General features: G+C 61.7%; 64 protein-coding genes and 1 pseudogene (1 of these 65 only partly in view). 30 read left to right on the top strand and 35 right to left on the bottom strand.

From position 1 onward, the window contains the following. Nucleotides 1-257: the start of a DUF6062 family protein gene (locus tag R2855_10265; GenBank protein ID MEZ4531404.1), read on the bottom strand. The gene continues 475 nt to the left of window position 1, outside the view; 257 of the gene's 732 nt are visible here — the first part of the coding sequence; its start codon is at nucleotides 255-257; its stop codon lies off the left edge, out of view. Nucleotides 258-407: 150 nt separating this feature from the next. On the opposite strand from R2855_10265, the gene R2855_10260 reads away from it, so the two are divergent. Next, nucleotides 408-839 (top strand): hypothetical protein, encoded by a 432-nt coding sequence (locus R2855_10260; GenBank protein ID MEZ4531403.1) that lies wholly within the window; start codon nucleotides 408-410, stop codon nucleotides 837-839. Further along, the gene (locus R2855_10255) at nucleotides 836-2560 is read left to right on the top strand and encodes a helicase-associated domain-containing protein (protein MEZ4531402.1); all 1725 of its coding nucleotides are present in this window, start codon (nucleotides 836-838) and stop codon (nucleotides 2558-2560) included. Before R2855_10260 ends, R2855_10255 begins: the two co-directional genes overlap by 4 nt. Here the strand turns inward: R2855_10255 and R2855_10250 are convergent. Then, entirely contained in the window at nucleotides 2557-3027 is a 471-nt protein-coding gene (locus R2855_10250; GenBank protein MEZ4531401.1) for a MarR family transcriptional regulator, read from the bottom strand. The two genes, R2855_10255 and R2855_10250, sit on opposite strands and share 4 nt — an antisense overlap. 242 nt (nucleotides 3028-3269) lie before the next feature. Between R2855_10250 and R2855_10245 the strand changes: the two genes are divergently transcribed. Further along, nucleotides 3270-3764 (top strand): hypothetical protein, encoded by a 495-nt coding sequence (locus R2855_10245; protein MEZ4531400.1) that lies wholly within the window; start codon nucleotides 3270-3272, stop codon nucleotides 3762-3764. Next, complete coding sequence (locus R2855_10240; GenBank protein ID MEZ4531399.1) at nucleotides 3761-4414, top strand: TlpA disulfide reductase family protein; 654 nt, start codon at nucleotides 3761-3763, stop codon at nucleotides 4412-4414. Before R2855_10245 ends, R2855_10240 begins: the two co-directional genes overlap by 4 nt. Before the next feature lie 96 nt (nucleotides 4415-4510). On the opposite strand, the gene R2855_10235 is transcribed toward R2855_10240, so the two are convergent. Together R2855_10235 and R2855_10230 are read right to left on the bottom strand one after the other, a co-directional pair. Then, nucleotides 4511-5446, bottom strand: coding sequence for a branched-chain amino acid transaminase (locus tag R2855_10235; protein MEZ4531398.1), 936 nt, complete (start codon nucleotides 5444-5446; stop codon nucleotides 4511-4513). 219 nt (nucleotides 5447-5665) lie between these two features. Continuing rightward, nucleotides 5666-6193: a PadR family transcriptional regulator gene (locus R2855_10230; GenBank protein ID MEZ4531397.1), complete on the bottom strand. Its 528-nt coding sequence runs from the start codon at nucleotides 6191-6193 to the stop codon at nucleotides 5666-5668. A gap of 240 nt (nucleotides 6194-6433) precedes the next feature. Between R2855_10230 and R2855_10225 the strand changes: the two genes are divergently transcribed. The 4 genes from R2855_10225 to R2855_10210 all read left to right on the top strand — a co-directional run bounded on the left by R2855_10225 (nucleotide 6434) and on the right by R2855_10210 (nucleotide 10857). Then, a complete protein-coding gene (locus R2855_10225; GenBank protein ID MEZ4531396.1) occupies nucleotides 6434-6913 on the top strand; it encodes a CBS domain-containing protein in 480 nt (159 codons plus the stop codon). 169 nt (nucleotides 6914-7082) lie between these two features. Next, nucleotides 7083-7676 (top strand): helix-turn-helix domain-containing protein, encoded by a 594-nt coding sequence (locus tag R2855_10220; GenBank protein ID MEZ4531395.1) that lies wholly within the window; start codon nucleotides 7083-7085, stop codon nucleotides 7674-7676. Nucleotides 7677-7689: 13 nt separating this feature from the next. Then, a complete protein-coding gene (locus R2855_10215) occupies nucleotides 7690-8874 on the top strand; it encodes a diphosphate--fructose-6-phosphate 1-phosphotransferase (GenBank protein ID MEZ4531394.1) in 1185 nt (394 codons plus the stop codon). 12 nt (nucleotides 8875-8886) lie between these two features. Next, the gene (locus R2855_10210) at nucleotides 8887-10857 is read left to right on the top strand and encodes a dynamin family protein (protein MEZ4531393.1); all 1971 of its coding nucleotides are present in this window, start codon (nucleotides 8887-8889) and stop codon (nucleotides 10855-10857) included. Between the two features lies 1 nt (nucleotide 10858). Here R2855_10210 and R2855_10205 read toward each other — a convergent pair whose 3' ends face one another. Next, the gene (locus R2855_10205) at nucleotides 10859-13420 is read right to left on the bottom strand and encodes a LuxR C-terminal-related transcriptional regulator (protein ID MEZ4531392.1); all 2562 of its coding nucleotides are present in this window, start codon (nucleotides 13418-13420) and stop codon (nucleotides 10859-10861) included. A 234-nt stretch (nucleotides 13421-13654) separates the two neighbouring features. Between R2855_10205 and R2855_10200 the strand changes: the two genes are divergently transcribed. Further along, on the top strand, nucleotides 13655-13867 hold the full coding sequence (locus R2855_10200) for a hypothetical protein (GenBank protein MEZ4531391.1): 213 nt from the start codon (nucleotides 13655-13657) through the stop codon (nucleotides 13865-13867). 67 nt (nucleotides 13868-13934) lie between these two features. Here R2855_10200 and R2855_10195 read toward each other — a convergent pair whose 3' ends face one another. Continuing rightward, the gene (locus R2855_10195) at nucleotides 13935-14489 is read right to left on the bottom strand and encodes a hypothetical protein (GenBank protein MEZ4531390.1); all 555 of its coding nucleotides are present in this window, start codon (nucleotides 14487-14489) and stop codon (nucleotides 13935-13937) included. A 20-nt stretch (nucleotides 14490-14509) separates the two neighbouring features. Beyond that, entirely contained in the window at nucleotides 14510-15385 is an 876-nt protein-coding gene (gene dapF / locus R2855_10190; GenBank protein MEZ4531389.1) for a diaminopimelate epimerase, read from the bottom strand. A gap of 101 nt (nucleotides 15386-15486) precedes the next feature. Here dapF and R2855_10185 point away from each other — a divergent pair, with 101 nt between their 5' ends. The 4 genes from R2855_10185 (at nucleotide 15487) to R2855_10170 (ending at nucleotide 20237) form a co-directional block, all read left to right on the top strand. Next, the gene (locus R2855_10185; protein ID MEZ4531388.1) at nucleotides 15487-16473 is read left to right on the top strand and encodes an ROK family protein; all 987 of its coding nucleotides are present in this window, start codon (nucleotides 15487-15489) and stop codon (nucleotides 16471-16473) included. A 508-nt stretch (nucleotides 16474-16981) separates the two neighbouring features. Continuing rightward, nucleotides 16982-17875, top strand: a complete 894-nt coding sequence (locus tag R2855_10180; protein MEZ4531387.1) for an NYN domain-containing protein — start codon at nucleotides 16982-16984, stop codon at nucleotides 17873-17875. Between the two features lie 125 nt (nucleotides 17876-18000). After that, on the top strand, nucleotides 18001-19509 hold the full coding sequence (locus R2855_10175) for a hypothetical protein (GenBank protein MEZ4531386.1): 1509 nt from the start codon (nucleotides 18001-18003) through the stop codon (nucleotides 19507-19509). 332 nt (nucleotides 19510-19841) lie between these two features. Beyond that, nucleotides 19842-20237: a hypothetical protein gene (locus R2855_10170; GenBank protein ID MEZ4531385.1), complete on the top strand. Its 396-nt coding sequence runs from the start codon at nucleotides 19842-19844 to the stop codon at nucleotides 20235-20237. 117 nt (nucleotides 20238-20354) lie between these two features. Here R2855_10170 and R2855_10165 read toward each other — a convergent pair whose 3' ends face one another. The 6 genes from R2855_10165 to R2855_10140 all read right to left on the bottom strand — a co-directional run bounded on the left by R2855_10165 (nucleotide 20355) and on the right by R2855_10140 (nucleotide 23087). Next, nucleotides 20355-20591, bottom strand: coding sequence for a hypothetical protein (locus tag R2855_10165; GenBank protein ID MEZ4531384.1), 237 nt, complete (start codon nucleotides 20589-20591; stop codon nucleotides 20355-20357). Next, nucleotides 20567-20995, bottom strand: a complete 429-nt coding sequence (locus R2855_10160) for a hypothetical protein (GenBank protein MEZ4531383.1) — start codon at nucleotides 20993-20995, stop codon at nucleotides 20567-20569. Before R2855_10160 ends, R2855_10165 begins: the two co-directional genes overlap by 25 nt. Continuing rightward, on the bottom strand, nucleotides 20973-21125 hold the full coding sequence (locus R2855_10155; protein ID MEZ4531382.1) for a hypothetical protein: 153 nt from the start codon (nucleotides 21123-21125) through the stop codon (nucleotides 20973-20975). The genes R2855_10160 and R2855_10155 overlap by 23 nt, the downstream gene beginning before the upstream one ends. Before the next feature lie 716 nt (nucleotides 21126-21841). Next, complete coding sequence (locus R2855_10150; protein ID MEZ4531381.1) at nucleotides 21842-22045, bottom strand: YggT family protein; 204 nt, start codon at nucleotides 22043-22045, stop codon at nucleotides 21842-21844. A gap of 358 nt (nucleotides 22046-22403) precedes the next feature. Further along, nucleotides 22404-22511 (bottom strand): SRPBCC domain-containing protein, encoded by a 108-nt coding sequence (locus R2855_10145; GenBank protein ID MEZ4531380.1) that lies wholly within the window; start codon nucleotides 22509-22511, stop codon nucleotides 22404-22406. Between the two features lie 279 nt (nucleotides 22512-22790). Next, the gene (locus R2855_10140) at nucleotides 22791-23087 is read right to left on the bottom strand and encodes an NUDIX domain-containing protein (protein ID MEZ4531379.1); all 297 of its coding nucleotides are present in this window, start codon (nucleotides 23085-23087) and stop codon (nucleotides 22791-22793) included. Nucleotides 23088-23196: 109 nt separating this feature from the next. Between R2855_10140 and R2855_10135 the strand changes: the two genes are divergently transcribed. Continuing rightward, nucleotides 23197-23412, top strand: a complete 216-nt coding sequence (locus tag R2855_10135) for a DUF917 family protein (protein ID MEZ4531378.1) — start codon at nucleotides 23197-23199, stop codon at nucleotides 23410-23412. Nucleotides 23413-23783: 371 nt separating this feature from the next. Here R2855_10135 and R2855_10130 read toward each other — a convergent pair whose 3' ends face one another. Then, nucleotides 23784-24017 carry a hypothetical protein gene (locus tag R2855_10130; protein MEZ4531377.1) on the bottom strand — a complete coding sequence of 78 codons (234 nt, stop codon included), beginning with the start codon at nucleotides 24015-24017 and terminating at the stop codon, nucleotides 23784-23786. A 467-nt stretch (nucleotides 24018-24484) separates the two neighbouring features. Here R2855_10130 and R2855_10125 point away from each other — a divergent pair, with 467 nt between their 5' ends. The 3 genes from R2855_10125 to R2855_10115 all read left to right on the top strand — a co-directional run bounded on the left by R2855_10125 (nucleotide 24485) and on the right by R2855_10115 (nucleotide 26252). Continuing rightward, a complete protein-coding gene (locus R2855_10125; GenBank protein MEZ4531376.1) occupies nucleotides 24485-24613 on the top strand; it encodes a hypothetical protein in 129 nt (42 codons plus the stop codon). Between the two features lie 818 nt (nucleotides 24614-25431). Next, nucleotides 25432-25884 carry a hypothetical protein gene (locus R2855_10120; GenBank protein ID MEZ4531375.1) on the top strand — a complete coding sequence of 151 codons (453 nt, stop codon included), beginning with the start codon at nucleotides 25432-25434 and terminating at the stop codon, nucleotides 25882-25884. A gap of 191 nt (nucleotides 25885-26075) precedes the next feature. After that, nucleotides 26076-26252, top strand: a complete 177-nt coding sequence (locus R2855_10115) for a hypothetical protein (protein MEZ4531374.1) — start codon at nucleotides 26076-26078, stop codon at nucleotides 26250-26252. A 769-nt stretch (nucleotides 26253-27021) separates the two neighbouring features. Here R2855_10115 and R2855_10110 read toward each other — a convergent pair. The 3 genes from R2855_10110 to R2855_10100 all read right to left on the bottom strand — a co-directional run bounded on the left by R2855_10110 (nucleotide 27022) and on the right by R2855_10100 (nucleotide 28189). Continuing rightward, nucleotides 27022-27177: a hypothetical protein gene (locus R2855_10110; GenBank protein MEZ4531373.1), complete on the bottom strand. Its 156-nt coding sequence runs from the start codon at nucleotides 27175-27177 to the stop codon at nucleotides 27022-27024. Between the two features lie 184 nt (nucleotides 27178-27361). Then, nucleotides 27362-27601: a hypothetical protein gene (locus R2855_10105; protein MEZ4531372.1), complete on the bottom strand. Its 240-nt coding sequence runs from the start codon at nucleotides 27599-27601 to the stop codon at nucleotides 27362-27364. Between the two features lie 444 nt (nucleotides 27602-28045). Then, nucleotides 28046-28189, bottom strand: a complete 144-nt coding sequence (locus tag R2855_10100; GenBank protein ID MEZ4531371.1) for a hypothetical protein — start codon at nucleotides 28187-28189, stop codon at nucleotides 28046-28048. Between the two features lie 1597 nt (nucleotides 28190-29786). On the opposite strand from R2855_10100, the gene R2855_10095 reads away from it, so the two are divergent. Beyond that, on the top strand, nucleotides 29787-30260 hold the full coding sequence (locus tag R2855_10095; protein MEZ4531370.1) for a hypothetical protein: 474 nt from the start codon (nucleotides 29787-29789) through the stop codon (nucleotides 30258-30260). Here the strand turns inward: R2855_10095 and R2855_10090 are convergent. From R2855_10090 to R2855_10060, 7 genes are all read right to left on the bottom strand, one after another. Next, nucleotides 30233-30547, bottom strand: a complete 315-nt coding sequence (locus tag R2855_10090; GenBank protein MEZ4531369.1) for a Rid family hydrolase — start codon at nucleotides 30545-30547, stop codon at nucleotides 30233-30235. The genes R2855_10095 and R2855_10090 overlap by 28 nt on opposite strands. Nucleotides 30548-30551: 4 nt before the next feature. Then, nucleotides 30552-30845 (bottom strand): hypothetical protein, encoded by a 294-nt coding sequence (locus R2855_10085; GenBank protein ID MEZ4531368.1) that lies wholly within the window; start codon nucleotides 30843-30845, stop codon nucleotides 30552-30554. A 50-nt stretch (nucleotides 30846-30895) separates the two neighbouring features. Beyond that, nucleotides 30896-31126 carry a 4-hydroxyphenylacetate 3-hydroxylase C-terminal domain-containing protein gene (locus R2855_10080; GenBank protein ID MEZ4531367.1) on the bottom strand — a complete coding sequence of 77 codons (231 nt, stop codon included), beginning with the start codon at nucleotides 31124-31126 and terminating at the stop codon, nucleotides 30896-30898. Further along, nucleotides 31111-31734 carry a 4-hydroxyphenylacetate 3-hydroxylase N-terminal domain-containing protein gene (locus tag R2855_10075; GenBank protein ID MEZ4531366.1) on the bottom strand — a complete coding sequence of 208 codons (624 nt, stop codon included), beginning with the start codon at nucleotides 31732-31734 and terminating at the stop codon, nucleotides 31111-31113. Before R2855_10075 ends, R2855_10080 begins: the two co-directional genes overlap by 16 nt. Continuing rightward, complete coding sequence (locus R2855_10070; GenBank protein ID MEZ4531365.1) at nucleotides 31700-31996, bottom strand: hypothetical protein; 297 nt, start codon at nucleotides 31994-31996, stop codon at nucleotides 31700-31702. Before R2855_10070 ends, R2855_10075 begins: the two co-directional genes overlap by 35 nt. A 413-nt stretch (nucleotides 31997-32409) precedes the next feature. Continuing rightward, on the bottom strand, nucleotides 32410-32730 hold the full coding sequence (locus R2855_10065; GenBank protein MEZ4531364.1) for a flavin reductase family protein: 321 nt from the start codon (nucleotides 32728-32730) through the stop codon (nucleotides 32410-32412). A gap of 895 nt (nucleotides 32731-33625) precedes the next feature. Beyond that, a complete protein-coding gene (locus R2855_10060) occupies nucleotides 33626-33976 on the bottom strand; it encodes a hypothetical protein (GenBank protein MEZ4531363.1) in 351 nt (116 codons plus the stop codon). Nucleotides 33977-34288: 312 nt separating this feature from the next. On the opposite strand from R2855_10060, the gene R2855_10055 reads away from it, so the two are divergent. From R2855_10055 to R2855_10045, 3 genes are all read left to right on the top strand, one after another. Continuing rightward, nucleotides 34289-34582 (top strand): hypothetical protein, encoded by a 294-nt coding sequence (locus R2855_10055; protein ID MEZ4531362.1) that lies wholly within the window; start codon nucleotides 34289-34291, stop codon nucleotides 34580-34582. Then, a complete protein-coding gene (locus tag R2855_10050; protein MEZ4531361.1) occupies nucleotides 34579-34848 on the top strand; it encodes a hypothetical protein in 270 nt (89 codons plus the stop codon). The genes R2855_10055 and R2855_10050 overlap by 4 nt, the downstream gene beginning before the upstream one ends. 458 nt (nucleotides 34849-35306) lie before the next feature. Continuing rightward, nucleotides 35307-35681, top strand: a complete 375-nt coding sequence (locus R2855_10045) for a hypothetical protein (protein MEZ4531360.1) — start codon at nucleotides 35307-35309, stop codon at nucleotides 35679-35681. Nucleotides 35682-38089: 2408 nt separating this feature from the next. Here the strand turns inward: R2855_10045 and R2855_10040 are convergent. Beyond that, nucleotides 38090-38386: a hypothetical protein gene (locus tag R2855_10040; protein ID MEZ4531359.1), complete on the bottom strand. Its 297-nt coding sequence runs from the start codon at nucleotides 38384-38386 to the stop codon at nucleotides 38090-38092. Between the two features lie 391 nt (nucleotides 38387-38777). Between R2855_10040 and R2855_10035 the strand changes: the two genes are divergently transcribed. Then, complete coding sequence (locus tag R2855_10035) at nucleotides 38778-38990, top strand: hypothetical protein (GenBank protein ID MEZ4531358.1); 213 nt, start codon at nucleotides 38778-38780, stop codon at nucleotides 38988-38990. Here the strand turns inward: R2855_10035 and R2855_10030 are convergent. Together R2855_10030 and R2855_10025 are read right to left on the bottom strand one after the other, a co-directional pair. Then, nucleotides 38987-39148, bottom strand: coding sequence for a hypothetical protein (locus tag R2855_10030; protein ID MEZ4531357.1), 162 nt, complete (start codon nucleotides 39146-39148; stop codon nucleotides 38987-38989). The genes R2855_10035 and R2855_10030 overlap by 4 nt on opposite strands. Nucleotides 39149-40958: 1810 nt before the next feature. Continuing rightward, nucleotides 40959-41126, bottom strand: a complete 168-nt coding sequence (locus R2855_10025; protein MEZ4531356.1) for a hypothetical protein — start codon at nucleotides 41124-41126, stop codon at nucleotides 40959-40961. Nucleotides 41127-42734: 1608 nt separating this feature from the next. Between R2855_10025 and R2855_10020 the strand changes: the two genes are divergently transcribed. After that, nucleotides 42735-43157, top strand: coding sequence for a hypothetical protein (locus R2855_10020; GenBank protein MEZ4531355.1), 423 nt, complete (start codon nucleotides 42735-42737; stop codon nucleotides 43155-43157). Between the two features lie 41 nt (nucleotides 43158-43198). On the opposite strand, the gene R2855_10015 is transcribed toward R2855_10020, so the two are convergent. Beyond that, nucleotides 43199-43534, bottom strand: coding sequence for a hypothetical protein (locus tag R2855_10015; GenBank protein ID MEZ4531354.1), 336 nt, complete (start codon nucleotides 43532-43534; stop codon nucleotides 43199-43201). A gap of 1705 nt (nucleotides 43535-45239) precedes the next feature. Between R2855_10015 and R2855_10010 the strand changes: the two genes are divergently transcribed. After that, on the top strand, nucleotides 45240-45371 hold the full coding sequence (locus R2855_10010) for a hypothetical protein (GenBank protein MEZ4531353.1): 132 nt from the start codon (nucleotides 45240-45242) through the stop codon (nucleotides 45369-45371). A gap of 149 nt (nucleotides 45372-45520) precedes the next feature. Here R2855_10010 and R2855_10005 read toward each other — a convergent pair whose 3' ends face one another. Continuing rightward, on the bottom strand, nucleotides 45521-45661 hold the full coding sequence (locus tag R2855_10005) for a hypothetical protein (protein ID MEZ4531352.1): 141 nt from the start codon (nucleotides 45659-45661) through the stop codon (nucleotides 45521-45523). Between the two features lie 436 nt (nucleotides 45662-46097). Between R2855_10005 and R2855_10000 the strand changes: the two are divergent. Further along, nucleotides 46098-46433, top strand: a pseudogene (locus R2855_10000) (beta-ketoacyl synthase N-terminal-like domain-containing protein). Between the two features lie 868 nt (nucleotides 46434-47301). On the opposite strand, the gene R2855_09995 reads toward R2855_10000, so the two are convergent. The 3 genes from R2855_09995 to R2855_09985 form a co-directional block, all read right to left on the bottom strand. Continuing rightward, on the bottom strand, nucleotides 47302-47682 hold the full coding sequence (locus R2855_09995; protein ID MEZ4531351.1) for a hypothetical protein: 381 nt from the start codon (nucleotides 47680-47682) through the stop codon (nucleotides 47302-47304). A gap of 1708 nt (nucleotides 47683-49390) precedes the next feature. Further along, complete coding sequence (locus R2855_09990; protein MEZ4531350.1) at nucleotides 49391-49705, bottom strand: hypothetical protein; 315 nt, start codon at nucleotides 49703-49705, stop codon at nucleotides 49391-49393. A gap of 4 nt (nucleotides 49706-49709) precedes the next feature. Then, entirely contained in the window at nucleotides 49710-49919 is a 210-nt protein-coding gene (locus R2855_09985; GenBank protein ID MEZ4531349.1) for a hypothetical protein, read from the bottom strand. Between R2855_09985 and R2855_09980 the strand changes: the two genes are divergently transcribed. Further along, entirely contained in the window at nucleotides 49918-50397 is a 480-nt protein-coding gene (locus R2855_09980) for a hypothetical protein (protein MEZ4531348.1), read from the top strand. The genes R2855_09985 and R2855_09980 overlap by 2 nt on opposite strands. Nucleotides 50398-51331: 934 nt before the next feature. Here the strand turns inward: R2855_09980 and R2855_09975 are convergent. From R2855_09975 to R2855_09965, 3 genes are all read right to left on the bottom strand, one after another. Then, complete coding sequence (locus tag R2855_09975) at nucleotides 51332-51640, bottom strand: hypothetical protein (protein MEZ4531347.1); 309 nt, start codon at nucleotides 51638-51640, stop codon at nucleotides 51332-51334. 103 nt (nucleotides 51641-51743) lie between these two features. Further along, entirely contained in the window at nucleotides 51744-52034 is a 291-nt protein-coding gene (locus R2855_09970; protein ID MEZ4531346.1) for a hypothetical protein, read from the bottom strand. Next, complete coding sequence (locus R2855_09965) at nucleotides 52035-52175, bottom strand: hypothetical protein (protein ID MEZ4531345.1); 141 nt, start codon at nucleotides 52173-52175, stop codon at nucleotides 52035-52037. Nucleotides 52176-52634: 459 nt separating this feature from the next. Here R2855_09965 and R2855_09960 point away from each other — a divergent pair, with 459 nt between their 5' ends. The 4 genes from R2855_09960 to R2855_09945 form a co-directional block, all read left to right on the top strand. Beyond that, nucleotides 52635-53555: a transporter substrate-binding domain-containing protein gene (locus tag R2855_09960; protein MEZ4531344.1), complete on the top strand. Its 921-nt coding sequence runs from the start codon at nucleotides 52635-52637 to the stop codon at nucleotides 53553-53555. A gap of 261 nt (nucleotides 53556-53816) precedes the next feature. Then, nucleotides 53817-54515: an amino acid ABC transporter permease gene (locus R2855_09955; GenBank protein ID MEZ4531343.1), complete on the top strand. Its 699-nt coding sequence runs from the start codon at nucleotides 53817-53819 to the stop codon at nucleotides 54513-54515. Then, nucleotides 54512-55189, top strand: a complete 678-nt coding sequence (locus tag R2855_09950) for an amino acid ABC transporter permease (GenBank protein MEZ4531342.1) — start codon at nucleotides 54512-54514, stop codon at nucleotides 55187-55189. The genes R2855_09955 and R2855_09950 overlap by 4 nt, the downstream gene beginning before the upstream one ends. Then, nucleotides 55186-55920 (top strand): amino acid ABC transporter ATP-binding protein (locus tag R2855_09945; protein ID MEZ4531341.1); only part of this gene is annotated, 735 nt, incomplete at its 3' end. The genes R2855_09950 and R2855_09945, both read left to right, overlap by 4 nt.

Genomic DNA, 55920 nt, shown 5'->3' with positions numbered 1-55920 from the left:
CGCGAGATGCGTCCCAGCACCGCCTCGTAGATGATGGCGGTGCTCAGGGGCTGCGCTTCGGCGAGCCATTGAGCTGCATGCGTGCTGCAGAACCCCCACGCGGCATCGACTCGCTCTCGGTAGGCAGGATCGAGCACCAGTTCGTCCTGGATCGTCTCGATGGTCTGCGCGACCCGCTGCAGCACGATGCGGCAGACGGGGCATCCTGGCAGGGCAAGCGCATCATCGAGCCGGAGATTGCGAGAAAGCGGCGGCATGCGATCCAGGACTGAACGAACGCGCATCAGCGCGACAAGACGACACCCACTTGACACTGGGCGCGGCGATGCCGAACCCTACGTGGTGACGAGACGCGGGTCAAGGGTTCCTGGGGAGGCGTCCTTGCTCCCGCGGCCAGGAGCATCCCGGTGCGCAACTTGATGGGCCGGCTGAACGCCCGGACGGATGAGGAGCTCCAGCGAATCGGCATTGCCTGGCAGGTGCCGAGCACAGCGCGCGACCGTGCCGCCCTGATCGCTCAACTCATGCGCGCCATGACCGATCTGCGCGCCACGCGCGACTTCTGGATGCGCCGCCCGTTGGACGAGCGCGAGATGATTGCGTTCTACGTCGCAGCCGACGCCGACGACGGATTCACGATCGACCAGCTTGCCGAACAATTGCAGGCGGAACCTTCCGTCGTCAGAGCCACGGCCACCCGCCTCTATCAGGCCGGGGCGCTGGCATCGAACGCGCGCGGCCAGACGCTTTCCGTGGGCGAACTCCCACGGCTCTTCTGCCGCGTGAGCTTGGGCAACTGTTCGCGCGCATTCAGGACGAGCTCGATGCCGGCGACGTGAGTCAGACTCCGTTTGCGGCACTCCTTGCCCTCCTGGATGACGCGGACATTCAACGCGCAGCGGAGCTCTGGGGATTGGAATCGATGCCGGGGTTGCGCACCCGGCGTGAACTCACCGACGGGCTCCTGGAGCTCTCCGCCTGGCCAGACCGGCGATCGGCTGTCGAACGGAAACTCGGCTGGGATGCCAAGCGTGTGCTGGGTGTCGTGACCGAACTGCCAGCCGGGCAAACAACGACGCTGACGGAGATCGCCGACGCCCTGGATCTCGATTTCGGTCAACCCAGGGCAGCGGAGCGCTTACGAACCGCGTTGACGGAACTCGAGGAATCGCTCCTCGTTTGGCATACCTACGTGCCTGACGGACGGCGGGCGCTCTTCCAACCGATCTGGAACACGGCTACCGCAGCGCTGCCGCAGGATCGCGAGCAGGCGCCATCACCGGTGAACGGAACGCCCGATTCCGATGCGCAGGTCGACCGATATGCGCTGGCATGGGACTTGCTCACACTGCTGCGATGGCTGGGCGCAGGAACGCCGGCTGTTGCGCCGCTTTCGTCCGCAACGATGCGTGCCCGGCGCCGATTCAACGAGTTGCTGTGGAACGCTGGAGCGGAAGAGCCGTTGCCGGGCTACCTCGAGTTTCTCGCGGCATTGGCCGATCAGGGCAACTTGCTCGACCCGCCGGACGCCGAATCGCGCGGCAACCCCGCCATGCGCGTTTGGCGATCCCGTTCGTTTGCCGAACAAACCGCGCAACTGCTCACCTGGTGGCTCAGCGCGACTCTGTGGATCGAAGCGTTCGATCAGGAAGAGGTCGTGGTCTCCGGAGCGCACTGGCCGCAGTTCCGCCGCCGGTTGCTGGTTCTGCTTCCGGAATTCGATCCAAACGCCTGGTATCGCCTCGACGCCGTCACGCACTGGCTCAGCAACCGCAGCAGCGACGCCCTGGGCGACACCGTGCAGATCGCGACCGCGCGGCCGGTGGATGCACGCCTGGACCGCTCGGTGGAGCGGCTCTCGTCGCTGGAACAGGTGGTCGAGCGGACACTGCGCAGCGGGTTTTCCTGGTTCAGGTTGGTGGAAATTGGACATATCCCATCGGTCGGCGAGGTGATCCGCGTGACCGAAACCGGGCGCGCCACAGCCGGGGTTGGCTCCCTTCCCCCAGCGCCGGATCCGATCGAACCGCCGTTGACGGTCCATCCCGACCTGACCGTGACGCTCGTCGACCCGTCACCGGTGCGCATATGGTCGCTGACTGCATTCGCCGATCAGGTCCGGTTGCAACCGCAAGCCGAATACCGCATCACGAATCGGTCGTTGAAGCGGGCGCTCACCGCCGGATTCCGCGTGCAGGACGTGGAAACCTTTCTGGAGAAGCAAAGCGGAGAACCACTGGCCGACCGCTCCCGCGCGGAACTCGAACAGTGGGCAGAGTCGCTCGGACGTGTTTGGCTCACGCCGGCGGCCATCGTCCAACCGGAGCAAGAGGACGATACCCAGGCCGTGCGCACGGCGTTGGCCGATGCCGGGCTGACTGTGAGTTCGATGGGACCCGGGTTGCTCGTGCATGGTGCGGAAGGAATGTCCGCCGCAGCGCTCGAGCGACAGATCACCACCACGCTTCAGGAAGCGGGCAAGAGCCCTCAGCTCCGCGCCGCTCCTGATGCGTTCGCGGGTGACGACCGCGTCGTATCAAACGAGGATCCCGATCGTTAGCTCGCAGGTGTCGTGAGTTCCAGTTCGGTGGCCACCGGGCGCAGCTTGGTCAAGCTACGGTCGAGTTGCTCGAGATCGGCACCAGAGAAGGAGACGAGCGCAGCCGCCATTTCCCCCTGCAACTGGCGGGACACCGACTCTGCCGCGGCGCGTCCCTCGTCGGTGAGCGCCAGCAGCACGCGGCGACGATCGTCGGTGCTGTTGATGCGCCGCACATAGCCGCGCTTCTCCAACCGGTCGATCAATCCGGTGACGACCGCCGGTGTGACCATCAGACGGCGCGCGACATCGCCAAGCGTGGTCTTTTCACTCTCGATCATGGTGAGCGCGGAAAGCTGACGCAAACTGAGCCGGTTCTCACCGGCGGCTCGGGAGACGCTGGCCTCCGCCCATCGATTCAGTCGGGGAACTATATCGAGCAGCGACAACGTGACGCTGTCGGCAACTGTGTGGGCTGATTTCGACATCGATGAGACTCTCCTTAAGCAGCGCCCATCACAACGGGTAACGGGGCTGGTGCACATTGATCAATAACTACGCAATCTACGCCCCCGGTTCCGCGCCGCCCTTCGCGCCGGAAGCGTCCTCGACCACTGATTGTACTGGAGGAAAGGAAATTTTTTACCTCACGTTCTTTCACGCGCTATCCCTCACCGATCGGCCGGCATCGTAGACTAGCAAGCAACAGTTCGCCGTTTGGGAGCAACCTGTGAGTCAGCAACGCAATATCCCGGTCCGCAGGTGGATTTCGAACCTGCTTTTCATCGTGGCCGCCGTGCTCTTCGCGTTCGTGGCCTATTCCTGGTACCAGGAACGGAATGACGATGTCGGACCGGTTCCCACACCGCAAAGCGTCCCCGGACATGCTGAACTGAAGAACGTGCACGACGCCATTGTGGCGCAGGGCGCCACGGTGGAATATGGCCGGCAGACGGTTCGTGTCGAAGGACTCACACCAGTCGGTCAACAGCTACTCGTCGAAGGCGCTCCGGTCTACGTGTTCATCTTCGAGAGTCCTGAGGCACGTGAGAAAGAGACGGCGAAGATCGATCTGGACGCGATCCAGCTCACCACACCTTCCGGGGCCGATGCCGCGACCGGCGTATTGGTGATATCTCAGGGAAGCAACATCCTCACCGTGTCAGATGGCGCTCCCGAAGCGGTCCAGGCCCAGGTCGACGCGGCGGTGCAGAGTTTGCCTTGACCGACGACGCGCAGAAAGACGATCCAGTTTCACCAGACGAGCTGCCCGAAGACGATCCGTTCGAGCACGGACGCGTCGGGTACGGCAGCTATGCCAAATACACGCCGGCGTTGCTCGCGCTCGGTATCGTCCTGGTCATTGCGTACATCGGTTGGAAGGAGTGGCAACCGGACGCGGATCTCCCCCGCGCCGGGGTGCTCATCGATCAACCTGCGCCGGCATGGACGCTCGAACTGATCGACGGCTCGACCGTTTCCAATACAGACCTCGCCGGACGGGCCGTCGTGCTCAATTTCTGGGCCTCATGGTGCGCTCCTTGCGAGGAGGAAATGCCAGCACTGGAACAACTGAGCGCCGAATTTTCGACAGAGGGCACACCCGCCACGATCGTTGGTGTGGGCGTCAAGCGCGACAACAATGAAAACGCGCTGGCGATGGTCGAACGGCTGGGCATCACCTATCCGATTGGCCGCGACACCGCCGGGGCAAGCGACACCATCGGTCCGGTCACACAGTCCTTTGGAGTCGACACCTATCCAGCGACGGTCTTCATCCGCCCGGATGGCACGGTGTCAGCGATCGTCTTTGGTCCACTAACCGAGGATACGGCGCGGCAATATGTCGAGGACGCCCTGAGTTCCGGGTCCTGAGCCCTGCGACGCGAGCGTTCGTAAATGCGAAACGGGGCGGCATCGTTACCGCCCCGTAATGCTGCATGCTGCCGGCCGCGTGCCGCGTGCTCCGGGTTAGCCCGCCATTGCGACCTGCGGAATCTTCACTTGTGTGAGCCAGTGCGCATACTGCTGGTTCTTGCCGCGGACTGTATCGAAAAAGATCGTGCGCAGTTGGTCCGTGATCGGTCCCACCTTGCCGCTACCGATCGTGCGGCCGTCCACCGACTCGATCCAGGCGATCTGCACCCCAGTGCCGCAGAAGAAGGCTTCATCCGCGATGTAGAGCTCGGTGCGGTCGATCTCGCGCACCTCGATATCGATCCCGGCACTCCTGGCCATCTTCAGGATCGAGCGGCGGGTGACGCCTTCCAGGATGTCGCTCGAGAACGGCGGGGTGATCAACCGGTCGTGCCGCACGATGAAGAGGTTGCAACCGCTTCCCTCGGCGATCTTTCCGGCTGTGTTCATCATGATCGCCTCATCGGCGCCGTTCTCGACCGCCTCATCCTTGGCGAACGCGGAATTCACATAGGCGCCAGAGAGCTTGCCGCGGCTCGGGATAGCGGCATCCGGAATGCGAACCCACGAGGAAATGACCGCCTTCTGCCCCCGGTCGAGCGACAGGTAATCGCCCATCGGCATCTGATAGACCGCGAACTCGTCGCCGATGCCCCGCAAGCGCGGGGTGAGCTGGACGGCCGGTTTGTAGAGAAATGGACGGATGTAGATATCGCCGGACGGGGCATTCTTCTCGGTTAGCTCGATGATGATGCGCGCCATGTCATCGGCATCGTAGGGAAGCTCCATGCGCAACAGCTTGGCGGAATTGGCGAGACGAGCGGCGTGCTCCGGCAAGCGAAAGATGTTGATCGTGGCGCCGTCCTGGTCCAGATAGCCGCGCACACCGGCAAATGCTCCGGTGCCATATTGCAGCGCGTGGGTGCCGATGCTCACGTTCGCTTCGGAGAACGGAACGATCTTGCCCTCGAAAAATGCGTAGTCGAGCATCTTTGCGTCCATGGAATTCCTCTCGGCGCGATTCCTTCGTCTGGCAGTCCTGGGGTCGAAGGAGCGATTCGGTAGCTAGTCGGTATTGTCCCATATGGAAAGTTGGGACGGTCCCCATCGACCCGCGCAGGTGAACGCGCGAAACGTGCCCAACTGTGAACGGGGCAAGTGGGGATGGTCACGTTATCGTCAGGCGAGCCTTGTGCCCAAACGATGGGGCTAAAGCGATTCGAGCCAGGAAATCGCCGCGCGCGTCTGCAAGAGACGGAGATCGAGCACCTGACGGCCAAAGTCATCTGCACCAGCAGTCGATTCCGCCAGGCGAGCCTGGAGATTGGCTTCCACCTCGCGGCTCCTGTCGAGCTGTCCGCGAATGAGGTCCGAGGCAAGCGCCGGATCGAGTTGGCGGGCGAAATAGAGCTTGACCAGGAACTCGAGCCGGATCTCGCGGGTATGTCCCACCGGTTCGCGCAGCCAATTCAGCAGTTCGGCCTTGCCTTCGTCGGTCAGCGTATAGATCTGACGCGGGGGCCGGGTTCCCTGGGGCTCGATATCGACCGTGACCCAACCGGTGCGGGCCAGCTTCTTCAAGTGGTGATAGAGCATGCCCGGTTCGAGCTTGAGGATGTCGCCAAGCGGCTGATCGTCGCCGAAATGACGCGCCAGATCGTAGCCGTGACCGCCTTCCTGCTCGAAATAGAGCAGACCGAGAATGGCGTGTTCCGCGGGTTGCGTTGGTCGCGGCATTCGGAACGCTCCTTCTGCTAGCTGATTCGGCGCGCCCACCCGCGCTTGAGCCGGGCTTGCCAAGCACACTCGCTGCGGCGAGGAGATCCTTCGGCTTCGCTCAGGATGACAGGGCGAATGGCGTGTTCCGCGGGTTGCGTTGGTCGCGGCATTTCGAGGCTCCCGAACGATGTCCGTTTCCCGCGTAACGGTACACTTTTCGCCGAAAGAACGCAGTCTGCGTCTGAGAGGCGAACTCCTATGGAAACTGCGCTGAACGCGCGTGATGTGATGCTGACCGACGTGCCGGTCGTGACCGCCGAGGCGCCCGTGGCGGACGTCATCGCCGTGCTGGAATCGCACGATTTGGGTGGCATGCCGGTGCTGGACGACGAGCAGAAGCTGGTCGGCATGGTGACCGAATACGACATCATCAGCAAACGCGGCCTCACCGCCGGAAGCATCATGAGCCGCGGTGTGATCACGGTGCAAGAGATGGCGCCGGTGGGCGAGTTGATCGAACTGATGGGTCTCCACGGTGTGCGCCAGTTGCCCGTCGTGCACGATGGTCAACTCATCGGCATCGTGACCCGTCGCGAGCTGATGCGCCGCTATGCCCGCACGATCTGGGTCTGCGAGCGATGCGGCACGCAGGAGCCGGGACTGCTGCGCCCCCTGAAGTGCCCGAACTGCGGAGCGACGACATTCCGGGTGAAGGACGGCGGCGGGGTTGGGAGATAAGGCCACGGCATCAACCGACAGGCGCTGAACCGGACACGCCCCGGTTCGTGGCAATCTCCGCTATTCCGGTTCCCATGATCGCGTTCACCCGCATACGTACACGACTATTTCGTGTTACGATTCGATCGTAAGGACAGATCGTCGTCAGATTCGCGGGTGGCGAGTCGCCTTGAACGAATTCCTTTCAGAGCTTTTCGCGTCGAAGGTCCGCGCTGCGGTGCTGGGCCAGACGATTCCGCGACCCCATCTCGCCTATTCCCTCACCGAGTTCTCACGCATCCTGGAGCTCCCGATCAGTTCGTTGCAACATGAGTGCTACAAGCTGGAGCGGTTGGGCATTCTGGTCTCGCAACGTGAGGGCGCTTCACGGCGCTATCGGGTCAACCCCGAGGGTCCCTCGATCCGGGAATTGACTGCCCTGGTCGTGAGCGCGCTGGAACCAGCCGAGGTGCTCCGCAGCACACTGGACGAGATTCCGGGGCTGGAATCCGCGTTCATCGCTGCGACTTTGCCGCTGACGCAGTCCGCGGTGTCGGGCGCGGAAGGCTCGATCCCGCTCGTGCTGATCGGAGAGATCCCTCTGGAACAGATCGACGCCGCGCAAGAGCGAGTGGCGGCGCTCCTTGGGCTGGATGCGTCACAAATCGAGGCGGTTTTCTACCTTCCCGAGGACTGGGAAGAACGCGTGGAACAGCGGGCAGCCTATGCCGTCTGGCTGCTGGAATCGCCGCGCACGCACCTCGTTGGAACCCCCATCGATTGATTGGATCGATCGCATGAGACAAGGCACGCTGCTGATCGGGCAATCCGGCGGCGCCACCGCGGTCATCAATGCGTCGCTCGCCGGAGCGGTCGAAGCCGGACTCGGTCACTTCGCTCGCGTGCTCGGCATGCGCAACGGCATGGCTGGGTTCCTGGACGAGGCGTTCGTCGACCTGACCAACCTTGGGACGCCAGAGCTCGCCCGGCTGCGAGCCACGCCGGGCTCAGCCCTGGGCACGAGCCGACTCAAAATGAACGAGGAGCAGCTGGATCGGGCAATAGCGATTGCACGCGCCCATTACGTGCGCGGGATCGTGCTGATCGGCGGGAACGACTCGGCCGATTCGGCACGCAAACTCAGTGAGCGCGCGCAGGGAGCGCTTCCTGCCGTGCTCGCGCCAAAGACAGTCGACAACGACCTGATCGGGACCGATTTCTGCCCAGGCTTCCCCTCCGCCGCGAAGTTCCTTGCCAATCTGGTGCGGGATGCAACCTGGGACTCCCTTTCGGCTCCCAACCTCTACCCCGTCAAGCTGATCGAGGTTCCCGGCCGCGATGCGGGATGGTTGCCATTGAGCGGGTCGCTCGGGTTTGCCGAGCACGATACCGACCTGCAGCCACTCGTCTTTCTTCCCGAAGCGCCGCCAGCTTCAGCAGAGGCAATGGTGACCGCCTTGATGGACCGGGTTGCATCGCTTGGATTCGCGGTCGCGATCGTGCCGGAAACATTGCGCGATTCCAGCGGCAATCACCTGGGCGGGAACGAACCGGAGTACATCGATCCATTTGGCCATCCCTACTTCTCCTCCGCAGGCGAAGGGTTGGCGCGGCAGCTGCGAGCCGCGACCGGTGTTCGCGCCCGGGTCGAACGGCCTGGTTCGGCGACCCGGATGTCGATATCGCTCGCATCGCCAACCGACCAACGCCTTGCCTACGAGAGCGGACGAGCGGCGGTCGCGGCCATTGCGCGCGGACAAGGCGGAGTCATGGCCGCTATCGAGCGCGATGCGGCGTTCCCGCCAGCATTCACCACACGGTATGTCGACCTCGGTGAGGTAGCGAATCGCGTGCGGTCGCTTCCTCAGGCATACTTTGACGACCGGAAGCTGGCGCCTACGAATGCGTTCGCGGCGTATGCGCTTCCCCTGCTCGGACCCGATCCGTTTCCAGCGTATGCCCGGCTCGATCCAGCGCGCTAAGGACCTGTTCGCATGAGAGATCTTTTTCGCCGAAGACGTGGCGCTCCAGGAGCGGCAGAGCAATCGAGCGTAGTGTTGTCCGACCGGCAGCACGAGCTGGTCGACGAGGAACTGTCCATCCTCACTCGGCTTGCGGTATTGCTCGACGACTACCCCGCCACCGAGGAAGACCGCCGGCAGATCGCGGATGCGAAGGAGCAGCTCACATCGCTCTTTATGCTGGTGGTGGTGGGCGAGTTCAACGCCGGGAAGTCGGCCTTCATCAATGCGCTCATCGGCGGCCAGATTCTGCCGGAAGGCGTGACGCCTACCACCGCGGTCATCAACATCCTCACCTACGGCGAGCGTATTGGCGATAGACGATTGGGCGATGGGAGCATCGAGCGGACCTATCCCGCGCCGTTCCTGATCGATATCACCGTGGTCGATACTCCCGGCACGAACGCCATCATCCGCGAACACGAAGCACTGACCCAGAAGTTCGTTCCCCGTTCCGATATCGTCTTCTTCGTCACCTCGGCTGACCGGCCATTCACCGAATCGGAACGCGAGTTCATGGAGGGGGTAAAGGACTGGGGCAAGAAGATCGTGGTGGTCATCAACAAGATCGACCTCCTGCGCGATCAGGCGAGCGTCAAGCAAGTCATCGAGTTCGTCGATACGAACATTTCGCGCCTGCTCGGCATCGCTCCCGAGATCTTCCCGGTGTCGGCATTGCAGGCCCAGCAGGCAAACGAGCTGGCCGACCGCAATCTGACCGAAAGCCAGCGGCTGTGGGAAGAGAGCCGGTTTGGCAACCTGCAGAACTACATCTTCGAGACATTGGACGAAGAGGGGCGCATTCGCCTCAAGCTGCTGAGCCCGCTGGGCACCGCGCAGCACCTGGCCGATGTCTACCTGAAGACGACGAATGAGCGCCTGGCGGTCCTGACCGAGGATATCGATACGCTGCGCACCATCGACCGGCAGCTCGAGCTCTATCAGGAGGACATGCGCAAGCAGTTCGCCTATCACCTCGACCGGATCGAGAACATCATCGGCAAGATGAACGCCCGCGGCGACGATTTCTTCGAAGACACGATCCGCATCGGGCGCGTGATCGACCTGATGAACAAGGACAAGATCAAAGCCGAGTTCGAGCGAAAGGTGGTCGGCGATACCGAAGAGGAGATCGACGCAACCGTCAACGAGTTGATCGACTGGATGGTGGAACAGGATCTGCGCACCTGGGAAGCGATCAATGGCTATCTCGACCGGCGTCGCCTGGCGCAGTACGAAGACCAGATGGTGGGCGAGGTGAGCAGCCAGTTCCGCTACGACCGGCGGGCATTGCTCGATTCGGTGTCGAAGCGCGCGCAGGAGGAGGTCGATCGCTACGACCCGGACAAATCGGCCAACGATCTCTCGCTCTCGGTGCGCAATGCCGTCGCGCAAACTGCGATTGCTGAAGTCGGCGCAATCGGGCTCGGAGCGCTGGTTGTGGCTGCGGCAAGCACCGTCGCGGTCGATGTGACGGGTATCGTGGCCGCCAGCCTGCTGGCCGGACTTGGGTTGTTCATCCTGCCACGCAAGCGCAAGCAAACACGGGAAGAGTTCCGCAAGCGTTCGACCGAACTGGAGCAAAACCTGATCTCGGTCATGAACGAACAGTTCGAGCACGAGCTGCAGCGTTCGGTCAATCGGATGGAAAGCGCCATCGCCCCCTATTCCCGTTTCGTGCGCGATCAACACGCCAAACTGACGATGACCAGGGGGGAGCTCGAACAGATCGTTGCCGATCTCAAGGGCATGCGCTTCAAGATCGGCGGCCCGGATGATGCTGCCCCGGCGTTGCAGGCTGGTTTGCGGCCATGGTCGCCGGACGAGGAGCCGAAACCGGACTATCGCGTAGGGCGGTCAGTAAGCGAGCGCGATGCCGAAATCGCTGCCCCCTCTTCGGACACCGCAAGCGGAACCCGAGGGCTCTTCCGCGCGAGCCAGTAAGTCAACGCGCCACCACAAGCCCGTGTTGATAGGCCAACGCAACGGCCGCCGCGCGGTTGCGGCATTCGAGCTTGGCCAGGATACGGGCGACATGGTGATCGGCGGTCTTCAGAGTGATGAAGAGCGTACTGGCGATCTGGCGATTCGACTTTCCGTCCGCGAGCAGCCGCAACACATCGAGCTCTCGCGGAGTCAGGTTGCCGTACGATGCGTCGCCTTGCCCGACCCTGGACGCCGGCGTTCGCTCACGCTCCGCGCGCGCGATGGCAAGCGCTTCCAGCACGGCGTCGTCCATCTCCCATGCCTGCCCAACCGCCCGCTCCCGCTCGAACGCTTCTCGTCCCAGGGATGTTCGCAGCCGATCCTGCAGGTCAGCCGCGCGTTTCGCCTGTGGGCTGGTCGGGTTGACGCAGTTCCGGGCATAGGCGGCCTGTGCCGCCCCAATGAGCCGCGTTGCCACGTCCGGATTCGTTTCGACAGCCCACGCGCCAATGAGACCAATCACATCGGCTTGCCCCAGCTCGTCTCCGATGGTGGCATATCGATCGAGCGCCTCGATGTAGTTCGCTGCAACGGTCGAGACATCACCGATGGCAAGGGCTGCATCACCGAGATTGACATTCGCTGCCGCCAACACGTCGAACGCCGAGATGCGTGACGCAATCTGCAGCGCCTCTGACGCGTACCGAACGGTAGTCATCGGGTCGAGCTGCAGATCGGCCAGGTTCACCAGTGTCACGCTCATACCGTATTCGTCACCGAGACGCCCCTGAATCTCCAGGCACTCGTTCAGCAGCTCCTGCGCCTCGTTCACCTCGCCAAGCCGTTGTCGAACGACCGCATTGTTCGAAAGAAAGGTCGCCAGCAGGCTGGGATCGTCGATCTCGCGCAGAAGGGAAGCAATGTCCCGATGCGCCCGGTCCGCATCCTCCAGCGCGCCCTTGCGCAGCATCGCGCTGGCCATCGACGCGCGCGCGACCCCCATCGTTCGTCGCTCTCCCTCGCTCGCCAGCTCGGCGGCCCGTTCGAACGCCGCGATCGCTTCGTCGAACCGTCCCAGGTTGTTGTTCACGTTTCCGTAATCGATGAGTGAGAGAGCCATCCCGGTTCGATCTCCCAGGCTCTCCCACGCCGCAATGGCGCGCCGATTCAGGTCGAGCGCGGAATCGTGATCGAACTGCAACTCGGCGCAAACCGCTGCCCCACGCAAGGCATTCGCCCAAAGACGGGTGGGTTCTGCTTCGCCAAGCGCCATGGCCGCGGTGAACGCATCCCTCCCCTCGTCCCAAAGCGCCCGAATCCGCCAGTAGCGTTGCAACGCCACGGCCAAACGCAATGCGCCCGTCTGATCGCGCTCCTCGAGGAAAAATGTGAATGCCTGGCGCACATTCGGAGACATCCTGTCCAGACGGACGACCGCCGAATGCTGGCCTTCCCCATGCAGGTTTGGCACGAGGGATTCCACAAGCTCCAGAAACCACGCAGCATGCCGGGCACGGAGAACCGCTTCGTCGCCCAAGGCGCGAAGCTGCTCGATGGCAAAGTCGCGAATCGAGGTCAGCATGCGAAACCGGGGCTGCCCATCGATATCGTCATCGAGTCGCGCCAGCAACGCCTGATCGTAAATCGACTCGAGCACCTCCTCGATCTCGCGATCGGGCGGTGTGCACACCACCCGCGCAGCTTCGAGCGTGAACGAATCGACGAAAACGCCAAGCTCACGCAGCAACCGCCGATCGTCTTCGGCGAGGAGGTGGTAGCTCCAGACAATTGCGCCACGCAGCGTCTGGTGACGTTCGGAGACATCGGCTGGTCCGCCGGTGAGGATCGCAAGCTGCCGCGTCAACGCTTGCCGAAGCGCTGGCAGGGACAACATGCGCAGTCGGGCAGCGGCCAGCTCGATGGCCAGCGGCAATCCGTCGAGATGGGTGCAGATCGTTTCGATGATGGCGGCATTGCGCTTGTCCAGGGCAACTGGCTGGCCTCCGCGCGCAGCCCGATCCAGGAACAACTTCCCAGCCACCGAGAGCTCGCCTGTCCCCGATCCCGCTGGCTGAGTTGCCAATGGTTCGACGGCAATCACGAGTTCTCCCGCGATGTGCAGCGACGAGCGGCTGGTTGCGAGCACCCGCAAGCGAGGCAACGCCCTCAGCAACGCCGCAATATCGATGGCGCCCGGGAGGAGATGCTCCATATTGTCGATCACCAACAGCACGGATCGTCCCGCGAGCGCTTCCGAGATCTGCTCGCCAACCGGCTTGCCATCCGAACGATCGATCTGGAGCCGGTCGGCGATCTCCGGAAGCAGGAGCGCGGGATCGGCGAGCATCGCTCCATCGATGAAACGGACCTCGCTGTCCAGTGTCGCGAATGCTCGCCGAACCGATTCGACCGCCAGCCGGGTCTTGCCGACTCCCCCTGGTCCGACGAGTGTGATCGCGCGTAGCGATGGATCGGCCAGCAGCTGTGCAAGCTGGTCGAGAGCGGATTCCCGCCCGACAAACCGGGTCAGATAGACGGGGAATCCTGACAGGGGATCGGCAAAATTCGACTTAGTTGACATGGAGTGTTTCGCGGTTCATCCGTTCGACGATGGCAACAAGACGATGATGGCGCCGCATGCATTATCTCCAACGTCGGGAATTGCCGCGAGCGCAATTCCGACCAAATCAATCCCGATACTTTTGGTCTGGTTATTTAGCTTGACTATCTATTTTTCCGCCGGTAGTCTGAGTTCAGTCGAATCGTCTGACGCCCTTCGACGCGGGGCCGGACCACCAACGAAAGGAACACATCGATGCTGCAGGTTCACGAGGGTCAGTGCGGTCTTTGCGCGCACTTCGGGGAGAATGATCCCAACAAGACCCAGATCATTCAGATTCGTCTCAAGCACGAGGCCCCGGAGCAACTGACCGAGGCGTGCGGTCATCCGAAGCTCGCCCCGCTCGACCTGGTCGTTACCCCGATCAGCGGATGCAAGGGCTTCGAGCCGGTCGAGGCGCAGGCCTAACCAATCAGTCCTGACAAAACGAACGGCCATCCCGGTTTCGGGGTGGTCGTTCGTGTTTCCGAAGCCGCTATCCTGCCGCCGGACTTCCCTCGGACGGCGCGTAGAGGATATTGATGACCGCCGGTTGGTTCGGATCGGTGTTGCTGATGATCCAACCGTCGGTGGTTGGCTCAGCCGGTCCGGAGACATTGCGCACATCGACGCCCGCCGGTCCCGCCAGATTGGCGCTCAGGAGCGTGTACTGGCCGATCGGTATATTCAGCCACTGGTAGGCGCCGTCTTCCATATGCTGCGCGTTCTCGAGACTAATCGTCTGGCCGTCTGGCAAGGTCATGGAAAAGGCGGTGAGGTCGATCGATCCAGCGTTCATGCATTCACTGTCGGGAGTCGACCGCTCGGGGCAGGAATACGCGGCAACCTGCAGGCTGCCAAGCTCGACGCCTCCCTCGACGGTCGGCGCCATGGTGGCGTTTGTGTCGAACGTTGGCTGGATGATAGCTGTGGGCGCCGCGGGCTCATCATTTCCGCCGCGCGACCAAATGGCAATCGCCAGCACGGCAATCACGCCCACCGCAATCAATGCGGCCACAATGGCGCGCCGCCTGGCATCCGGGTTTTGCACTGTTCGTTCCTCCCGGACCGTCAGCGCGCCAGCGCGTCGGGTCGGATTTCACCGCTCATGACGATCCTGGTCTGCCCCTGCAGGGCGACCGTACGCGCCCCATTCTCTCCCAGGTCGAAGCTGGCGACCAGTGGCATCCCGCTGGAGGTGATGACCTCTACCGGCGACCGCACCAACCCGCGCTGGGCGCTGACCACCGCGCTCGCCACCCCGCCGGTGCCGCAGGCAAGCGTTTCCGCCTCCACACCGCGTTCATAGGTGCGCATCCGCAATCGATTTCCACCAAGATGCGAAACGACATTCACGTTGACGCCCGCTGGCATGAAGGCCTCCGACCGGCGAATCTGTTGACCAATTCGCTCCAGATCGGCGCGGCTTCCGAACGCGTCCGCATCTTTGACATAGAGCACCGCATGGGGCACGCCGACCTGGATGGGAAAGAGTTCGTAGTCGATCCCATCGACCTCGACGATCCGGGAGGGCTCGACCGGGCCGGTATCAGGCATGGCCAGCGCGACCAGGCCAGTGTCCGCGTCGACTCGAGCTCGCACGACACCGCTCATCGTGGAAAACGCCATTTCCGGTCCCGCCGCGCCAATGAGCTCAGCGAACCGCGCTCCGCACATGGCGCCGTTGCCGCACATCTCGCCTTCGGACCCATCGGCGTTGAAGTATCGCCAAAGGAAATCGGCGCCGGGTTCGGACGCGGGCTCGATGAACACCACGCCATCCGCACCGATCGAGGTCGCCCGGCGCGTGACGAGCGTGCTGAAGCGATGCAGCTCGCGCTCGGGCACTACGGCGGAGCGATTGTCGATCACGACGAAGTCATTGCCCGACCCGTGCAGCTTCATGAATTCGATCGGCAAGCGTATCGCCAAATCGTGTGCGGTCATGACGCCTCCATTCGCAGGAATTCGCCGAAGTGAGCCCAAGTTGGCGTATTGTGTACCGGAGCGACGCGGAGATGCTGGCAGCAGACAGGAGAAGCGCAACGATGGCAGGTGAGCTCGCGGTTGGTGTCGACTTTGGCGGAACCAAGCTGCTCGCGGCGGTGGTCGATGTCTCGACCGGAGAGATCCTCAGTTCATCGAAGAAGAAGACCAATCCTGACGACGACGCCAAAGCGCTGATGGAGCGCATCTACAGCGGAATCGACGACGCGCTCGACACCGCCGGACTCAAGAAGAAGTCAGCAATCAAGGGAATTGGCGTCGGGATCGCTGGGCAGATCAATACCGCAAAGGGAATTCTGCTGGGGGCGCCCAATCTCAGCCAGGCAACCGTCAATCTCCCCATCGCAGATATGCTCGAAGATCGGTACAAGGTGCGGGCCGCGCTTCTCAACGATGTGCAAGTGGCCGCGCTGGGTGAAGGAACGTTCGGCGCCGGCAAGGGATGCGCCGACTTCTTCTGCGTCTTCGTCGGAACCGGCGTGGGCGGCGCGATCGTGCACGACGGTCGACTCTACACAGGCGCAACCGGCACTGCCGGCGAAGTCGGGCACCTGATCATCCATGCCAATGGCCGGCACTGCGGTTGCGGTGGGCGTGGTCATCTGGAGGCGTACGCATCGCGCACCGCAATCACTCGGACTATCCTGGGCGAATTGAAACGTGGCCGAAAATCGGTGCTGACCAAGCTGGAGCCATCGTTGGCCGATTCGGACGGGGATGGCAGCGCGCTGCGCTCGGGGCTGCTCGCCAAGGCGATGAAGGAAAACGACCCGTTGGTCACTGAGACGTTGACGGAAGCCGGAACAGACCTGGGACTCGGGCTTGCCTCGGTCATCAATCTCCTCAACCCGTCGCGCATCATCATGGGTGGCGGCGTGATCGAGGCGGTCGACTACCTCTTCGAGGTCGCGTCGCAACGCGCCGTCCGGGAATCACTGCCAACAGCAGCCAAGTCGACCGAAATCGTGCGCGCCAAACTGGGTGACAACGCCGGTATCGTCGGCGCCGCCATCCACGGAGCGGGATAGCACGCGGCACGCAGCACGCGGCACGCGGCACGCGGCACGCGGCACGCGGCACGCGGCACGCAGAAAACGTAGGCGATCGTTGAGAATCAGGCAACCCAGGGTTGCCTGAGGTCAGTTGCCAGTTGTCGGTCGTCAGTTGCCAGTCTCCTGTTGCCCAATGCTCCTGCCCCTTTCCTTTTGCCTGTTGCCTGTTGCCCATTGCCCATTGCCTTTTGCCCATTGCCTCTCTCCCCCATTTCTTTCCCAGCATGTTCGTTGCGTGCTAGACTGCCCATACGGTCAGCAATACGTCGATATATGAGCTGGTCGTCGGCATTTCGTTATTCATGAGCTCAGTGGTTAAAGCTGTTAATGGCGGTTCGAAGGGTGCGTTCGGGTATACAAGCAGGACTACGAAGCGTCACTGCACTGGATTTCTCCTTACGATCCCGAAGCGAGCGGACAGCCAGACTGCATAACCGTTGGTCGTCTCGAGAGGACCTCGGTGATGATCGACCCAGTCGGTCAAATGTCTGATCAAACACCCCTCGGCGTGCAGGCGGCAGAGGTCGCCGCGTTCGTCGACTTCGAAAACATCCGCTACTCGACAATCAACGCGTTCGGGCGTGAGCCAGATCCCATTGTCTGGCGTGACAAAGCGCTCAGCTACGGTCTGATGGCAGTTGCGCGCGCCTATGCCGATTTCGACCAGCATCCCCAACAAAGCCGCAATCGGCTCGACGTCGCCGGGTTCGAAGCGCAGCACTATCCCGCCAAACGCACGACCGATCAGCACGGTCGTGAGAAGATCGTCTCTCGTTCCGACCTGAACTTCGCGCTCGACATCATCAACACTGCCTTGGCGCGACCCGATATCAAGACCTTCCTCCTCTTCACCGGCGACAAGGATTTCATCCGCGTCGTGACCACGCTGCGCAATCGGTTGGGCCGGCGGGTGGTGATCTGCGGTGTGCCCGGGTCGATCAGTCCCGACCTGGTGGCTGCCGCCGGCGAGGAAGACGAGATTCTGATGCCGGATTCGCCGGACATCGACATCGAGGTCATTCAGGCAGTCGACCGATATGTCCGGCAGCTCCATGATGGTTTCGTTCCCACGCAAAGCCACATGAGCCGGACGCTGTGGCGATTCCTCGATCGCAGCGTGCTCCCGTCAGAACACATCGAAGCCAAGGTCATGGAGTTCCTGCGCAAGGGAATCCTGACCAAACGGCAAACCCTCAACGGACAAAACCAGGAACTGGTCACAACCGAGCTCAATGCCGAGCATCCGCTCGTGCAACAGGCGCTTCCGGGGTTCCCCAATCATCAGCCGGTCGACCTCGATCCATCCTCGACCAACGGAATTTCGCACGCCGAGCGCCCAGATAGCGACGCGCGTTTGACGACCGAGCAGTTTCGCTGAGCGACCTCCCGATCGATCCTGAACCCCAGTCGGCCATCGAACGCGGCTACGCCGAGCGTGCCGCGCGTTGGCAGCACGATGCTGACCTGCTCGAACAGCAGCGACGCCGCATCAGCAACCTTCGGTTGGTGGCCGGCGGGGCGCTGATTGCCGCGGCGCTCTATTGGGTCTTCACGAGCGAGCTCTGGGCCGTGCCAGCTGCCGTGGTGGCTGGCATCCTGCTCGCTTTGCTCGTCCGCCGGTACCGCCAACTGACCGTCGAATGGATGCGCGCTTCCACACTGGCGCTCGTCAATCGTTACGGCGTCGCGCGGCAACAACGCGACTGGAGCAACCTGCCAGAGCCCGACTCTGTCACCGTACCAGCCACGCACCCTTATGCGGGCGACCTGGACATCGTCGGGAAGGCCTCGCTGCTCCAATTGCTCGACACCACCGGCACCACCATGGGGGGCGAACGCCTGACCGGCTGGCTACTGGATCCCGCCCCACCGCATGAGATTCCCTCCCGTCAGGAAGCGGTGCGCGAGCTCTCGCAGGATCTTCCCTGGCTACAGGAGTTGCAGCAGCGGGCTCTGCTGGGCGAGATCGACGATGACAACACCGCGGCATTTCTCGATTGGCTGCGCGCCCCGGGAACACGCCTGCCGCTTCTGACCTGGCTCGCCCGATCGAGCGTGCTGGCAGCAATACTGGTGCTTGCGCTTGCGATTGCCGGCCAGGTCGATTCAGGCTGGCTGGCGATACCGCTCATGGCCAATCTCGTGATTGCAACCGCGTTGCATCACAAGGTCGGCCGGCAGATGGATGCCGCCATGGAGCATGGGAGCGCTATCCGTGCCTATGCCGGGTTGCTGGAACTGCTGGACGGCAAGCAACGGCAAGCCGAACTGCTCCGGGAGATCGATGCGCCTCTCCGGACGGACGGAGTTTCCTCGTCCCAGGCGCGCGCCAGCTCGCGCAGATCCTTTCATCTGCGTGCCACGCGGCCTCACTCCAAAGTTACGTTCTGCAATTCGCCTGCGCCTGGGATGTCCATTTCTACGACCGATTGGAGCGCTGGCGGGAAACTTACGGAGCGCACGTCCCCCATTGGCTGGAAGCGATCGGCTGGTACGAGGCGCTTCGGCGCGCTCGCCAACCTGGCGCATGACAACCCGGAATGGGTCTATCCCGATGTCTCCGGAGACGCACGATCGTATCGCCGCGACCCAGCTCGGGCATCCGCTGATTCCCGCGAATCGCTGGCTTGCAACGATGTCACCGTGGGCCCCCCAGGATCGTTTCTCTTCGTGACCGGCTCGAACATGTCAGGCAAGAGCACCCTGCTACGCTCGATCGATCGATTCGGTGCTCGCCAACGCTGGCGCTCCCGCTTGCGCGCAGACACTTCCTCACTGCCACCGATTTCGCTCTGGACCAGTGTACGCATCGTCGATTCGCTGGAAATGGGTGTCTCCTACTACATGGCCGAGCCCTTGCGTCTGAAACAGATCGTCGACGCATCGCAAACGGAGCAACCAGACGGACGCATCATCTGTTTCCTGCTCGATGATCCTCTCTGGCACCAACACAGCGGAGCGGCAGATCGCGGCCTGCCGGATCATCTCGCTGCTCATCGAGCGCGGCGATAGGTGCGGTGTCCACGCATCGATCTCGATCTCTTGCTCGCCAGTGAGCTCTCGCCGACTCTGCGCAAGAAGTTCATTTCGCGGGAAAGTTCCGTTCGAACGTGACGGGCAAATGGACATGACCTTCGACTACACCCTTCGCCCGCCACCACGACCAATGCGCTCAAGCTGATGGAACTGGTTGGTATCCCCCTGCAAGACGCTGCCGGTTCCATCGCTTTAGCAAGCGTGTCCCTCACGCCGCATACTGACGCTGCGAACCTGGTGACAGCGAACATCGTGGAGGGCCCTGCAATGCGAATTCGTTCAGAGATCCTGTCAATCGCCGAACGGCCTTGAAGGAGCAATATTTACCGCCATTGGAGCGCTCGGTCATTCCGGCGCATTGGTCAGGATGCCACGCCAACGCCCTCGTGATCCCTGATGTGCCCAGCGATTTCAAAGTCGTGCTGCATGCCGCGCAGGAGCAGGACTGGGTTCGCGTCCTGTCCAATCTCGACAACCTGACCGCAGAATGGCCGGCGGCGAGTCTGCGGGTCGGTGACGGAAGCTCGGTGTACACGCTTGCCAGTGACAACGACCCGAGCGCGCATTTGGGTGAGCTGACCGAAAAGGGCGTCGAGGTCTACGTCTGTCCGAACGCGCTCAAAGAGCACAAGATCGACATCGGCGAGATTCCATCCTGGGCCAAGACCGATCTCGGCGGAGTCGTTGCCCTGATCCAGCCATGAACCAGGGCTTCCGCTACATCAAGCCGTAGTTCGGTTCGAGCCCCAGAGCCCTTCTCTCTCAGCTCCAGACCCTGGACCTGGACTCTGAACTCTGGACTCTGGACCAAGAATCTCGTCCTACTTCGCCAACCGCTCCAGGCCACTGTGGCAATAGTGCCGTTGCGGAAGTCTTCGATCCGGAAGAACTCGTTCGGCGCATGGGCGCTGCAGGGTCTCCAGGCTGAACGCATAGAAGACCATCTCCGCGCCGAGGTGATGCTTGAACACTTCGGCAATGGGGAATGTGCCGCCCGTGCGAACGTAGACCACGTCCTTCCCACCGATCTCGGTCAACGTCTCGGCGGCGGCCACCATGTATGGGTTGTCGCGCGAAATCGAGAACGGCTCGCGCGGTGCCCGTCTTGAGGCTGGAATTCGGCTCGCGCTCCTACTGGCAGGTGTTGCTCGACATGCAGCCGAATCAGATCGTTGATCTCGTCGGGGTCTTGATCGGGCACCAGGCGACAGGTGATTTTGACGTGCCCTGCGCCGGAGTGACATCTTTGAGCCCGCACCCCGGAAACCGCTCCAGATGCCGCCGATATCGATTGTGGGTGCATCCAGAGACGCTCGAGCGTGGTGTAGTCTGCCTCGCCGGTGGGCACCGTGACGCCGATCGAGCCGAGGAACGCTTCTCGGTCGAACGGAACGTTCTCGATATCGGCAGCTTCCTGCTCGGTGATGGGCAAGACCTTGTCATAGAAACCTTCGACCGCCACCTTGCCGTTGGTACCGGAACGACGAGGCGATGCGGGCGGTGACGCGGGCGGTATTGGCAACACCACCGCCGTAGATGCCGGAATGCGCGTCCGAATCTGCGGTGATGATGTCGATCTGACCGCCGGCCATACTCCTTTGACGAGAGGATGAGGGAATACTGATCCTCACCCCCACATCATGCCATCGGCGCTGAAGACGACATCCGCGGCGAACCTGTCGGCAGTGCGCGGTCAGATAGGGCGAGATCGATGGCTGCCAATCTCTTCCTCCCCTTCGTAGAAGAAGACGAGAGGTTGATTGGCGGTTGGCCGTGCTTCCTGGCGAACGCCTCGATCGCCAGCAGCGTGATGTAAAGACCGGCCTTGTCATCGCCAGAACCACGGGCAGATCTTGCCGTCGCGCACGGCTGGTTCGAAGGGAGGCGTCTCCCAGAGATCGATCGGATCACCGGCGGCTGGACATCGTAGTGGCATAGATCAGCGCGGTTGGTTTGCCGTCATCGACATGCCACCTGCCATAGACGAGCGGGTGACCGCCGGTTTCCAGCACCTCGACCAGGGATGCCTGCTGTTTTCATGCGCGGCCACCCATTCCGGCGCGGGGCGCACATCGCCGGCGTTCTCCGGCAGTGCGCTCACACTCGAATGCGCAGGAAGTCGTAGAGCTCTTCGAGATTCGCCTCCTCCTGCTCGGCAAAATAGGCGCTAACTGACAGCGGTCATGGAACTCCAGCTGGGTATACGGCATCGTCGAACACGACAGAACCGGGGCCCCATGCCCCGGTTCCACACGATGTCAGGCGAATTGACGGAAGATGAACTGCTCGATGAATTGCAGCAGGATGATCAGGATGATCGGCGAGAAACGATGCCACCCATCGAGGGCAACGCCCGGCGAATCGGCCCCAGAAAGGGCTCGGTGATATCGACCAGAATTCGCCCGACGGGAGATCGCATCCTGACCGACCAGGAGCAGCGTTTCCGCGCGATGACAATCAGCGTAAGCGCGTTGAACAGATAGCTGATGAGCGTCAGGATGTTATCCGGCATGCTGCGGCCTCTGGCGTGAGAGCAGGAAAGACTACTTCGCCGCGCTCGCCTTCGATTCGAGACAACTGAAAACTGGCCAACGATCTGCCGGGCAGCCGGCTGGATCATGCAGCGCCCACGCGGGCGATCGAAAGCCGCGAATGTTGGCATCGCCGTTAATCGCACGGTGGTCTGCTCGTCCTGCATGATCAGCTCGAGCGTGCCAGATCCCGAGACCTGGCCCTGCGGACCGCTCCTCGACTTCCATGCGATAGGACGTCGGCTCCACCTTGTCGAGAATCTTCACCTTCCGGTGAAGGTGCCCTTGATCATCGCGATTCCCACCTTCATGGTGGCGTACTCGTTCGGACCGACTCGGTCATCCCCCGGCGCCGGGCAGACAGGCCTCCAGCACGGCCGGATCCATCAGAAAATCCCAAACGACTTGACGCGGGGCATCGAAGGCATATTCCCCAGAGAGTTGCATTGGTTCCTCTTCCTAACCGGTCAAAAACCGCCGGAAATACACAGGTTTGAAGTAACAGGATGGGTCATGCGTCCTGCATCATGGGAAGTGAGACGCACCGTGTGACTGACGCAACGCTCGCGACCGATCTCTCAGATCGAGCTGCTCCAGGGATATCGATGTCATGTCGAAACGCGAGATCGGAAGGGCGTCCGTGGGAAACCAACCGAGTCTGAATCATCGTCGGCTGAGCCTCGCGCCAGAGACGACCCTGTATATGACGGCGATCCGGCGAGGATATCAGGAGATTAGCGGTCCAAGCTCGATCGAGTACCCGGTCTCCTCGCGCACTTCGCGGACAGCGGCATCCTCGGACCGCTCTCCCGTTCGACAAACCCAGCCGGGAAGCCCACTTCCTGGCGGCGCGCGCGCCCGACCGCGCTTCCCCAGCAACACCTTGCCATCCCGTTCCAGAACGACCGCAACTGCCAGCTTCGGGATCGTAGAGATCACAAGCCCGCAGGCACGGCAGACTGGGCGTGTCCGCCCGTCGGTCAATCGCTCCTCGGTCAATCCGCCGCATCGATGGCAGCGCATCGCCTCTCCGTCCATGATGATGGCAATGGTGCACCATCACCCGGTTGCTATGCTGCGGAGACGAAGGGCCCGACGGTCCATGTTCATCTCTCATCAGAATGGAAGTCTTGTGGCGCGCACCATCGACCGTGACGATCTCGAACGCCTCGCACCAGGCGCCGGCATTCTTGGCACTGGCGGCGGCAATCCCTATCTCGGCAAGCTGCAAGCACGAAGTCTCCTCGAGCAAGGCAAGACGATCGAGGTTATCTCCGCTTCCGACGTGCCGGATGACGCACTCGGTGACGACGGTTGGCTCGATCGGAGCGCCAGTAGGCCGCAATGAGCGCCTCAAGCAGGGTGAGGAGTTTGGTCCGTTGCGCGCGCTTGAAAGGCACCTCGGGCGCCCGATCACCCATGTCACCTGTGCGGAGATCGGGCGGTTCGAACAGCATGTCGCCTATGATCGTCGCCGCCCAGGCGCGAATCTGTGCCGGTGGTGGACGGCGACGGAATGGGCCGTGCCTTTCCCGAGCTGCAGATGGACACCTTCATGATCTACGGCATCGAGCCGACTCCGGTGGTGATCTCCGATCCACGCGGCCATGTAGCCATCTTCGACAATCTCGGCGATCCGCTCACATTGAAGCCGCTATGCGCGTACCGTGACCGTGCAAATGGGTGGTTCAGCGGTGCAGCGGGGCCGGCCATGAGCGGTCAAGACATGAAGCGGGTGCTCATCCCCGGCGACACCATTACGCTGGCAATCGAGATCGGCGAAGCGGCGTTGAGCGCGCGCGCCGCCCACACCAATGCCGTCGATGCCGTCCTGAGGTGGTTGTACAACGGCTCTTCCGCGGCAAGATCATCGATGTCGATCGTCGCCCGTGGGTGGATTTGCGCGAGAGCCTTTTTCGAAGGAATCGGCCCAAACGACGGAGAAACCCTCAAGATCGACTTCCAGAACGAGAATCTTGATCGCGCGGACGTACCCGGTCAGGTGCTTGCGGTCGTGCCCGACTTGATCTGCATCGTAGGATGCGGAGTCTGCCGGAGCCGATCACAACCGAACTCCCTCCGGTATGGTTTGCGCATCGAGGTCGTCGAGATCTTGCGCCGTGAGCGCTCAAGAGCGCAGCTGCCCTGCGTTTTGTCGGCCCAGCGGCGTTTGGCTACCGGGATGTCGAATATGGTTGCTGCCAGGGTGTTTCGCGAACTGGCCGGGAGAGCGTTCGACCTGGACGCTGCCATGGAGCACAGGGCATCGCGCGCGAGATGCCGCTCCCGGGCGTGGTACGCTGGACAACGGTACGAGCACGCCAATTGTGCCAAGCCCACGAACTATTCGAGGAACGACGAGATGGAAATGACCGAAGCCGCGCAATCCGGGCTATGCCCAATTTTGGAAGTGCATGTCGATGCATATTGGCCTGGAGGAAGCTGCGAAAGCAATCGGCGGTATCAAAGCCTCGCAACTCAGCGCATTCGAACAGGGCAAGGAACATGCGCTGACCGACGAGGAAATCCAGCGATACATCGCGTACTGATCAGCGAAAGGCCGAGGCGCCGCCCCACATTCCGACGGACGATGAAATACCCGTCTTCGAGGACGAGGATTAAGTTCGGCAGGCGGCACGCGACTGCCCGGTGACAGAAAGCGACGCACGCAAACGGCTCCGGTACAGACTGGGAGCCATTTCACATTTCACCCGCGCTCTGGCAATCGCAGTGCTACACCGGGCGATCGCGGTGTGCAATTTCATCGTCAAATTCCGTGTCGTTCGCTGTGTTTTGGTCGTGTCCGGCCGTAGCTGGTTTGCGCGACACACGCTATCGCTTTCGACAATACGCAGGGTTTGGTCGAAGTTCCACAGAAGTGTCATCCCCGGAAGAAGGCCAGCAAGCCTGGGGTTCGACTCAGCGAGCTTCTCTCCGTCGCGTCGCGCGAGAGACGCTCGTCAACCCATGCCCCCAGAAATCGACGATCTTGCCGTGAGGATTTCTGTGCTGATCCTCGCACGGTGTTCAGCACGATCCCGGCAGTTTCCATAGTCCCGCAACGTTCTTGTAACCCCGTAGTTCCAAATTCCGGCGCTATTCATGCCGTGTTCCTTATGTTCATAGTGATGAACACGGAACCCGCCGTTCAGTCGAAAGGGAAGTGGCACGCACCTGAGCTCCGATTTCTCTGCAACCGACGCGACCAGTTGACCGCTACCGGCTGCCACGGCCACCGGATGCGCCGATTGCATTCTGGAGCCAGCCGATCCTGAGGTTGTGCGCGCGATTGGTACTTGCCCTTGCCATCGCAGCTGCCCCCGGTATCGCAAATGCCAGCGGGGTCCGGTCGATTCTGGCGTAGCTGTTGTTGATGGCCATTTCAGTATTGGGCGGTGTTGCCGCTGGATTCGTCATGCGCTCTGGTTGGGCAGTCGTTGCTGCGCTACTGGCGTTTCTGCTGGCGTATGTGCCTGTTCGCCGCGGCGAACAGGGGCCGTCGGTCGATGGTATTCACCTCGACACGGCATTCGGCATTCTCGGATTGCTCGTTGGGCGTGGCGTCTTTGTGCTGCTCGGGTTGATTCCGATGGCACTGGGCTGCGCATACGGCGTACGGCTGTTTGCCCCTGCTGGAGCAGTTTGGAATCTCGCGGCAACGTGCTCATACCTGGATTCGGCGGCTGCGTTATGCAGTCACTGGATTGGCGACCTTGGTCGTTGTCGGACTTGCGGTCTGGGTGGCGCTCCCGGCAAGCGTGCCCGCAGTCAAGGGGCCAGGATGGCAACCCAGCAGTTGGAGGCATCGCAGAACTGGTAGAGGTCGATCTGAACGGACACCAGCAATGGATCCAGATTCGGAGGAGCGAATGCTGGTGAATCCGGTCGTTCCTTATCTGGAACGGCGGACCTGGTCAGAGTGATCTGGCGCTGTGTCGCGGGTCTTGCCTGAACCCCTGCACCAGAATTTCAACGTTGTGGGTTGGGACCAGCGAGGTACGGGGAAATCCCATGGCTCGCCTTGATCCGGAAACCCTCACGCTGGACGGGATCGTAGACGACACCATTGCGTTGACGAACTATCTGCGTGATCGATCTGATCAGGAGAAGATCTTCCTGCTAACGGAGTCCTGTTCGGTGCTGTGGTGTGCTTGCGTGCAGCGGCATCCCGAGCTTCATCATGCCTAAGCATCGGCAGCGGGCAAATGGTCGAACTTTCTGGAAACCGACCGCATCATCTACGAGGACCTTCTGGCTGACGCCAAACGGCGCGGTGATGACGGTCTGGTTCGCACCTTGCAGGATTCGGCCCACCACCGTATGGTGACATCTGGGACTATGCCTCGTGGTGCAACACTACGAATTGATCGAGGACGACTAAGATCCGCCCGCCGCGTATGTGGGATCGCGGCGAGTCTTCGGGGATCGGATTCTCTGGGGAATCATGGGCAGCGAATACATTCCTCATCGACAAGACCAACGTGATACGCGGCTTGCTCGATATGGCGTCGGTCATGTGACCCCCACCTCGCAGGAGATCGACTTCCGGCAACAAGCAAGTACTCGCTCGAGGTACCGGTACCTCTTCCTGGGGAACACGAGCCGCGTGGTCGACAGGAGCTACCAGGAATGGTTTGACATGCTCACGTGCCGGTGAAACATCTGTACACCTTCGCCAATGCAGGTTTCGCGCCCTGCGTTCGAGTATGCCGACGATCTGCATCGAATCCCGGAAGAGATCATTCCGCAAACCGCGCTGGCTACCTGAACCCAACTGGGATCGCAGTTGCCGGAGAGATATACTCCAGCTGGTCCCTAGATTCGGGACCGGCTGACGTTCATATCCGAATTTGAGCCGAGACCCACCTAAGGGAGCGTCGTAGGAAGGGCGAGATTCGCGTACGCTCGCCCGCTCTTCAGCCGCTCATTTGCGTGAGCACCGCGTCATACCGGGGGGCTATGTGCCAGGTTCCAGACCGTATTTCACGAGAAATGCATCGATTGCAGCCACGGCATCGGGTGAGAACTCCAGGTCGGGGCCTGCGTAGTCCACAGCCGGGTTCGCTTCTCCTTCGATGATTCGCAAGCTGTGATCGGCCTTGGCAAGCGCCACGAAGGTGACACTGAGTTCCCGGCTCTCTTGAACCCATCGAGCAGTGCCGACGATCTCCGGTTATCTGCGCGTCCCCGGCGCCGAGCACCAGCACCGGAATGTCCGACGGTAGCCCAGCCGCAAGCGCGCGATCGATCGATCTGACCAGAACGCGGTCGATGAAGGACTGAACAGTGCTGCCAGCTCAGGCGATGCAATCGTCTCGGCAGCTCGCCGGTAGTCCGTAGGCTCTCGACAATTGCCGCCAGTTCATCCGCCAGCGCGGTTGCATCCGCTCCGTCATGCTGCCGCCATCGACAGCTGTCTTCAACTGAGTTGTCATCTGATCGGTGATCAGGTCGAGATAGCAGTAATCGAAAGCGGCGCCACAAAGAATCAACCCAGCGGGCGGCGTGCCAGTTGTGAGCTCATCGGCCAGCGCCAACGCGAAAGCCGCCCTTCGCTGTGCCCGACAATGATGAGCTTGAGGATTGACTCAGGTTCGCCGATATGGCTGCGTCCGAGGCTTCCTGTAGAAAGAGTTGGTAGTCGACGCTGCTTGGCCGTCATGAGAACCAAGCCTGGTTTGACCCGAACCGAGTTTGTCGTAGCGCAGTGACGGATACCAGCTTCCGCGAGCGTGATCGCGAGATTGCGGTTCGTCCCGATGGCAATCCGGAGCTGACGCCGTCCTGACTGGGTTGCGCCGCTGCCGGAGATGATCAAGGCTGCCGGGGACGATTCACTGGTCGAGAAGCTAGCCGGGGCCATGATCGAACCGTAAATGGTGTCCTCCGCTGGTGAAAGACACCTGGTATCGGTGAGCCCAGGTGGGAGATCAGCCGCTTCCGGGTCGCAGCTTGTGCTCCCGGGGAGACGGCAAATCCGGTCAGCAACCCGTTTCCGGATCGATCTTCAGTGAGACGTTGAACGTCTCGTCGTTTGCGCCAACGACCGAGTATCGCATATTGGTCGGCGGCTCGTTGGCGGTCATGATCATGGAATCCGGATCGAGCGTGAAGGGGCCGTACATTCCTGCAGCTGCACCAAACCGGTAGCGATCTGATCGGCGCTGGCTACCGCGAGCAACGACGGCGCAACATGCGCTTCGATCTCGCTGGCGTCCACGGCGACCCTGCCATTGGTCAAACAGCGACCATGTCCAGGTTGCCGAAGTGCTGGCCCAGCGCGTTGTCGGGGAAAAGCGCGGCATCGGCTGACTCGACCGCTTCAGGCGAAGCAGCTGGCGATCCTCAGCCGGCGATGCGATCGGCGAAGAAGATCGTCGCGGCCACAACAACTGTTTCCGCTGGAGCCTCTGTTGGCGTCTCCGTTGGCACTTCAGTTGGTGTGTCCGTCGGGACCGGAGTCGGCGTCTCTGTCGGGACGCGTCGGTCGGTGTTTCCGTCGGCGTTTCGGTCGGCGTTTCGGTCGGCGTTTCGGTCGGCGTGTCGGTCGGAACTGGAGTCGGCGTTTCGGTCGGCACTTGTGCGGGTGTGTCCGTCGGGACCAGGGTTGGCGTCTCGGTCGGAATTTCGGTCGGTGTATCTGTCGGCACCGGAGTTGGCGTCTCGGTCGGAGTTTCGGTCGGTGTATCTGTCGGCACCGGAGTTGGCGTCTCGGTTGAACTGGAGGCTGGCTGCTTCCGTGGGGCGGAACCGTGGTGGCAGTATCCGTCGAGCGGTTGCGGTTCCGCTGGAGCCACGGTCGCGCTAGCCTCCGCGTGGGCGCTGGTGCCAGCGGCGCGGAGAACCAGAGCGTGAACTGATCATCCTCGATACCGGGTCGACTGTCAGCGATGTCGGAATCTGGGTTCCATTGGCGGTGATCAGCGGAAGTTCGCGACCGTTGAGGAGCGTCCATCGATGCTGCGATGGCGCTCGAATCGACACTCACCGGTGCGTAAACCGCTCGGTACTCAGAATCGCCTGGAGTTGATCAGCTGGAACATCGGCCAGCACTGCCGGTGTGAATACGGTGGTGAGGTCGACCGCCGCCGCCTCGTCCTCAGGCAGATTGGAGGTAATCGACGCATTTCATTGAATTCGCTCGCTGAGCGGCCCTTCCGGCAACCCTGCGGTCGTTTCCGGGTTGCGTCCTGCGCAATGATTCCCATGGGCGCGCCCGTCGAATCCGGCAAGCGCCAAAATGAGCAGCGATGCCGCTTCGTACGAAGAGATTCCGCATCGATCGGGTCCTTTCACGGCGAGCCCGCGGGAGCTCGTTCACCTCATTCTGGTGGCAATTCTAGATGGCAAACGAAGCTGGATGTGCATGAAGAGCTGACGATCAACGATCGGGATCGCGTTCGCACCTGTAGGCGGGCGCCGATGCGGATCGAGCGCGCGGGTGACGTAGTCACTGGAAGTGGCCGCCAGAGACGCCACGCCGCAAGATCGTGAATCGGGTTCTCCGACCAGTCGACCCGCAGGTCGGTTTCCGGCCAGGGAACGCTGTCGACCACCTTCATCCCGGCGAATGCACGGGACCTTCCTCACCACCGAGCGCCAAAGGTCACCATTGCCGCCAACAGGCGATCCTCCAGATCCTGGTCCTGGTTGCGCGAGAAACGCTTCCACCATGCGGCTTGGAATCGCCTGGTCCTTGAGCAAGTTCCCGGCTGTGACCACATGCGGTCCACGCGCCATGTCGTAGACCCCCAGCACTCTTCGCCGCTGAATGCCGCGCTGCCGCCGGAACCGTCGACCACGCTGATCTGGCGATATTCGATCAATTCGGTTTCATTCACCACCTGGGCCATCGCTTCGTCGGCGTTGCGGGCTCAACGCGACGAGATCGAGCAACGGACGCCCAGCCGCGGGTCGGTGATATTCTGGCTGCAGGCCGCGCCGATTCCCGCGCGCGGCACGAAGCTGCAACGCGCCGCAACTGCCGGACTGGACGACGAGACTGCTACGCCAAACCGGCCGGTACGAGCGCAATGTCCCGCAATCGAAAAAGTCATGACACAACTTCCGGCGTCAGGAATCACGGCGGTGACATCGACTTCCACCACCCGTTCCGGCCGCGCGAGCGCGGTTTACGACGATTCCGGTGGAAACGGGGAACACGCCTTTCAGCTTAACGACCGGGCGGCGGGATAGACCGCATCCCGATAACGCGCATCGGTCAGATAGATGACGATCTTGACGATGTCTCCCAACTCGGCGCCGGCTTCCTCGAGCAGCATGGCGATGTTACGCATCGCCTGTTCGGTTTTGCGCCGCCGGGTCCCCGATACCAGCCATTTCGCGTGTTTCCAGATCCTGTCCCACCCTGACCACGGAGATACACCGTATTGCCAGCGACAACTGCCTGGCACAGGTCGTTGTCGAGCTTCTGGGATAGGTGTCTCTGGTGTTGAAGGAGCCGGTCGTCGATGAGTGGGCATTGGGTCACGCCTGCACTTTCTGTCGCTTCTTCAGGCACACCGACGGCAAATAGACCGGCCTTGTGCCCTTCTGCGGCGGACCGTCCCAATCGAACGCGCGATAAGCGGCTGCCAGATTGGCGAATGGAGCGATTGCGCGAAGAGCTGGAAGGTCAACCGGTGTCCGGCGTAGTCGGAATTGATCAGGATCGCGCGCAAAGGCAAGCAGCTTGCGGCGATCCTCGGCATCCCAGTCTTCATTGAATGTATAGAACTTCTCCAGCCAGGGCAGTGGCCGGGTCTTCGAACGCGGCAACATCCGGCGTCACGCAGATCTGCCCGGCCACAGAGCTCACGCGGCGATATGCATCATCGCTGAGTTGCGATGTCGCCAATACGTCCGGTGTAAAGGAGCGATTGATCTGGCATCAGAAGGCCGCCCGGACTCTCCTCCGCCTGTTCGATGGCGGCGGTCAGGTGAGCGTTGATCCCTTCCCGATAGCCTGGCCAATGCTGCCAGTTTCTCTTGCACCGCTTGCTGCTTGTCGAGTCCCGTCTGGCGAATGCTGAAAGCGCGGCGCTGATCAGCAGATCGGCCATGCGCAGGGCGCGCTGCGTGAAGGGAATGCGCTGTAGCGATGCACCGTCGCGCGAATATAGGCGGCGGCGCGGGTGTGCCGGTAGAAGAGCACATTCTCCCAGGGGATCTCCACATCGTCGAAGATCACGAGCGTGTCGACCTCGTCGAAGCGGTTCGAAAGCGGATAGTCGGCGGCCGGTTCTCGTCCTGCGAACCCGGTGCGGCAAATGTGCTTGATCCCTTCGACCATCTGCGCGATGAAGCCGACCGCATAGTCCGAGCTCGTCACTTCCCCAGTTGGCGATGGTCGGCTTGACGAACGCCTGGTTTGCATAGGCGGCGGCCGTCTCGTATTCGCGCCCCGCACCACGATGCCGTTTTCCGTCTCCCGCACGACATGCAGCAACATGTCAGGATCCTGATCTTGCGGCCGCTTCGAGCGGTCCCCCCTTGGGATCGGTATTCGCCGAGACATGGAACGGATCGGCGCGGACCGTGAAGCGACGTGGTTGCGAATGTTCTCCGCGAACTGGGGATCGACCTCGTTGAGCACGTCTTGCCCGTCATATAGAGCGACCACTTCGCCTACGGTCTCATCGCCCACGCGGGTAACGATCCCCTTTGACATCGTCCAGCACGGTATCGACCGCCAGCCGCTTGGCACGCCAGTCATCGCGTGGCGCGGCAGTTTGGGCAATCGAGCCAGCATTGCGCCTGCCGGTGCGCGGATCGACATAGGACATCACGTCCTGGGTCTGCGCCTCGTGCGCAAGGTCGTAGATGCGCGCGCGAATGTCGACGATCGGCCTGAAGACACGTAAAAGTTTGTCACGTCGGTGGCGATCTTCTTCTCGCCGTTCATGTAGACCTTCGTGGGCGACCGTCTGCAAAGCGACTCGAGTACCTCACCAGTGGATCAAGTGCGTCGATCTCTCCTGTAATGGAGCATTCAGTCCGAGCCCTGCAAAAAGACTGGAACTGTTCGGCGCCTGAGGCCTCTGGACTCTGGGTTCACTACAAATCGGCCTGTCCCAAAAAAAAAAACAGGTAGCTGGTGCCTGTCCGGCGTGCCTTCCCAACGGCTATAACCGCACCAACTCCGTGCTTTAGCTGAACGCTTTCGCCCATAGATGAAAGGAAAAATTGAATCTTCGGCCCCACCGGGCGACCACCCGCCCAATGGCGATGGCATGTGGTAAGATGCTGATGGTGTGCATGCGATCAGGACGTGCTGAATTAGGGCCATCGCCCCACCTTAAGAGCGGCGCTCCGTTTGTTCGAGATGCCAGTTTCTGCCTGAAAATCATATTGGGTTCCACGGCGAGGGTGCCGCTCCGGGCAAAGAAGTTTCCGCCACCCAACGCTGATCAGCCCGCAGGGCGTTGACGCCAAAGACGCCATTCGCGCGGATGGCGGCATCCATCGGGTTGTTGATTGACGCACACCAGCAGCGTAGGCGGTCGGCGGCCACGACGACATCGCGCTCACTGTCATCCGAATCCGCCAGCGCTCTGCCACTGGTGGTGACGATGGTGACACTGGTTGCCACCCGGCTCATACCGTCGATGAAGGCGCCGCGCAGACCGCATCGGTCACCGTGTGTTGTCCACCGAGTGCGTCGCATCCCTCTCACGACGTTGCGTTCGCCTTCTGTTGCCTGACTCGCGTTCGGCTTTTCTTTCTCTTGCTGGCGTAGCATGTTGATTTCCGCCAGCTGCGCTCCTGCCGCTGGCGCTCTAACGAGTTCATCCAGTCTTTGTATGGCCGCAACGCGTCTACCAACTGCGTCGCGCCACGGCCAAATCGCGATACCACTTGCGATCTGCCGGAACGACGATCCACGGCGCGGCCTTGGTGTGGAAATTGGTGAGCGTCATACGTCTGGTACTGACGCCAACACTGGCGCTCCACCCAGTCGCCAGCCGAAAGTTTCAGGCCTGATCGATCCTCTCGCTCTACATTAGCCGTTCCCCTTTGCTCATCTTTGCTGATGTGGAGAAAGAACTTGAGCAGGATGGTGCCCGACTCGGTCAAGAAGCTCTTCGAATTCGTTGATCTGACCGTAGCGTTTGCTCCAAACCGCTTTGGGACGAGCTCCTTCACCCGAACGATGAGCATCCTCATAGTGTGATCGGTTGAAGACTGTCATCATCCCCTTTCTGGCACCTTGTTGTAGATGCCAGAGAAAATCGTGCGAGAGTTCGAAAGGAGTAGGCGTCCTGAACGGCCAGACCCGCAACCCAGCGGATCTACTTTCGCTTCCAGCACGCTGCTCACTGTGCCATCTCCGCTGCTGGTGTCCATCCCTTGCATAGACGATGAGCACGCAAAAATGCGGAGTTCTGACGCGGCACATCAGCGACCGCAAGTCGCGAATCTCGGGTCCTTGAGCGGCTGGAGCAGATCGTGGGCGGCTTCTTTGTTCAGTCCGGTTGGTCCTACATTGGTAGGATAGTCAGAGCTTGACCTTGGTTCCTGGTTTGACGGTCAACGCGCATGGCAGAATGAAGGTCCTTCTCCTATCGTCCAGCAATGGCCTCTCCCGGCCCGGCTCCTGATCGGGAGCCGCGCTCAATGTTTCCTTGAGCCACGTCCAATTCGATCGGATTGGCTCGGGCGCAGCGAACCCCTCCGCGCAATGGCCACGCCTGGGTCAGCGCCACTGCGCCGCCGATCACTTGAGTTGCTCCCAGCCGCTCATCAGGAAAATCACCGTCGAAAAGACTCGGTGAAGACTGGTATGAGGGAAAAGATAGATGCACCGAGCGCCCAGCGCCGGCACGCGCGATCGCCCATCCCCAGAGGGAGTAACCGATCATGACCGAGACAACGGCCGCCCAGGCAATGGAAAACCACTCGAAGCCGGTCACATCGCCCCACTGCCTCATGCAGCAGCGTGCACCGAGGAACGGCAGGTGACCGTACACCAGTCCAACCACGACCGCCCAGGCCGTGGTCGTTTCCGGACTGTACAAGACCAGCGACGAGTGTCAGGCTGTAGATCGCGAAGCTCAACGCTGCGATCAAGACTACCCACAGCAGGTCGCCAGTCGCGGGCCTTCCGTTGGCCAGCAGCTTGTCTCCGATGAAGATCGCGACGCCCAGAAAGGAAACGGCCACCCAATCCATTGCAACCGCTGCACTGGTTCCAATCCGAAGGCGATTGCCGAGGAGGCAGGAGCATGAAGATGGGCGCGAGCGACATCAGAGGATCGCCGCCGCGGAGAATGCCGATGTGCGAGGCCGACGACGTAGAGCAAGTTGCGGCCAGCGAATCCGCACAGTCCACCACCGACGAAACGGGAATGTCTGCCCGTCGGATGCGCAGCGAGACACCGCGCGCCCACAGGCATGAAAAACAGCAAGACCGCAACCAGCGCGAACCGCAGCACGATGTAGAGCAACGTATCGAGGCCGCGGTCGAGCGCGGCTTCGTGATGGTGACGTTGTTGATGCCCAGAGGACGGCAACGGTGAGCATGGCTGTATCGGCCAATCTGATCGACTGGTGCGAGATTCGGCTGGAAACTGGTATCGATTGCCGGTCTTCGTGCAGCCGGCAGGTGGATCACGCTCGATCGGCGCGTGGCCGCTTTCTTCATGGAGAGTCTACGAGACAAGCACCCCGGATGGGAGCAGCGCACCTCGATCGTGAGGAGGTCGGCCTCGATATCGACGCCGCCGGTGTATCGCTAATCGGGAGTGATCCGCAGGCACAACGCGATGACACGGTGATGATGTAGGGGATCGGCTGCGTTTCCTCGAGTTCGCTGCCAACGGGCGCGAGGCGCCGGGGTTGTCGATCCTGCGCGATCTCGAAATAGTGGCTACCCTCCGAAGGGAACCGCCGCGGTCGCCTGCAACACGTGTTCTTCGCAAACGGGCTAAGGCCGGAAAAATCGACCGGAACATCGAAGGTGTTCCGGCTCCTGAAAGTATTCATGATAGCTGCTGTACGACGGGCTGGATGGCTGCCTGGTCGGAACCGGGTCGTAGCCACGGTCGATGACACGGGCCAGGAACGCCTGGGTGGTGGAATTGGTGGCCAAAGGAGATTTCGGTCACTCCAGCGTCCGACAGCGATCATCAGCGGGCTGAGTGTGGGCTGTCCATCGTGCGCCGTACTGGCAACCTCGCGTGCGGCTTGGCAAAAAGGTTGCCGTGACGTCGGAGCAGCACTCCTGCTCATACTCAAGAGGAGATGGTCGAGCCGCTGGAATCAGGTGAGCTGCCGCTGGCAATAGGTGCAATGGGCGGTGTGATCGTCGATCCATTGTCTGTCGATGATCTTCAAGTCGCCGCAGACATAGCCTGGCATGGCATCGCAGCAAACATCGCACGGGTCGACATTGGGGCGGCCTGCTTCTTGAGCGAGGTTGACGATTGCGGGAGGCTCGGTATCGTTCGCGTTCACCGCGCCATCGTCCGCTGGTTGAAAACTGTTGAATGCCCATTGCTCTTTTCCCGCTCACAGGCGGTCTCCGAAACAATTGCGGAGCTTGCGCAGCTTCGTGGTAGACATTGGCGCGCTGCTTCTTCCGAACTATTCAATGTTCTTCGGGCGATGCCAGCGTAGTCGAGTCAGGATACTTGCGGAGGATCAACGCGACGCGCTGAGCCCGGCAGGTTCTGCACAAAGACTTCGACTTCGGCCAACAAGTCGCGGCGTCCATCGATGCGGCTGATCCGGATTGGTAACGGCCAGATGGTCGTCGAGCACCGATCGAGCGTGCCGCCGCGTTTCTCCTTCCGCTTTGCGAGGCGGAAGGTGTTAGCGGCGATGCGTGGTAGAGCCAGGCGCGGTAGTTCGGAATCTGGTCCGAGCCTGCCAAACGCGCGATACGCCTGAGCATCGTCTCCTCTGATAGAGGCCGTCCGCATCGGTCGTGTTCCGCGTGGAGCTGAACCGAATAGCGGAAGATCTCGTCTCTGATACCGTTCGAGAAGTTCGTCGAAGCAGAGCGGGCGTTGACACGTCTGGCTCCGCCGTCTCCCGGATGGGCGCACCCTCTGCCTGTACGGCTGTTTGACTCATCTTCGACCATCCCAATGGCGCCGCTTCCCGTGGTGCAGCGCCACAGAACATCGAACCTCTCTCACCTGGTTCAACGCATGTCGCTAGTTTATGAGACGGGGTGTTTTCGAAAGACCTGTGCCGGCTCCCGACCTTGCCCGTACTCGTCGTAACTCGCTTCGAACAACGCGCCACACCCAGTTGTGGATGGCGCGCCACGCGCTATTGGTTGTTCGGCGAAGGAACGCTTTTCCGGCGCTCGCACTGCGCGAGGCGCTCCCACGGATCGAGCGTGCCGTTGAACAGCTCGTCGAGATCGTTCACTCCATCGCTATCGAATCGGCGACATTTGATTCGTCCCAAATGCCGCTTCTTCATCGAGACCGCGTCGCCATCGGTGTCGGCAGCCGCGCCTCCATTGGCCTGCTCAAGCCGCCTGCATTGTCATCGCTGGGATCGAGAGCGTGTTCTTGCCATTGCTCCACTCATCTCCATCGCCAACACCACCGCCATCGGTGTCGAACACGGTGATCGGTGCCGCCAGCCAACGCGTTCTCCGATTCGTCGATCAACCCATCTCCGTCGCTGTCGGTCATGGCGCCACCGGTTGTGTTGCCACCCTGACCTGTCCTCGCCCATTGCCAGTGGTTCCGTCTTGACCACAGTTGCCCTGCCTGGCCGGCTTGTCCGGCTTGACCGGTCGTGGCGCCCTGCGTCTGGCTGCCAGCACAGGCAGCATCCACCACATCGCCAAACGTTGTCGTCCAGTACCAGCCAAAGTCTGAGTTTGATCGAAAATGCTCTACCGATGCCGATCGCGGTGAAGGCCGGGTTGAGTATGTTCGGGTGTTGTGCCTCGGACTGTTCCGCCAGACCTACCGCGCCGGCGGCGCTTGGTCGCCCGCGAAGATGTTCGCCGTCGTGCCGCCGGGATATCCACGCCGCGATTCGCGATGCGAAGGTGGAACCGTCCTGGCCCCACGGTCGAAATAGTTTCTTGGTCGCCATTTGGCTGTGCCCTTTGGCTGCTGACGTCAACGTCGGGCTCATTGCCAACGGCGGTACGCCATTGGCCGCCCGGTACTCGTTGATCGATGCCAGGAACGCCAGTTCCTCCGCGTCTCCGCACGCCGGGGCGGCGTTAGCGCAGCCAGTCGTCGTAACCGCCGCTTCACTGATCGTGGCACCCTGTTGCTGTTTGCGGGCGCAGGCTGCGCTTCCGGTTGCGTGGTGTTGCCAACGGTATCCGGTGGGCTGCGCTCGATCGGCGGGCCGGCGGTGCTGCGCCAGCGTCTGCTGGAGCCGCTTCCCGACCGGCAGCCGGCTGATCTGGGCGCCGCGCCGGGTCCGCGGGCTGCAAATTCCGGCCAGCGGTTGGCCAGGTGCGTTCCCGGTCGCGCCGGCTGGCTGCCTGCCGGTGCGGCAGCTACCTGGGGCGCGCCCTGAACAACCGCGGCAACGCCGAATCGCCGGTGCAGGGCGGCGCCGTCGACAGTCGCTCCGTCGTCGTCCAATACCACTTCCAGGTGGAGTTAGTTGTTGACGCGTGCGATGCCGATCGCCTTGGCGGTTGGGCTCAGCATGTTGGCGTTGTGCCCTGGCCGTTGCGCCAGATTCCATCGCGCCCGTGGCGACGTCGCTCCCTGCAAAGATGTTCTCTGCGGTGTTGCCAGGATCGGGGTACCTGGCAGCCGTGATCCTGTCGACGAAGGTCGAACCGTTGACCTCTGCATATTGAAAATCGGTCGCCATCGAGGCTCAAGGTTTCGCGGCGATTGCGCTCAACGTGTCTGACTGAACGCGAGGAAAAATCCGTTTGCGCACGCGATAGATGTGAGCTGTAAGCAATGCATCTTTCTCGCCATCGGCAGGTTTGCGCTTCGGTCCAGCCGCCTGATCTATGAAAGCATTTGTCGAATGAGAGACGATAGCCGGAACGTTAGGGGAGCAATATCGCCAGGGTCCGTTTTTCATCCTTCCGCGAGTTCTGGATCATACGGACGAGAGTCGAACGGGCAGATGGGCGGTGGCGACGCCAAAGAGGCAGCGTCATGTGTGCAGAGATCTCGATGCGCGGTTCGCTCGACTCCCAGCACGCTGCATGGCAGCCTGAACTCGCGATTGGTCAGGCTCCCTGCGCCTGGGCAACCGTCGAAGTGGCGAATGATGAGGACGACATCTGGCGCGTCCGCCAACCGATGCACCGATGCATCGGTGACACCCCAGTCCCGCTGCACGTCATCCAGGTTTCGTAGATCGCCTGCCACACCCCAAAGTCCTGAACGGTGGCCGAACTGGTGAGGAGCGCCACTCTGGTGGAATTCCGCCGCCAATTTGGCCCAAATACCTGAGATCGACGGTAGGCGAGCGAGAATCACGGCATCGGGGGAACACCGCATTTCCGGCGATCCAGAGTACGGATGACTACGGAGTTTTCCGAGGGGCGCGACGTTAGCGTAGTCCGGCGTTCGAGCGCGATACGAATCGCCGCGCCTCGCGTGGTGACACCAAGCTTGGCGTAGATGCTGGTGAGGTGCTGGTCGATCGTGCGCGGGCTCACGCAGAGTTCCCAGGCGATCTCCCGGCATTGGAGGATCCGGTTGCCAGCAGCCGGAGCACATCCGTCTCCCGGGCGGGTAAGTCCGGCAAACACCGCTGGTGACGCAGAAGGCTGAACTTGCCGAATATCGCGCGGCGAGCTCGTCAGCCCGGCGCAGCGTTCGCACCGCGTTCATTGCGGAGGCACGACGCTCGCACCGATTCGAGCAGCTCATGAGCAAGCTGGGGCTCGTCGCGGGCGAATCGCAGTTCCGCTTGCCCCAGCAGGGTAAGCACTCACCCGTGCGCCGCGCCGGTCGCGTCGGCCGCTAAAGCGCTAACGCCGTGACGAATCGCGCTTCCGGGCGTCGAAAGCTGCGCGTTCTCGAGACGATCGAGTTCACCGAGCAACCGGTTCGCTGCCAGAGCACCAACGGTTGTCGTGGTTCGGTGCCGGCAGCCAACGCTTGCTCGGCGAAATCGCGTGCCAATTCATCCTCACCCTGGGCATGGCGGTAGGTCGCCTAGGACAGCAGTGCGTGTCCGCCCGCCCCAACACGCTTCCGCTCCAGGTCAGCCAGCTATCGAACGCATCGAGCCAACGACGTGCCAGCACGTGGTCGTCTGCATCGAGCGCGAGCGCAACCGCCAATGACCGCAGACTCACTGTATCCAGAGCCGGGCAGTCTTCTGGTTCGGCGTCTGCCCCGGCGGGAAAGTGCTGTCCGATCAGCATCCACGCCAGCGCCACATCGCCCCGACATCGAGCAATGGGAGCGAGCAACATCGGTGCGTTCCGTCGAAACGATCACACAAGCGTGCTCTGTTCCAACCGGGCCAAAGCGTCGATCCAGTCCCCCTGGAGTAGGCTCGACACCACGTCAGCTCGGCGCGGAGCTCACCGGTGATGTCTCTCCAAAATCCGCAAGAGATTCTGCAAGCGCGGACTCGATTCGCTGATGTTCTCCTGCCGGTCGATCGACCTGGATACGGTAGGACGACCATCATCAGCTCATCGAAGAGGGAAGGGGCCACCATGCCATGGTGGTCGCTGGCGGCAAAAGATGTCACGGCCTGGCGAAACGCCATCCGCGCCTCATCTGGCCGTCCCAGCCCGGCGCGTAGGTGTACCCAAGTCCGTGTACCAGGCATCACCCTGGGAGCCGGCGGTTTCGCCGGGCGGCAAGTCAACGATGCGCTCTCTAATTCAAGCGTGCCTGCCGTAGACGCGCATTTTCGGCCAGTGCCAGTGTCAATTTCCTCCATTTTGAGCATCGAGGGATCGGCGGTTGTTTCGATCGCGAGCAACCTCGCTCTCGCTGCTCGGGAGCGAGCGCATCGCAGCATCGCCACGCCAGACTTTCTGCCGCAATGCCGAGACGGAACTCATCCGCCTGGCATCGGAGCATGCCCTGGAAGAACCGTGCGTATGCTCCAGCGCGGGATCTCCCGCTTCCCGACCAAGCCGCTCGGCGGTTTCGAGGTGAAGCTTTACACCGCCTGGTGATCCTCGAAGTACCGAGCATCGCCGCCACTCGAAATCGCAGCCACCCCCCCCCCTGTTCGCCGGCATGGCCACTCTCTTCTTCCAGGATTCTCAGCGCCGTCTCGACCGCTGGGCGCGCGCGGTTCGCCAGGCAAACGCGCGCTGCGCCCGCTCGCCCGCGCCAACCACTCCACCGCGCGAAGATCACCAGCCTGCTGGAAGTGATAGGGCAACGTGATATCCGTCCGCCGCCACACGACGCGAGCACATCTCCGATCTGCCGATGCCACATACGCCGGCGCGGGGTGGAAGAACGCTGTCGTGGTAGAGCGAATCGCGAATCAGGGCGTGCGTGAACGTGCCACTGACGTCCCGTCCGGCGTCGCGTCGAGGCATCGCGGGCATCGATGGCGCGTTCGACCATCGAGCAACCGTGCCCTGATACCCCGCTGACGCTCTCCCATACATTCAGCGTGCGCCGATCTGGCCGATAACGGCGGCAATCGCCGCAACGTTTCCGCGTCATGCCCGAGTCGGGAAAGCCGCTGGTCGATGACTTGTCGGAGCAGCACGGAATTGCTGCCTGCTCGAACGCGCCGATGTGTCCAAACTGTGCCATGCCCGTCCGGCAGCAGGACGCTCCCCCCTTCCAGGGCACGCAAGAGCTCGACCACGAAAAAGGGATTGCCGTCCGCACGCTGTTGCACGGCTTGCCAGGCGAGATCGGCGCACCGTCAACCGATAGGCATCATCGATCACGCCACGAACATCGTCTCGCGTCAACAAACGACACGTCGATGCGCAACGCCAGCGCTTCACGCACCAGAATCGGCAGAAGCTCGTGAAGCGCATGCGCGCGTGACATCCGTACTGCGATAGGTCAGCAGCAGGATCGGTAAAGCGAGCTGGCGGGCGAACAATCGCAGCAATTCGAGGGGCTTCGTCAGTTCGCCCAGTGTGAGATCCTCCAGCACGATCACCAAATCTGCTCGCGGCCGATCACGTGCCAGCGAAGAAGAAATCGCGCATCTCACTTATGAAGGCGGTTTGGCTGGAACCCTGTCGAGTTGCGGAACAGGGCAGTGGGCTGTCCCGGAAATCTCGCCGCAGCGAGGGGTAATGCTCGATCAACTCCGCCCCACGGACCGTGGGGGTGACACCGCAACGTCATGGCAATGCCCGGTGAGGGACAGGCACTCCGACGCTGCTCGCTTCCCTGCTGGCGTCTCGGCCAGTCTGGACTTGCCAATACCCGCCTCGCCAGCACCACCATGCTGCCGTTTCACGGCCAATGCCTCCGGTAGCTGCGCGCGCAGCACGCCGGGCTCCCGAGACCGACCCACCAATAGCGGCGGACACCCTCCGGACAATGGGCCACGTTCGATCCTCATGCTGCTCTGACGTAAACGGCTCCTTCCAGACCGCCGAACTGCTGCATTATGACCACCAATGGTATCTGGCGATACCCGCGCCCGAAACCCTCGGTCGCGGTGATTCAGGCACCGACCTCGACTCCAGCACAGCAGATTGCGCAAAATGCGAAGGACGTCACAAGCTTCTGTCAAGACAATACGGAATTTCGGGAAACATCAAAACATAAAACCAAATGCCGTCCTTGTACGTACGAGGCGATTGGGCACCACCATCCACCTACCCCCGCTCGAAGAAGAAGATGGAAGACACGCCCGGACACGGACGCGCTCTATTCGCGCGCTCGGCCGACTTACACACCACCAGGAAGTCGATGACGTTCTGCTCGCCCAATGGGTGGGCTGTCCCTCGGACAAAGCATTCCTGGACGATATTACGCTCTCGACTGACTGGGCAGGCAACCGAATCGCCCGCAGCGTTTCTCGGCGGCGCCGATGCCACCGCCCATCACAGGCAACCCTGAAAGCGTTCGAGCACCATCTGAGTGGTTCAGAGGTGCAGCGATTGCTCGACGCGATCGACATGAACGTCAACGGCGGCCAACAGCTACCGCTTTCGTATGAGGGCTCCGCCCGTCACCAAGGATGCCGCGTTCGATTCGATCACGGCGTTGTCGCTTGCCGGAGAGATGACCGTGCGCCGGGCCGGCAGCCAGCGCAGAGGATCACGGCGCTTTCTGAGAGGCGTCGGCGCGTCTCTGGGTGCTGGCCGATCTCTTTCGATCGGGCACATTACCAGGTCGAAGAACTCTGCCTCAAGCGGGACGAGATCGCCGGTCAGTTGGGTTAGCACGCGGCACGCCACGCCTTTGCCGCGCTTTTGCCAGCACGCGGCGCAAAAACGTAAGCGAACGTTGGCGCAAGAACAACCCACCGTTGCAAGTCGTCAGTTGTCAGTCGTCAGTCTTCAGTCGCCTGTTTCCCGAAATTGCCTGTTGCCTCTTGCCCGTTGCCTCTTACCTGTTGCCTCTTGCCTATTGCCTATTGCCGTTGCCCGTTGCCCGTTGCCCGTTGCCTACTTCCTGATCCTTCCTGCGGTCAGGCGAACCTCTCCCGAACTGGTACCATCTGCCGTCGAAACGCGCAGAAGTCGCTGAGCGTTCTCGGTTCGACCGGCAATCCTCGCGCGCCCGGTGTCGATTCTCCTTCGAAGGTCTGATCGTGAGCACGTTGTCCGGATCGCCGCCCGATCCTCGCCGCATTGCGGCAGGGCAACGCGCGACGCAACGCTGCCGGCAAGAAGAAGCTCCCCGCCGAACGCTTGCCGGGTATTGCCCGGCGCCGCAAGAACAGTTCACGATGACTCGCCGATTCCTGCTGGTCGGTGTGCTGATCTTCATCAGGCTCTTCGTGTCGACTTCGCTGGCCATGGTTTTGTCGACGGTGGCAGCCGTGGCCGGCACGGTCGAGGCATATCGCGGGTCAACGCCAAGCTGCCCAATGCTGGCGGTGGTAACCGTCGATACCTTCCAAACATCGCGCATCTACGATCGAGCAGACCTGCTGCAGGGAGATCAGAAGCGCCAGACGGCGGATGGCGCACCTTCGTTACTCTCGATCAAATCTCGCGATCGCCCAGTCTGACGCGACGGTAGCCGCCGAGGACGCGCCACCTTCTGGAGTCATCAGGGTGTCGAGCCAGTGGCCATCCTGCGCGGCATCTGCATCAATATCAGCGGCGACGGTTCGTCTGGTGGCTCGACCATCACGCAGCAATTGGCTCGCGGACTCTGCCGGAGGAGATCGGTTTCGATATCTCGATCACGCGCAAGTTCAAGGAGCGCTCGCCGCGATCGAGCTCGACCGCGGAGTATTCCAAGCAGGACATCTTGATGATGTACCTGAACCAGATCTTCTACGGACAGCGTTCCGGCATCGAAGCTGCCGCGCACCAGACCTACTTCAACAAGCACGCCAGCGAGCTCAATCTGGCAGAGGCCTCGCTGCTTGCCGGTCTCCACAGGCGCCGTCCTGGTACGACCCAACCGTGCGGCTCGACCAGAATAGCTCCGGCAGAAAGTACGTGCTCGACCAGATGGTCAAGTACCACTACATCTTGCGGAAGAGAGCCAGACGATGCGTGGAATACGCGCTGCAACCCACAGACCCGCACCAGCGAAATCGGGAGCCAATCACTTCACCCAATATGCCAAGGACTACGTGCGCCAGAAATATGGCGGACGCATTCGTAAAGGGCGGTTTGCAGATCTGGACGTCGGTCGATCTCGACCTGCAAGCATAAGCCAGTTGATGATTCAGGAAAACATGCCGTTCCTGAACGCCTACCGACGCAACAATGCCTCGATGGTGGTCCTGTTCCGCACACCGGCGGTGTTGGCGATGGTCAGTTCGGCTGATTTCAACGACCCCACGATCGGCGGTCAGATCAACTACGCATTGGCGAACCTGCAGCCGGGCTCGTCGGTCAGCCGGTGCATCTATGCGGCCGCATTCGAAAGCGGGTGGAATCCGGGCACTGTTGTCATGGATGACACCATGAAGGTCGAAACCCCTGGCGCGCCCCAATCCGTGGCCCGAACCGAGGAACTACCTGGGCTTTCGTACGGTGCAGTTCCCGTTCGTACGCGCTCTCGAATTCGCTCAACATCCCGGCAGTCAAGGCAATTCAATACGCCGGTGTGGACCATGCCTACGATCTGGCGGCGCGCCGGATGGGCATCAAGACCGGGATGCCGGAATCGCCCGAAAACTACAGGCTCTCTCGCGCTCGGTTCGGGTGAGGTGCCGTTGCTGGAGCACCAACGTCTGCAACCTTCTCGAATCAGGGCAAATACGTCGCCGCCAATCCAATTCTGAAAATCACCGATTCCGAGCGGTCGGTGCTCTATGAGCTCGATCGGAACACCACCGCTGCAAAACGCGCCCCAGGGCACCAACGCCGAAATCTCCTACAGATCCGTCGATTCTGACTGACGACGAGGCCCGCTCGATGGTTTTCGGCGGGAACCTCTTCGAGGACACAGAGATTGGGACGTCCAGTCGCCGCGAAATCAGGGACGACCGACAATTGGAAAGACATCTGGACCATGGGCTACACCACCGATGGCGATCGGGGGTCTGGACCGGGCAAACAACACAATCCGGCGATGCGGAAATCGACTTCCCCAGCTCGACGGTATCCAAGGGCGCCGGTCCGATCTGGCAACAGATGATGGAGCTGATGCATGACCCCGCCTTCTCGTCCTACCTGTCCGGACCGACGGCCAGCCGATGGCCCACGACTGGAGCATCCCGCCCGGTTTGGTCCAGACCCAGATCTGCTCCCCACCGGGCATCCAGGCATCGGGCAGCGAGGATTCCACTACCGAGAGTGGCTGATCAAGGATGCGGGTCCGTCACTTCCATGACCGGCTGTGCCTACGAGATGGCCAGCTGGGCATGCCATGGAGGACCTGCAGAAGAACACGGCGGCAAGTACGCCGATGGTGGCGAGTCGCGCATTCTGCGCTATACCCGGCACCGTTGGGGTCGACGGCTATGTCCGACTTCGATGAAGATGACGGCTCGACTACAGGGGATTACGATCCGGACGACGGGAAATCCCAATCGAGCAGCGAGCAGACTAGCCCGGAGCCTCGCGCGTAGTCACAGCGCTCGGGCATACTTTACGCAGGCGTATCCAAATTGGCGCAGGCGGGTGAAGGCATGAAGCTCGAACTGTTCGACGGGGAAGAGACGGTCCGCCAGATCGGGGCGGTGGTTGTCGATGTCTCCAACAGCGAAGTTCAGGTCGATTTGGGTCCGGCTGACGGAGCGCCCAATGTGCGATCGTTATGAGCCGCGACGAGGCCTTCGACTCGGTTTGATTCCGCCCTCCACGGAATCGACGGGGAACGTGTCATCCTGGTGGATGACTGGCCGAACACTTCGGCGCATCACCGTCACCTGGCTGAAATGAAACCATTCGCCCTGGTTTCGCGTTTACACTAAGTGATCGGCATGTTTGCAGCAGCGTCGCCGATGATTGCCGGGCACCGGGGAAACTCGGGGTCGACCAGGGTGCGAATTTCGAAGAGGACCACCCAATTGAGCACCAGGAGGGCATTCAACTGAGCAGGCCTAGCCACCCGTTCTGCTTCTCCTCTTTTTCACCTCAGTACCGTTGCAGCGGCGGTTGCACGCAACGCTCCCAAATACGCCTCACCGTCTTATGGAAGAAAGTCGTTCGCGACCATGGGACGAACACCTCGGCAGCGAACTCCTTTGCAACGAGCGCCCGGCGAGAACGGTTTCCAACCGCGCCGGGCGCTCGTATGTTCAAGGGGACCGCTATACTTGGCCAGATTTTCCCATGCGGAGTCCGTTACAGGCAGGTTGACCGGCAGATTCGTCCAGTTGCAGCCGTATTCGCACACCATTCAGGAACACCGTATGACGTTCCGATCTCACTTCCCCGACCTCGTGCCCGGTTTGTGGCGCCCCGGTCTCTGAAACGCAACTCTTCTGTGGAACCTGCGGTAGCGAGCTGCGAGGCCAACGTGCCCGTACCAGCGCCAGGTCGTTGTCACCGGATTGGGCGCAGTGAGCGCAGTGGGGCTCACCGCGAAAGCGTCATGGGAAAACATCCTGAAGGGGAAAAGCGGTATCAAGCGCATCCCTATCTCCCAGGAAGGCAACTACTCATGCCAGGTGCGCGGCGATCTCCGAAATGGACGATCTCCGCAACGCTTCCTCGACTCCAAGACCGCGCGCAACACCTCGCAGTTCAGCCTCTGGTTGATGGAGGCCGCCGGCGCCGCGCTCATTTCCGCCGGACTGGTCGATGAAGCGGGCAATCCACTCATGGATCTGCTGCCCGGCCGGTTCGGTCATCGGGACCTGTGTTGGCGGATGCTATGACTGATCTGCTTCCTGCCTATGACACCTTCAACACCGGGGACACGGTAAGCTGTCTCCCATACACGTCAGTTCCCGCTCAACATGGCGTCCTACACCGTGCAGTGGCGTTTTTGTATGGGAGGACCGAGCAGCACGGTTTCCTGTGCCTGCGCCACAGGCACGCAGGCCGTGGCGAGGCGTTTCATGTCGTCCAGTCCGGCATTGCGCCATTGATGCTGGCAGGAGCCTCTGAATCGACCGTGCATCCGATGGGCGTCGCGGGCTTCTCGGCGATGCGCGCTGGTGACCGACTCCGAACGAGCATCCCGAAGAGGCGCTGCGTCCCTTCGACGCTACCCGCTCCGGTTTCGCGCTCGGCGAAGGGGCCGGCGCGCTTGTGCTGGGAGAGGACTACGATTTCGCCATGGCGCGGGGCGCGCGAGTGTTTGCCGAGATCGTCGGCTTTACGCCTCCAGCAACGATGCCATCCGATCGCGCCACAGCCAGAAGGAATTGGCGCGGCCCGAACATCGTGGCCGCATTGGCGGACGCAGGTGTGACTCCCGACAAGATCCCAGGGCACATCCAGGCGCATGCCGCCTCGACCCCGCGGGAGACGTGGCCGAAGCCGCGCGATCCATCATGTCTATGGCGAACACACCGCATCGATTCCGGTGATGTCTGTGAAAGAGCAACATCGGGCATTGCATGGGCGGGGCTGGGGGCGATCGAGACTGCCATGGAGTATCCCTCTCGATCGCCGAGCAGGTATTCCGCCGACCGCCCAACTACAAGAACCCTGATCCCGAAGTCAATCTCGACGTCGTGCATGGCGCGGCACGGCCTGTGAATTCGAATACATGGCCAAGCACGGATTCGGGCTTGGCGGTCAGAGCGCGGCGCTCGTGCTGGAAACGACCGCCGGCAGAGTTTCGCGCATCAAACGAGCAAGGATCTTGAATGAGCAGCCATTACGCCCAACGCCGCAGCTGGAGACAACGCCATGACCGAGTTCGTCATGGTCTATCATAATGTGCCGGCAGACAAGCGCATGCAGCCAATCGACGGCGGTTGGGCGCGACAGCTGCTGCAGCACCTGCTCAGATCCGAGATCGTTTTCTCTACCCGATTGCGTACCGCCATTGCCCGTCCAGGCGGCAGTATCCTGCCGTTCGATCAGGATCTCTACGAGGAGCGCATCCCGGTAGCGGAGATCCCCGACGAGTTGTTGCTGGACGCTGGCCACGTTGCGCGCGGTCAATCTCGCCATTCTGCGCGCTGCCTGACGAGGCATGGGAACAAAGCGTTCAGCATCCCGAAGCAGGACCGCAAACGCTCGATCGGATCGCCAACTCTTCGGAAATCACGTCACCGACCACTTGAACGATATGAAGAACGCCGGGCTGGGAACGCGCAGCCTTTGATCAGGACCTCAAGGAGCTCGTCGTCTGGGCACAGCGTGACGTTTACCCGATATCTTCATGTTCCTCCTGGAGATCGGGATGTGGGCATCGTTACCTGGATCGGCTGAGCCGGATCCGGCGTCACCCAGTAGCTCCTGGCCGCCGGACTTACCACTGCGGCTATCCTCTTGTGGGGCATCTTCCGCACACCCGGGATGCCACCGGCAACCAAGCCAGCGTATTCCCGACGCCGGGACCGGTCCGTCTCGTACTGGAAGTCAGCCTCTTTCTCCTGGCCGGCTATGGACTCACGGGTGACCGGCTATCGCTGGATCGCCGAGACGCTTTGGACCTTTGCGGCCCTGATCTGCGTTCTTTCGTTTTCGCGCATCCGCTGGCTGCTCGATCACTGACTTCGGTGCAAACCTATGACATCGCTCGCCACTGATTTCACCAGCCTGGCTGACATCGACCTTCCCATCGCCCAGGCGCCGATCGGTACGGCGACCACGCCGGAACTAGCCGCCGCCGTGAGCAACGCCGAGGAGGAGCTTGGAACGCTCTCGCTCACCTGGCGCTCGCCCAACGAGGCGCGCGAGCTGATCAGCAGACCAAGGCGCTCACGAACCGACCGTTCGGCATCAACCTGGTGCTTGCATGGGATCCCGGAACCGGCTGGCCATCGCGCTCGAGGAAGGGTCCCGGTGATCTCGCTTTCCTGGGGTGATCCATCTCCTGGGTCGAACAGATTCACGACGCTGCGCTCCTGGTGCATGGTCGGTTCCACGTCGGCAGCAATCGCAGCGAAGAACGCGGGTGTGGACGTGATCGTGGCACAGGGCTACGAAGCGTCCGGTCACGTCGAGGGGGCAAACGAGTCTCCTGGCGCTCATTCCCGAAATGGTCGACGCCGTTGCGCCCACCCCCGTGCTCGCCGCGGGTGGCGACGGGGATGGCCGCGGGCTTGCCGCGCTCTGCCTGGGCGCGTCTGGCGTCTGGCACCCGCTTCGTTCTTTCATCAGAAGCGGATGCCCACGCGGACTACCAGGGACGCTTGATCGACGCCGGCGCGAGCGACACGATCCATACCGCATCTTCCGCGGTGGCTGGCCAGCGAACACCCCATTGCGCACGTTGCCGAACAAGTCGCTTCAGCTCTGGGAAGACGCCGGACGCCCCGAACCGGGCCGCGGCCCCGGGGAGAGGAGACGTGATCGGGCACACCAGCCGCGGCATTCCCATCATGCGCTACCACGACGACTTCCCCGGAGCTCGGACCACAGGCGACCTGGAAAGCATGGTGCTCTACGCTGGTCAGAGCGTCGGCGTCATGCACGACGTGCTTCCTGCGGCTGAGATCGTGGAGTCCATCGCGGACCAGGCACGTTCGGTGCTTTCCGGCTGGGAGGCGCCCGTTGAGCGATCAGGCGACGAGCCAACATGGAGGGATGAGCCGTCTGCGCGCGCTCGCCCCGCCGCCCTCCACAGCGGGCCCGACTCCCGGTACCCTTGCGAGAGCTCTGATGAACGGTATCGTCGTCGCCTGGACGCACTGGAGGATTGGATGAACGGAATTCAGACGCACAGGCATTCTTGCGGAGCATGGGACTGCCCGATCACGATTTGCGCGATCTGCCATCGTCCGATCAGCGCTTCCCAGACGGCGGCCAATGGCGCATCAATTCCTTCAGTCGAGGGTCGAACGCGCTGCGCACCGTCTACCAATATGCCGACGAGTACGGGGTGCCGATTCATCGGGTAAGCCAGGGCGGCGGCGTCATGCTGCTGACCGATGACGAACTGGACGAAATGGCCGCGCTCGGACGCCAGCGCGGCATCGAGATCGGCCTGTTCGTCGGACCTCGCGCCGGCTGGGATGCGGCGCGCCATGGCCCTATTCCACCGCTGGCAAGATCGTCGGACCGAAAGCGCGTGGCGCGGACCAGCTCGTCCATGCGGTCGAAGACGTGAAGCGGGCGCTTTCGAGCACGGTATCAACAGCGTGCTCGTCACCGATGAAGAAGGACTCCTGCTCGTGCTCGGCTGCAAGATGAAGGAGGCCGGGGAGCTGCCGAAGGACCTGATTCTCAAGGGTTTCGGTCATGCTCGGCGCGTCCAATCCGGCCTCGGTACGGTTGCTGCAAGACATCGGCTTGACGACGTTCAATACAACCGATCTCTCGCTGGCGCAATTGGCCGCCATCCGCGCGGCAACCACCATACCGCTCGATATCTATGTCGAGGTTCCCGACGATATCGGTGGGTTCATTCGCCACTACGAGATCGCAGAGCTGGTGCGCGTTTGCGCTCCGGTCTATCTCAAGTTTGGTTTGCGCAACGCGCCAGACATCTACCCGGCCGGAACAGCACCTGGAAGCCACCGCCATTGCCCTGGCCAAGGAACGCTTGCGCCACTTTGGCGAATCGGCTACGACATGCTCAAGCGGCTCGACCCTGACGCGATCATGTCGCCACTGCCTGAACGGTCTCGGTCTAGCACGGTCGCCGGCATACGTGTCTGCCGTGCGAGTGTCGTCATCCCGACGAGGCGGAGTGGAGGGGATCTCCTCGCCACAGCTTGAGGGCAACAAGGTAACGCTTCATTGAAGAACCGATCTGGCGAAGGCCTCCGGGAAAGCGTCGACACGTATCCGGCACGCATGGCACGAAACACGGGGCGGCCCAGGCCGCCCGTTTTCACATGCCTGCGTCAGATTCGCTGAATGTCCGCCGAAAACCTACTCAGCCTCGGATTGAGCATGATGACCACGATTCCGCTGCGCAGGTAGAACTACCGAAAAGCTGACCAGGAAAGTGATCGTCTGCCAGGCGACCTCATACGGTCCAGCCGTTGCGGTAACCGGAATCACCAGCGTGGCTGGGCGCAGGGGCGGATCGCCTGGTAGTAGATCCGGTTGAAGACCGATTCGGGATCGCCTTCGAACATCTCGGTGCCGACAAGAATGGTGTCGCCCAATTCGATGTACGGGAGGCCGTTGTTCTCACTCGCTTTCCAGGTCGGCAGTGCCAGTCAGCGTGCTGGTCGGGTCGCCAGGACCGGCCACCAACTGGTCGGTCGTCTGTACCGGGCCAATTTCCGATGAACTCGCCGTTGGCGGCATTCTGATACCAGCCAGCCAGCGTCACCACGCGCACCGGCTCAGCCACCCGGCGTCGCTGCCGTTTCGGCCAACGGCGTGGCCGACGTTTCGGTTTGTGGCGTCGTCGCGGCGAGCGGCGTGGTCTGCCGCCGGAGTCCCCGTTTGCGCCAGCACCTGTAGCGCGCCCAGGAGGATACCCCATCATCGAGGACTGCGGTCCAGGAGCGCCGCCGCTCCGAAGTGAATACACGCATGCTTCCCCCTCCGCACAAGCAGGAGTAGGCTCAAAACGCTCTTCGGTCGGTTGGCGGGACGTACTGCGTCGGGGATGTACGGACGCATCGTAGCAGGTTTGCGAGCGAAAGCCTAGTCCCCGCAATGGCTCCAGAGGGCTGCGCGAGCAAATGGCTTGCAGTCAATTCTGCAACACGCTGCTCCACGATCTCCGCCTCTCCCGGTTGCAACATGTGCGGACTGAAGGCAATCGTCGATTCGTTTTCGGCCCGACCTCGATCGGCGGCTTTCCGGCGCGCAGATCGGCGATCAGATCGTCACGGGTCAATGGCGCATCAGGCGTAACCTGCGCTGAGGATGCGCGGAATCGGTTCCCCAACTTCGCCAGGTCTCCGATCGCCTGATCGACAGCCAACGCGGCGCCAGCCGCTGCCATGCGGCATCCCAGCTCGACACGACGGCGTCCCCGCTCCATCCGCCTCAGCGACATGGTCAGCTTCCAGATACGTCTCGACCGCGGTCAGCAACCCGATCATCTTCTTTGGACATCTTCATCGCGCAGCCAATGCACGCTGCACCGGCAATCCGTTGGGCTACGCATCGCTTCGATCATTTGGAGTTCCGACCGCCAGCCCGCTGTTCTGCGGTCCGCGCAGCATCTTGCCCCACTGAAGATGGCAACTCGGCGCCGGACTTCGTGTGAAATGCCGCCAGAGATTCGAGACTGGCGGGATCTGCGCCGCGGCATCGACGATCACCGGCACACCACGCGCGTGCGCCCGTTCGATCACGAACTCGAGCGGCAGCGTGTTGCAGTTCAAGTGCGTTCCTGCGAAATAGACCACGGCCGCCGTCCGCTCGTTGATGGCATCATCGAGCTCCACTCATAGGTCTCCGTATGTGTGACCGATCTCCGCCAGTTCCGCACCGGTCATGCGCACTGCGATGTCGTACCAATTGCGCTGGTAGCGGTGGACGACGACCTGGTTCTTCAGCCCATCGAGGCGGTTCGAGAACCGCGCCATGAGCCGCAACATCGTCGCCGGTCACGGCAGCCGCGGTCGCCAACGCCAACGCGGCTGCGGCGCCAGCGTCGCCGACGGCTTCGTTCCCGGTCCAGTCCGCCAGGCGTTTGCCAGCCGCCTCGCTGCAGTTCGAAGATGTTGACGAAAGCCCCTGCGCTATCGGCCATCGCCTGCGCTACATGTGGCGCCATGATCGACCCGCCAAGCCGCGTGTAGGTGGTCGCGCAATTGATGACTGGCTGCACACCGAGTTTCTGGTAGATGTCCATGTTCGGTCGACCTCGCTCCTGAACCACTTCGGCATCTCTTCCGGCATGGTAAGCAATTCACGTGGTAGTTTGCCTGCGTTGACAGACAATCTGGATCACCCCACAATGCCAGGAGATTCACTGTTTGTCAGAAACCGTCGTTCGGACCGAATGCGCGTGCGAAATCGCCGTGCAGAAAGGAAGGGCATCGATGCCAGAAAACCGGATCCCAGGAATGACGAGCCGCCGGAACCTGATCTCCCGGGGCGCGCTGATCGGTGGAGCGGCCGCGGCCGTTTCGCTGCCGAGTTTGCACGCCATGGCGCAGGACGCAACCTCGGACAGCCTGCTCGGGAAGATCCTCGATCGGGGCAAGATCGTTGTCGGTACCGGCAGCACCAACCCGCCATGGCACTTCGAAGATGAAGATGGCCAGCTGGTGGGATTCGATATCTCGCTCGCGCTTTTGCTGGCGGGCGGCATTTTTGGACTCGACCAGGAACAGATCATGGGCGGCGAGGAACCGCGCAAATACGTCGAGTTCGTTGTGCACGAAGCCGATGCCCGAATTCCCGACTTGTTGTCGGACAAGGTCGACATCAACTTCCAGTTCATGACTGTCACGGCGGCCCGAGCGCTGCAGGTGGCTTTCACGGTCCCCTACTATCGCGAAGGCGTGACCCTGTTGCTGCCAGCAGACTCCGAGTACAACTCGCTGGCCGACATGCAGGGGCAGGGACTGACGATCGCGATCCTGGCAAACGTCACCGCCGAAGACATGATCCACCGCGGCGTTCCGGACGCCACCGTCGAGCAGTTCGATTCGGTGGCCGCGTCGGTCGAAGCACTCGACTCCGGCCGCGTCGACGCCACTGGAATCGACATGTCGACTGGCCGCTGGATGGTGGCGCAAGACCCCGAGGTGTACAAGACCATTCCAGAAGGCTGGGACGCGCAGTCGTACGCCGCTTCTGTCAAGCCAGGCGATCAGGTCTTCCTGAACTTCGTCAACACAGCGCTGCAGCAAGCCATGGTCGGACTCGACTTCCCGATCTATCGGGCGGCGTTCAACACCTACTTTGGGGTCGAGCTTCCAAACCCGCCGATTGGTTTCCCGGTCGAGTACCAGTAGGCAACCTGGATTTTGTTTTGAACGGCCGGGTGGCGGTTGCCCCCGGTCGTTCAGTTGGTTCTCCATTTTTCGCCGGATCGCAAGTAGACATCAGTCCGCGGCGATCCAGGCAAAGCGCGCCAATATCGTTGCCACTCGATAGTCACCCGTCGCTGGTCGCGAGCTTCACATCTGGGTGGGCTACAGTGTGCGCATTCGGAAACTGTCGACCCGGCAAACATGCCGTGGCTCACGAATTCACGCACAGGTCCCCGGGGATCGATGTACAAGCTCCGCTGGGAATACATCACCGATAACAAGTGGCTCTTCATCGACGGGCTGGTGCTCGGTCTGAAGATGGCGATTCTCGGTCTCTTGATCGGGACGCTGCTCGGACTGCTCTTCGCGTTCGCACGGCAATATGGCCCTCGCCCGGTGCGATGGTTGGTGACCGCCTATGTCGAGTTGATTCGCAACATTCCATTGCTTCTCATCGTGTCGCTGCTTTATTTCGGTCTTCCCCAGGTCTTTCCACGGCGCAGCACCGGACAGGAATGGGTGCTGAAGATTCTCCCGGACGCCGAACGAACGTTCATCGTGGCACTGGCGATCTATGCTGCCGCGTACCTGACCGAGATTTTCTCCGCCGGCATCATTTCGGTCGGCAAACGCTATCTCGAAGCCGGCACTTCGCTCGGTCTCAGCCGCTGGCAAACGGCAACGTCCATCACCCTGCCAATCATGTTCCGCACGGTGCTGCCCTCACTGGGCAATACCTTCATCGGGCTTTTCAAAGACACGTCGATTGCGGTCGCCATTGCGGCCCCTGAGTTGACCTGGGCGGCGCGCAAGGTGAGCACCGACTACTTCCGCTACATCGAAGCCTGGGCCACCGCAGGACTCATGTATCTGGCAACCTGTTACGCCATTGCCCTGGCGTTGCGCTTCCTCGAACGGCGTATCAAGTGGAGCGTGGCATGAGCCAAGTCTGGGACAACCGCGATCTGATCTGGATCGGCCTCAAGCTGACGTTGCAACTCTCAGCGGTGGCAATCATCGCCAGTTCGATCATCGGGCTCTTCGTCGGGGTTGGGCTGGTCTATGGCAATCGGGTGGTTCGCACCCTGTTGCGGCTCTACGTCGATATCATCCGCGGTTTGCCAATTCTGGTCGTGCTCTTCTTGATCTACTACATCCTCCCCGTCATCGATATCGATATCCTTGGCTGGCATGTGCCGACCAATGTCGGTCGATTTCAGGCTGCGGCCATTGGGTTGAGCGCGTTTGGGGCCGCCCAGGTGGGGGAAGTGGTGCGGGGAGCATTGGCATCGGTGCCACGCGGACAGTCCGATGCAGCGAAATCGCTCGGACTGACATTCTGGCCGCGGTTGTTCCATGTCGCGTTGCCACAGTCGATCCCGGTCATCATTCCCCCCTGGACCAATACCGCCGCTGAATTGGTCAAAGGCACTTCGTTGGCCTCGCTGCTGAGCATGAGCGAGCTGCTGTTCGCCACGCGCAAGATCGTCGAGCGGACCGGAGATGTGCTTCCCTTCTACATCGCCGCCGCTGCAATCTATTTCGTGATTTGCTTTTCGATTTCCCGCGTGGGCGTGTTGGTTGCCCAGCGCTATCGCTTTGGGGTCGCTCGATGAGTATCGATCTCACTCCCGATCCGAACGCCATGGTCTCCATCCGGAACTTGCACAAGAGCTACGGCGAACTGCAAGTGCTCCGTGGGGTCGATCTCGATATCGCTCCGGGTGAAGTGGTCACGGTCATCGGACCAAGTGGTTCGGGCAAGACCACCATGCTCCGTTGCGTGAACTTCCTGGAGACGTATCAGGACGGACGTATCTACGTCGACGGCAAGTTGGTCGGGTATCGAGAGCAAAATGGCCAGCTCAAGCCGGCGCCCGAGAAGGAGATCGCCAGGCTGCGAGCTGAGACCGCGATGGTCTTCCAGCAGTTCAATCTCTTTCCGCACATGACCGCGCTGCGCAATGTCACATTCGGGCCGATGAAAGTGCGCGGAGTGAAAAAGAGCGATGCGGAAGAAAACGCCAGGCGGCTGTTGGCGCGGGTCGGCCTGGCCGACAAGGCCGACTCGTATCCGTCGCAACTTTCCGGTGGACAGCAGCAACGGGTAGCCATCGCCCGCGCTCTGGCAATGGAGCCGAAAGTCATTCTGTTCGACGAAGTCACCTCCGCGCTCGACCCGGAGCTGGTTGGGGAAGTGCTGGCGGTCATGACCGACCTGGCCGAATCGCACGGTGTGACGATGATCGTGGTGACACACGAAATGGGCTTTGCGCGCGATGTGGCCGACCGCATCGTCTTCATGGACGGCGGCGTGGTGGTGGAGCAAGGCGAACCGCGCAAGGTG

It is taken from the genome of Thermomicrobiales bacterium, from assembly GCA_041390825.1.
GTDB lineage: Bacteria > Chloroflexota > Chloroflexia > Thermomicrobiales > UBA6265 > JAMLHN01.
Note: the sequence above shows the minus strand (reverse complement) of the source record. Positions and strands in the feature narration are given on the sequence as shown.

Excerpts from the sequence above, each read along its gene's own strand:
- R2855_10250 (MEZ4531401.1), bottom strand. The coding sequence starts at position 3,027 with ATGTCGAAATCAGCCCACACAGTTGCCGACAGCGTCACGTTGTCGCTG.
- R2855_10235 (MEZ4531398.1), bottom strand. The coding sequence starts at position 5,446 with ATGCTCGACTACGCATTTTTCGAGGGCAAGATCGTTCCGTTCTCCGAA.
- R2855_10230 (MEZ4531397.1), bottom strand. The coding sequence starts at position 6,193 with ATGCCGCGACCAACGCAACCCGCGGAACACGCCATTCTCGGTCTGCTC.
- R2855_10225 (MEZ4531396.1), top strand. The coding sequence starts at position 6,434 with ATGGAAACTGCGCTGAACGCGCGTGATGTGATGCTGACCGACGTGCCG.
- R2855_10215 (MEZ4531394.1), top strand. The coding sequence starts at position 7,690 with ATGAGACAAGGCACGCTGCTGATCGGGCAATCCGGCGGCGCCACCGCG.
- R2855_10210 (MEZ4531393.1), top strand. The coding sequence starts at position 8,887 with ATGAGAGATCTTTTTCGCCGAAGACGTGGCGCTCCAGGAGCGGCAGAG.
- R2855_10205 (MEZ4531392.1), bottom strand. The coding sequence starts at position 13,420 with ATGTCAACTAAGTCGAATTTTGCCGATCCCCTGTCAGGATTCCCCGTC.
- R2855_10200 (MEZ4531391.1), top strand. The coding sequence starts at position 13,655 with ATGCTGCAGGTTCACGAGGGTCAGTGCGGTCTTTGCGCGCACTTCGGG.
- dapF (MEZ4531389.1), bottom strand. The coding sequence starts at position 15,385 with ATGACCGCACACGATTTGGCGATACGCTTGCCGATCGAATTCATGAAG.
- R2855_10185 (MEZ4531388.1), top strand. The coding sequence starts at position 15,487 with ATGGCAGGTGAGCTCGCGGTTGGTGTCGACTTTGGCGGAACCAAGCTG.
- R2855_10180 (MEZ4531387.1), top strand. The coding sequence starts at position 16,982 with ATGTCTGATCAAACACCCCTCGGCGTGCAGGCGGCAGAGGTCGCCGCG.
- R2855_10165 (MEZ4531384.1), bottom strand. The coding sequence starts at position 20,591 with ATGGTGGCCGCCGCCGAGACGTTGACCGAGATCGGTGGGAAGGACGTG.
- R2855_10155 (MEZ4531382.1), bottom strand. The coding sequence starts at position 21,125 with ATGGCCGGCGGTCAGATCGACATCATCACCGCAGATTCGGACGCGCAT.
- R2855_10150 (MEZ4531381.1), bottom strand. The coding sequence starts at position 22,045 with ATGCCGGATAACATCCTGACGCTCATCAGCTATCTGTTCAACGCGCTT.
- R2855_10145 (MEZ4531380.1), bottom strand. The coding sequence starts at position 22,511 with ATGCAACTCTCTGGGGAATATGCCTTCGATGCCCCGCGTCAAGTCGTT.
- R2855_10140 (MEZ4531379.1), bottom strand. The coding sequence starts at position 23,087 with ATGCGCTGCCATCGATGCGGCGGATTGACCGAGGAGCGATTGACCGAC.
- R2855_10125 (MEZ4531376.1), top strand. The coding sequence starts at position 24,485 with ATGCATATTGGCCTGGAGGAAGCTGCGAAAGCAATCGGCGGTATCAAA.
- R2855_10115 (MEZ4531374.1), top strand. The coding sequence starts at position 26,076 with ATGGCTCGCCTTGATCCGGAAACCCTCACGCTGGACGGGATCGTAGAC.
- R2855_10100 (MEZ4531371.1), bottom strand. The coding sequence starts at position 28,189 with ATGTACGGCCCCTTCACGCTCGATCCGGATTCCATGATCATGACCGCC.
- R2855_10095 (MEZ4531370.1), top strand. The coding sequence starts at position 29,787 with ATGCGGTCCACGCGCCATGTCGTAGACCCCCAGCACTCTTCGCCGCTG.
- R2855_10090 (MEZ4531369.1), bottom strand. The coding sequence starts at position 30,547 with ATGCCCACTCATCGACGACCGGCTCCTTCAACACCAGAGACACCTATC.
- R2855_10085 (MEZ4531368.1), bottom strand. The coding sequence starts at position 30,845 with ATGTTGCCGCGTTCGAAGACCCGGCCACTGCCCTGGCTGGAGAAGTTC.
- R2855_10080 (MEZ4531367.1), bottom strand. The coding sequence starts at position 31,126 with ATGGCCGATCTGCTGATCAGCGCCGCGCTTTCAGCATTCGCCAGACGG.
- R2855_10075 (MEZ4531366.1), bottom strand. The coding sequence starts at position 31,734 with ATGTCAAAGGGGATCGTTACCCGCGTGGGCGATGAGACCGTAGGCGAA.
- R2855_10065 (MEZ4531364.1), bottom strand. The coding sequence starts at position 32,730 with ATGCGACGCACTCGGTGGACAACACACGGTGACCGATGCGGTCTGCGC.
- R2855_10055 (MEZ4531362.1), top strand. The coding sequence starts at position 34,289 with ATGAAGATGGGCGCGAGCGACATCAGAGGATCGCCGCCGCGGAGAATG.
- R2855_10045 (MEZ4531360.1), top strand. The coding sequence starts at position 35,307 with ATGGTCGAGCCGCTGGAATCAGGTGAGCTGCCGCTGGCAATAGGTGCA.
- R2855_10010 (MEZ4531353.1), top strand. The coding sequence starts at position 45,240 with ATGAAGCTCGAACTGTTCGACGGGGAAGAGACGGTCCGCCAGATCGGG.
- R2855_09995 (MEZ4531351.1), bottom strand. The coding sequence starts at position 47,682 with ATGGCGAGATTGACCGCGCGCAACGTGGCCAGCGTCCAGCAACAACTC.
- R2855_09990 (MEZ4531350.1), bottom strand. The coding sequence starts at position 49,705 with ATGGCGCGCCGCATCCCAGCCGGCGCGAGGTCCGACGAACAGGCCGAT.
- R2855_09980 (MEZ4531348.1), top strand. The coding sequence starts at position 49,918 with ATGCTCGGCGCGTCCAATCCGGCCTCGGTACGGTTGCTGCAAGACATC.
- R2855_09985 (MEZ4531349.1), bottom strand. The coding sequence starts at position 49,919 with ATGACCGAAACCCTTGAGAATCAGGTCCTTCGGCAGCTCCCCGGCCTC.
- R2855_09975 (MEZ4531347.1), bottom strand. The coding sequence starts at position 51,640 with ATGTCGCTGAGGCGGATGGAGCGGGGACGCCGTCGTGTCGAGCTGGGA.
- R2855_09965 (MEZ4531345.1), bottom strand. The coding sequence starts at position 52,175 with ATGGCGCGGTTCTCGAACCGCCTCGATGGGCTGAAGAACCAGGTCGTC.
- R2855_09960 (MEZ4531344.1), top strand. The coding sequence starts at position 52,635 with ATGCCAGAAAACCGGATCCCAGGAATGACGAGCCGCCGGAACCTGATC.
- R2855_09955 (MEZ4531343.1), top strand. The coding sequence starts at position 53,817 with ATGTACAAGCTCCGCTGGGAATACATCACCGATAACAAGTGGCTCTTC.
- R2855_09950 (MEZ4531342.1), top strand. The coding sequence starts at position 54,512 with ATGAGCCAAGTCTGGGACAACCGCGATCTGATCTGGATCGGCCTCAAG.